The 54659-nt window shown below is 69.5% G+C and carries 60 protein-coding genes and 4 pseudogenes (1 of these 64 only partly in view); 36 read left to right on the top strand and 28 right to left on the bottom strand.

Annotated features, from left to right (window positions below; translation table 11 throughout):
• Positions 1 to 221: 221 nt before the first annotated feature.
• From PV343_RS11765 to PV343_RS11755, 3 genes are all read left to right on the top strand, one after another.
• A complete protein-coding gene (locus PV343_RS11765; protein WP_319146800.1) occupies positions 222 to 1592 on the top strand; it encodes a S28 family serine protease in 1371 nt (456 codons plus the stop codon).
• Between the two features lie 124 nt (positions 1593 to 1716).
• Complete coding sequence (locus PV343_RS11760; protein ID WP_011113206.1) at positions 1717 to 1887, top strand: DUF5670 family protein; 171 nt, start codon at positions 1717 to 1719, stop codon at positions 1885 to 1887.
• A 354-nt stretch (positions 1888 to 2241) separates the two neighbouring features.
• Positions 2242 to 2664, top strand: coding sequence for an ATP-binding protein (locus PV343_RS11755; protein ID WP_319146799.1), 423 nt, complete (start codon positions 2242 to 2244; stop codon positions 2662 to 2664).
• 101 nt (positions 2665 to 2765) lie between these two features.
• Here the strand turns inward: PV343_RS11755 and PV343_RS11750 are convergent, their stop codons facing one another.
• The 3 genes from PV343_RS11750 to PV343_RS11740 form a co-directional block, all read right to left on the bottom strand.
• Positions 2766 to 3272 (bottom strand): trypco2 family protein, encoded by a 507-nt coding sequence (locus PV343_RS11750; RefSeq protein WP_319146798.1) that lies wholly within the window; start codon positions 3270 to 3272, stop codon positions 2766 to 2768.
• A 2-nt stretch (positions 3273 to 3274) separates the two neighbouring features.
• Positions 3275 to 6019 (bottom strand): CHAT domain-containing protein, encoded by a 2745-nt coding sequence (locus tag PV343_RS11745; protein WP_319146797.1) that lies wholly within the window; start codon positions 6017 to 6019, stop codon positions 3275 to 3277.
• A 154-nt stretch (positions 6020 to 6173) separates the two neighbouring features.
• Complete coding sequence (locus PV343_RS11740; RefSeq protein ID WP_319146796.1) at positions 6174 to 6653, bottom strand: hypothetical protein; 480 nt, start codon at positions 6651 to 6653, stop codon at positions 6174 to 6176.
• A 283-nt stretch (positions 6654 to 6936) separates the two neighbouring features.
• Here PV343_RS11740 and PV343_RS11735 point away from each other — a divergent pair, with 283 nt between their 5' ends.
• Complete coding sequence (locus PV343_RS11735) at positions 6937 to 7419, top strand: DUF5994 family protein (RefSeq protein WP_319146795.1); 483 nt, start codon at positions 6937 to 6939, stop codon at positions 7417 to 7419.
• Between the two features lie 540 nt (positions 7420 to 7959).
• Positions 7960 to 8304 carry a MerR family transcriptional regulator gene (locus tag PV343_RS11730; protein ID WP_319146794.1) on the top strand — a complete coding sequence of 115 codons (345 nt, stop codon included), beginning with the start codon at positions 7960 to 7962 and terminating at the stop codon, positions 8302 to 8304.
• Between the two features lie 204 nt (positions 8305 to 8508).
• On the opposite strand, the gene PV343_RS11725 is transcribed toward PV343_RS11730, so the two are convergent.
• Complete coding sequence (locus PV343_RS11725) at positions 8509 to 9768, bottom strand: PP2C family protein-serine/threonine phosphatase (protein WP_319146793.1); 1260 nt, start codon at positions 9766 to 9768, stop codon at positions 8509 to 8511.
• Positions 9769 to 10128: 360 nt separating this feature from the next.
• Between PV343_RS11725 and PV343_RS11720 the strand changes: the two genes are divergently transcribed.
• The 3 genes from PV343_RS11720 (at position 10129) to PV343_RS11710 (ending at position 11489) form a co-directional block, all read left to right on the top strand.
• Positions 10129 to 10692 carry a hypothetical protein gene (locus PV343_RS11720; protein WP_319146897.1) on the top strand — a complete coding sequence of 188 codons (564 nt, stop codon included), beginning with the start codon at positions 10129 to 10131 and terminating at the stop codon, positions 10690 to 10692.
• A gap of 70 nt (positions 10693 to 10762) precedes the next feature.
• The gene (locus tag PV343_RS11715) at positions 10763 to 11302 is read left to right on the top strand and encodes a hypothetical protein (RefSeq protein ID WP_319146791.1); all 540 of its coding nucleotides are present in this window, start codon (positions 10763 to 10765) and stop codon (positions 11300 to 11302) included.
• A gap of 31 nt (positions 11303 to 11333) precedes the next feature.
• Positions 11334 to 11489, top strand: coding sequence for a DUF6131 family protein (locus PV343_RS11710; protein WP_319146790.1), 156 nt, complete (start codon positions 11334 to 11336; stop codon positions 11487 to 11489).
• 316 nt (positions 11490 to 11805) lie between these two features.
• On the opposite strand, the gene PV343_RS11705 is transcribed toward PV343_RS11710, so the two are convergent.
• The 5 genes from PV343_RS11705 to PV343_RS11685 all read right to left on the bottom strand — a co-directional run bounded on the left by PV343_RS11705 (position 11806) and on the right by PV343_RS11685 (position 14254).
• Entirely contained in the window at positions 11806 to 12423 is a 618-nt protein-coding gene (locus tag PV343_RS11705) for an alkaline shock response membrane anchor protein AmaP (protein ID WP_319146789.1), read from the bottom strand.
• Positions 12424 to 12448: 25 nt separating this feature from the next.
• Positions 12449 to 13063 carry a DUF6286 domain-containing protein gene (locus PV343_RS11700; protein ID WP_319146788.1) on the bottom strand — a complete coding sequence of 205 codons (615 nt, stop codon included), beginning with the start codon at positions 13061 to 13063 and terminating at the stop codon, positions 12449 to 12451.
• 43 nt (positions 13064 to 13106) lie between these two features.
• Entirely contained in the window at positions 13107 to 13289 is a 183-nt protein-coding gene (locus PV343_RS11695; RefSeq protein ID WP_319146787.1) for a hypothetical protein, read from the bottom strand.
• Positions 13290 to 13516: 227 nt separating this feature from the next.
• Positions 13517 to 13684, bottom strand: coding sequence for a hypothetical protein (locus PV343_RS11690; protein WP_319146786.1), 168 nt, complete (start codon positions 13682 to 13684; stop codon positions 13517 to 13519).
• A gap of 84 nt (positions 13685 to 13768) precedes the next feature.
• The gene (locus PV343_RS11685) at positions 13769 to 14254 is read right to left on the bottom strand and encodes an Asp23/Gls24 family envelope stress response protein (protein ID WP_319146896.1); all 486 of its coding nucleotides are present in this window, start codon (positions 14252 to 14254) and stop codon (positions 13769 to 13771) included.
• Positions 14255 to 14412: 158 nt separating this feature from the next.
• On the opposite strand from PV343_RS11685, the gene PV343_RS11680 reads away from it, so the two are divergent.
• From PV343_RS11680 to PV343_RS11670, 3 genes are all read left to right on the top strand, one after another.
• The gene (locus PV343_RS11680) at positions 14413 to 14988 is read left to right on the top strand and encodes an RNA polymerase sigma factor (RefSeq protein WP_319146785.1); all 576 of its coding nucleotides are present in this window, start codon (positions 14413 to 14415) and stop codon (positions 14986 to 14988) included.
• Positions 14979 to 15608, top strand: coding sequence for a hypothetical protein (locus tag PV343_RS11675; protein WP_319146784.1), 630 nt, complete (start codon positions 14979 to 14981; stop codon positions 15606 to 15608). The genes PV343_RS11680 and PV343_RS11675 overlap by 10 nt, the downstream gene beginning before the upstream one ends.
• Positions 15609 to 16227: 619 nt before the next feature.
• A complete protein-coding gene (locus PV343_RS11670) occupies positions 16228 to 16398 on the top strand; it encodes a DUF5670 family protein (RefSeq protein ID WP_011113206.1) in 171 nt (56 codons plus the stop codon).
• 245 nt (positions 16399 to 16643) lie between these two features.
• On the opposite strand, the gene PV343_RS11665 is transcribed toward PV343_RS11670, so the two are convergent.
• Positions 16644 to 17030 (bottom strand): SRPBCC family protein, encoded by a 387-nt coding sequence (locus tag PV343_RS11665; protein ID WP_319146783.1) that lies wholly within the window; start codon positions 17028 to 17030, stop codon positions 16644 to 16646.
• A gap of 206 nt (positions 17031 to 17236) precedes the next feature.
• Positions 17237 to 17614 (bottom strand): STAS domain-containing protein, encoded by a 378-nt coding sequence (locus PV343_RS11660; RefSeq protein WP_319146782.1) that lies wholly within the window; start codon positions 17612 to 17614, stop codon positions 17237 to 17239.
• Positions 17615 to 17836: 222 nt separating this feature from the next.
• Here PV343_RS11660 and PV343_RS11655 point away from each other — a divergent pair, with 222 nt between their 5' ends.
• Positions 17837 to 18265: an ATP-binding protein gene (locus PV343_RS11655; RefSeq protein WP_319146895.1), complete on the top strand. Its 429-nt coding sequence runs from the start codon at positions 17837 to 17839 to the stop codon at positions 18263 to 18265.
• A gap of 174 nt (positions 18266 to 18439) precedes the next feature.
• Here PV343_RS11655 and PV343_RS11650 read toward each other — a convergent pair.
• The 3 genes and pseudogenes from PV343_RS11650 to PV343_RS11640 form a co-directional block, all read right to left on the bottom strand.
• A pseudogene (locus PV343_RS11650) lies at positions 18440 to 18630 on the bottom strand (hypothetical protein).
• A gap of 309 nt (positions 18631 to 18939) precedes the next feature.
• Entirely contained in the window at positions 18940 to 19860 is a 921-nt protein-coding gene (locus PV343_RS11645; protein ID WP_319146781.1) for an NADP-dependent oxidoreductase, read from the bottom strand.
• 134 nt (positions 19861 to 19994) lie between these two features.
• On the bottom strand, positions 19995 to 20633 hold the full coding sequence (locus PV343_RS11640) for an HD domain-containing protein (RefSeq protein ID WP_319146779.1): 639 nt from the start codon (positions 20631 to 20633) through the stop codon (positions 19995 to 19997).
• Between the two features lie 135 nt (positions 20634 to 20768).
• Here PV343_RS11640 and PV343_RS11635 point away from each other — a divergent pair, with 135 nt between their 5' ends.
• Positions 20769 to 21743: a GlxA family transcriptional regulator gene (locus PV343_RS11635; RefSeq protein ID WP_319146777.1), complete on the top strand. Its 975-nt coding sequence runs from the start codon at positions 20769 to 20771 to the stop codon at positions 21741 to 21743.
• A 187-nt stretch (positions 21744 to 21930) separates the two neighbouring features.
• Here the strand turns inward: PV343_RS11635 and PV343_RS11630 are convergent, their stop codons facing one another.
• Complete coding sequence (locus PV343_RS11630; protein WP_415923486.1) at positions 21931 to 23664, bottom strand: SpoIIE family protein phosphatase; 1734 nt, start codon at positions 23662 to 23664, stop codon at positions 21931 to 21933.
• A 281-nt stretch (positions 23665 to 23945) separates the two neighbouring features.
• Between PV343_RS11630 and PV343_RS11625 the strand changes: the two genes are divergently transcribed.
• Positions 23946 to 24410 carry an ATP-binding protein gene (locus tag PV343_RS11625; RefSeq protein ID WP_319146776.1) on the top strand — a complete coding sequence of 155 codons (465 nt, stop codon included), beginning with the start codon at positions 23946 to 23948 and terminating at the stop codon, positions 24408 to 24410.
• 31 nt (positions 24411 to 24441) lie between these two features.
• Here PV343_RS11625 and PV343_RS11620 read toward each other — a convergent pair whose 3' ends face one another.
• Positions 24442 to 25425, bottom strand: a complete 984-nt coding sequence (locus tag PV343_RS11620; RefSeq protein ID WP_319146775.1) for an aldo/keto reductase — start codon at positions 25423 to 25425, stop codon at positions 24442 to 24444.
• A gap of 113 nt (positions 25426 to 25538) precedes the next feature.
• On the opposite strand from PV343_RS11620, the gene PV343_RS11615 reads away from it, so the two are divergent.
• Positions 25539 to 26117: a TetR/AcrR family transcriptional regulator gene (locus PV343_RS11615; protein ID WP_319146774.1), complete on the top strand. Its 579-nt coding sequence runs from the start codon at positions 25539 to 25541 to the stop codon at positions 26115 to 26117.
• Between the two features lie 568 nt (positions 26118 to 26685).
• Here PV343_RS11615 and PV343_RS11610 read toward each other — a convergent pair.
• Positions 26686 to 26928, bottom strand: a pseudogene (locus PV343_RS11610) (zinc-binding dehydrogenase); the annotation flags it as partial.
• A 467-nt stretch (positions 26929 to 27395) separates the two neighbouring features.
• Here PV343_RS11610 and PV343_RS11605 point away from each other — a divergent pair.
• Positions 27396 to 27590, top strand: a complete 195-nt coding sequence (locus tag PV343_RS11605) for a hypothetical protein (RefSeq protein WP_319146773.1) — start codon at positions 27396 to 27398, stop codon at positions 27588 to 27590.
• A gap of 331 nt (positions 27591 to 27921) precedes the next feature.
• Here the strand turns inward: PV343_RS11605 and PV343_RS11600 are convergent, their stop codons facing one another.
• Complete coding sequence (locus tag PV343_RS11600) at positions 27922 to 28992, bottom strand: zinc-dependent alcohol dehydrogenase family protein (RefSeq protein WP_319146772.1); 1071 nt, start codon at positions 28990 to 28992, stop codon at positions 27922 to 27924.
• Positions 28993 to 29022: 30 nt separating this feature from the next.
• Here PV343_RS11600 and PV343_RS40390 point away from each other — a divergent pair, with 30 nt between their 5' ends.
• From PV343_RS40390 to PV343_RS11580, 4 genes are all read left to right on the top strand, one after another.
• Positions 29023 to 29391, top strand: coding sequence for a DUF4328 domain-containing protein (locus tag PV343_RS40390; protein ID WP_415923490.1), 369 nt, complete (start codon positions 29023 to 29025; stop codon positions 29389 to 29391).
• A gap of 245 nt (positions 29392 to 29636) precedes the next feature.
• Entirely contained in the window at positions 29637 to 30251 is a 615-nt protein-coding gene (locus PV343_RS11590; RefSeq protein WP_319146771.1) for a DUF1326 domain-containing protein, read from the top strand.
• Positions 30248 to 31006 carry a DUF2182 domain-containing protein gene (locus PV343_RS11585; protein ID WP_319146770.1) on the top strand — a complete coding sequence of 253 codons (759 nt, stop codon included), beginning with the start codon at positions 30248 to 30250 and terminating at the stop codon, positions 31004 to 31006. The genes PV343_RS11590 and PV343_RS11585 overlap by 4 nt, the downstream gene beginning before the upstream one ends.
• Before the next feature lie 970 nt (positions 31007 to 31976).
• On the top strand, positions 31977 to 32615 hold the full coding sequence (locus PV343_RS11580; protein WP_319146769.1) for a DUF998 domain-containing protein: 639 nt from the start codon (positions 31977 to 31979) through the stop codon (positions 32613 to 32615).
• Between the two features lie 268 nt (positions 32616 to 32883).
• On the opposite strand, the gene PV343_RS11575 is transcribed toward PV343_RS11580, so the two are convergent.
• Positions 32884 to 33207 (bottom strand): helix-turn-helix transcriptional regulator, encoded by a 324-nt coding sequence (locus tag PV343_RS11575; RefSeq protein WP_319146768.1) that lies wholly within the window; start codon positions 33205 to 33207, stop codon positions 32884 to 32886.
• A gap of 716 nt (positions 33208 to 33923) precedes the next feature.
• Here PV343_RS11575 and PV343_RS11570 point away from each other — a divergent pair.
• Together PV343_RS11570 and PV343_RS11565 are read left to right on the top strand one after the other, a co-directional pair.
• Positions 33924 to 34334, top strand: a pseudogene (locus tag PV343_RS11570) (RNA-guided endonuclease TnpB family protein); the annotation flags it as partial.
• Positions 34335 to 34545: 211 nt separating this feature from the next.
• A complete protein-coding gene (locus PV343_RS11565) occupies positions 34546 to 35400 on the top strand; it encodes a hypothetical protein (protein ID WP_319146767.1) in 855 nt (284 codons plus the stop codon).
• A 568-nt stretch (positions 35401 to 35968) separates the two neighbouring features.
• Here PV343_RS11565 and PV343_RS11560 read toward each other — a convergent pair.
• Positions 35969 to 36442 (bottom strand): ATP-binding protein, encoded by a 474-nt coding sequence (locus PV343_RS11560; RefSeq protein WP_319146766.1) that lies wholly within the window; start codon positions 36440 to 36442, stop codon positions 35969 to 35971.
• Positions 36443 to 36602: 160 nt separating this feature from the next.
• A complete protein-coding gene (locus PV343_RS11555; RefSeq protein WP_319146765.1) occupies positions 36603 to 36908 on the bottom strand; it encodes a hypothetical protein in 306 nt (101 codons plus the stop codon).
• A 787-nt stretch (positions 36909 to 37695) separates the two neighbouring features.
• On the opposite strand from PV343_RS11555, the gene PV343_RS11550 reads away from it, so the two are divergent.
• Positions 37696 to 38046 carry a hypothetical protein gene (locus tag PV343_RS11550; RefSeq protein WP_319146764.1) on the top strand — a complete coding sequence of 117 codons (351 nt, stop codon included), beginning with the start codon at positions 37696 to 37698 and terminating at the stop codon, positions 38044 to 38046.
• A 95-nt stretch (positions 38047 to 38141) separates the two neighbouring features.
• Here PV343_RS11550 and PV343_RS11545 read toward each other — a convergent pair whose 3' ends face one another.
• Positions 38142 to 38519, bottom strand: coding sequence for a hypothetical protein (locus PV343_RS11545; RefSeq protein ID WP_319146763.1), 378 nt, complete (start codon positions 38517 to 38519; stop codon positions 38142 to 38144).
• Positions 38520 to 39402: 883 nt separating this feature from the next.
• On the opposite strand from PV343_RS11545, the gene PV343_RS11540 reads away from it, so the two are divergent.
• Entirely contained in the window at positions 39403 to 39717 is a 315-nt protein-coding gene (locus PV343_RS11540; RefSeq protein ID WP_319146762.1) for a MerR family transcriptional regulator, read from the top strand.
• Between the two features lie 267 nt (positions 39718 to 39984).
• A complete protein-coding gene (locus PV343_RS11535; protein ID WP_161200952.1) occupies positions 39985 to 40188 on the top strand; it encodes a cold-shock protein in 204 nt (67 codons plus the stop codon).
• Positions 40189 to 40347: 159 nt separating this feature from the next.
• Here PV343_RS11535 and PV343_RS11530 read toward each other — a convergent pair whose 3' ends face one another.
• Entirely contained in the window at positions 40348 to 41277 is a 930-nt protein-coding gene (locus PV343_RS11530) for a YafY family protein (RefSeq protein ID WP_319146761.1), read from the bottom strand.
• A gap of 106 nt (positions 41278 to 41383) precedes the next feature.
• Here PV343_RS11530 and PV343_RS11525 point away from each other — a divergent pair, with 106 nt between their 5' ends.
• Positions 41384 to 41992 carry an NIPSNAP family protein gene (locus tag PV343_RS11525; protein WP_319146760.1) on the top strand — a complete coding sequence of 203 codons (609 nt, stop codon included), beginning with the start codon at positions 41384 to 41386 and terminating at the stop codon, positions 41990 to 41992.
• Positions 41993 to 42033: 41 nt separating this feature from the next.
• Positions 42034 to 42210 (top strand): annotated as a pseudogene (locus PV343_RS40385) (IS1380 family transposase); the annotation flags it as partial.
• 319 nt (positions 42211 to 42529) lie between these two features.
• Here PV343_RS40385 and PV343_RS11520 read toward each other — a convergent pair.
• A complete protein-coding gene (locus tag PV343_RS11520; RefSeq protein WP_319146759.1) occupies positions 42530 to 43036 on the bottom strand; it encodes a hypothetical protein in 507 nt (168 codons plus the stop codon).
• 343 nt (positions 43037 to 43379) lie between these two features.
• Between PV343_RS11520 and PV343_RS11515 the strand changes: the two genes are divergently transcribed.
• The 6 genes from PV343_RS11515 (at position 43380) to PV343_RS11490 (ending at position 47532) form a co-directional block, all read left to right on the top strand.
• Positions 43380 to 43994 carry a DUF2975 domain-containing protein gene (locus PV343_RS11515; protein WP_319146758.1) on the top strand — a complete coding sequence of 205 codons (615 nt, stop codon included), beginning with the start codon at positions 43380 to 43382 and terminating at the stop codon, positions 43992 to 43994.
• Entirely contained in the window at positions 43994 to 44254 is a 261-nt protein-coding gene (locus tag PV343_RS11510) for a helix-turn-helix domain-containing protein (protein ID WP_319146757.1), read from the top strand. The genes PV343_RS11515 and PV343_RS11510 overlap by 1 nt, the downstream gene beginning before the upstream one ends.
• A 355-nt stretch (positions 44255 to 44609) precedes the next feature.
• On the top strand, positions 44610 to 44813 hold the full coding sequence (locus PV343_RS11505) for a cold-shock protein (RefSeq protein ID WP_093471257.1): 204 nt from the start codon (positions 44610 to 44612) through the stop codon (positions 44811 to 44813).
• 330 nt (positions 44814 to 45143) lie between these two features.
• A complete protein-coding gene (locus PV343_RS11500; protein ID WP_319146756.1) occupies positions 45144 to 45608 on the top strand; it encodes a hypothetical protein in 465 nt (154 codons plus the stop codon).
• Between the two features lie 100 nt (positions 45609 to 45708).
• Complete coding sequence (locus tag PV343_RS11495) at positions 45709 to 46191, top strand: hypothetical protein (RefSeq protein WP_319146754.1); 483 nt, start codon at positions 45709 to 45711, stop codon at positions 46189 to 46191.
• 798 nt (positions 46192 to 46989) lie between these two features.
• Positions 46990 to 47532, top strand: a complete 543-nt coding sequence (locus PV343_RS11490) for an RICIN domain-containing protein (RefSeq protein WP_319146753.1) — start codon at positions 46990 to 46992, stop codon at positions 47530 to 47532.
• A 41-nt stretch (positions 47533 to 47573) separates the two neighbouring features.
• Here PV343_RS11490 and PV343_RS11485 read toward each other — a convergent pair whose 3' ends face one another.
• Both PV343_RS11485 and PV343_RS11480 read right to left on the bottom strand, forming a co-directional pair.
• Positions 47574 to 49154 (bottom strand): SpoIIE family protein phosphatase, encoded by a 1581-nt coding sequence (locus tag PV343_RS11485; RefSeq protein ID WP_319146752.1) that lies wholly within the window; start codon positions 49152 to 49154, stop codon positions 47574 to 47576.
• Positions 49151 to 49681, bottom strand: a complete 531-nt coding sequence (locus PV343_RS11480) for a methanogen output domain 1-containing protein (protein ID WP_319146751.1) — start codon at positions 49679 to 49681, stop codon at positions 49151 to 49153. The genes PV343_RS11485 and PV343_RS11480 overlap by 4 nt, the downstream gene beginning before the upstream one ends.
• Positions 49682 to 49948: 267 nt before the next feature.
• Here PV343_RS11480 and PV343_RS11475 point away from each other — a divergent pair, with 267 nt between their 5' ends.
• The 3 genes from PV343_RS11475 (at position 49949) to PV343_RS11465 (ending at position 51889) form a co-directional block, all read left to right on the top strand.
• Complete coding sequence (locus tag PV343_RS11475) at positions 49949 to 50353, top strand: ATP-binding protein (RefSeq protein WP_319146750.1); 405 nt, start codon at positions 49949 to 49951, stop codon at positions 50351 to 50353.
• 301 nt (positions 50354 to 50654) lie between these two features.
• Positions 50655 to 50957 carry an STAS domain-containing protein gene (locus PV343_RS11470; protein WP_319146749.1) on the top strand — a complete coding sequence of 101 codons (303 nt, stop codon included), beginning with the start codon at positions 50655 to 50657 and terminating at the stop codon, positions 50955 to 50957.
• Positions 50957 to 51889 (top strand): anti-sigma factor RsbA family regulatory protein, encoded by a 933-nt coding sequence (locus tag PV343_RS11465; protein ID WP_319146748.1) that lies wholly within the window; start codon positions 50957 to 50959, stop codon positions 51887 to 51889. The genes PV343_RS11470 and PV343_RS11465 overlap by 1 nt, the downstream gene beginning before the upstream one ends.
• Positions 51890 to 52752: 863 nt before the next feature.
• Here the strand turns inward: PV343_RS11465 and PV343_RS11460 are convergent.
• Together PV343_RS11460 and PV343_RS11455 are read right to left on the bottom strand one after the other, a co-directional pair.
• Positions 52753 to 54369 (bottom strand): MFS transporter, encoded by a 1617-nt coding sequence (locus PV343_RS11460; protein WP_319146747.1) that lies wholly within the window; start codon positions 54367 to 54369, stop codon positions 52753 to 52755.
• Between the two features lie 149 nt (positions 54370 to 54518).
• Positions 54519 to 54659, bottom strand: partial view of a cation transporter gene (locus PV343_RS11455; protein ID WP_319146746.1) — the final stretch only. It continues 459 nt past the right edge of the window; 141 of the gene's 600 nt are visible here — the last part of the coding sequence; its start codon lies beyond the right edge, outside the window — the gene reads right to left on this strand; its stop codon occupies positions 54519 to 54521.

The raw sequence follows: 54659 nt of genomic DNA, 5'->3' as shown, positions 1-54659 counted from the left end.
ACGCGATACCGGTCACGAGGCGGTCGGCGAGCTCCGGCCGGGGCTTTCGGGGCCCCGGGCCGGGCGACAACGACGGCATCTCCCCCAGTAGGGGGAGGCACTCCCCTCGCGCGCGGGATCTCTCCATGGCGTGCGGCGGCTGTACTGAAGTGGCTGGAACGCCACGGCCACGGCGAGGGCACATGACGCCCCGCCCGCAGCCATGAAGAGGGGAATTCACCATGGGTAGTTGGACGCGACGGCGTCTGCTGCTGTCGGGCGCGGCCTCGGCGGCGTCCGCGGCCGGCCTCGCCACCACAGCGACCGCACCAGCCACGGCGGCCGGCCCGGCCAGGACGTCCAAAGTCACCGGATCGGGACGCGACGACGTCGTGGAAGGGCTGCGTACCCTGCCCGGGCTGAGGATCATCGAGGAGCGGCAGGGCGCCGAAGAGGGCTACCGCTACTTCGTCCTCTCCCTTCGTCAGCCGGTCGACCACCGAAACCGGGCCGCCGGCACCTTCGAGCAGCGCCTGATCCTCCTGCACACCTCCGCCGACCGTCCGACCGTGCTGTTCACGACCGGGTACGAGGCCTCGCTCACGCCGCGCCGGGCAGAACCCACCGTGCTGCTGGGCGCCAACCAGATCCAGGTCGAGCACCGGTATTTCGGCACCTCCCTGCCGCCGACGCCCACACCCGACTACTCCTTCCTGACCATCCGCCAGGCGGCCGACGACCACCACCGCATCGTCCGACTCCTGCGCACCCTGTACACCGGCGCCTGGATCTCCACCGGTGGCAGCAAGGGCGGCATGGCCAGCGTCTACCACCGCCGGTTCCACCCCCACGACGTCGACGGCACCGTGGCCTACTCCGCCGTGAACAACGTCGACGACCGCGACGACTCCGCCTACCTGCGCTTCCTGGACACCGTGGGCAACGCCGCGACCCGCGACGCCCTCAAAGCCGCGCAGCGCCGGCTCCTGCTCAACCGCGCGGACCTGGTCGCCCGCTACCAGGCCTGGGCGGCCGCCGCGGGCACCGGCTTCGACATCGTCGGCAGCGCCGACAAGGCGTTCGAGATCGCCGTACTGCGCGCACCGTTCATGTTCTGGCAGAACGGCGAGAGCGCGGACACCTCAGCCGTCCCCGGCCCGGACGCCAGCACCGACACGCTGTACGCGTGGCTCGAGGACACCGCCGCCCTGCCCGTCTACGCCGACGCAACCGCCCGCCACTACATCCCCTACTTCTACCAACTCGGCACCCAACTCGGTTACTTCGACGTCCCCACCGCCCACCTCGCCGATCTGCTGCGCCACCCGGACGCGATGCAGCCGCGCACCTTCGTCCCGCGCGACATCCCGATGCGCTTCGACCCCGCCGCGATGCCGGACATCGACCACTGGGTCAGCCGCAATGGCCACCGGCTGCTGTTCGTCAACGGCACCCAAGATCCCGCCGTCGCCGAGTCCTTCCACCCCCGCTCCCGCGACTCCCGCGTCCTGTGGGCCCCCGGCAGCAACCACCACGCCACCCTCTCCGGCCTCAGCCCCGACGACCGCGCCGAGGCCCTCACCCTCCTCACCCGCTGGACCGGCACCCGCTGAAACGGCACACCCTGACCCAGGCCCGCGGCGCGCGCATATGCCCCGAACCACGCGGAAGTAACTCCCGCTCTCAGGGCTTGTCGGTGCGAGGTAAGGGCACCTGCTGGCCAGGAGGTTGATAACGATGGTTCCCCTGCTTCTGGTTCTTCTGCTGGCTCTGATCCTCTTCGGTGCGGGTTTCGCGCTGAAGGCGTTGTGGTGGATCGCGGTGATCGTGCTCGTCGTGTGGCTGCTGGGCTTCGTCGTCCGTACGGCGGACAGCGGCGGCCGCAAGGGCCGCTGGTACCGCTGGTAGCCGACAGACGCCCGGCGCGAAGAGCGCGCGAGGCGAGTGGGGCCCGGCCGTATCCGGCCGGGCCCCACTCGCGCAAGACGGCCGCCTGTGTGAGCGGCTGGGAGGGATCGGGCGTATCGGGCGCGCCGCAGGGTACGTGAGTGATGCACCGGCCCCGCGGGCCCAGCAGTGGAACCCTGCTCCTCCTGTCTGCGGGGCCGCTGCCGACTCGCTCGCGACGCACTGGCCGACCAGGTCAGCCAGTGCTCCGCCACGCCCATCACCGCGGCCCCTCGCTCGCTGGGGAGGGGCTAGGGACTTCGCGTCGGCTATCAGGGGCAGACGGGAAGAGTACGGCGGTTGGAGGAGGAGACAGTGACGGAAGAGTCGTCGTTGAGGGCTGTGGGATGGGCGCGCTCGCTCCCGGTGAGCAGTGGGGCGAAGGGAGCCAGGGACTGGACACGCGCGCACCTGACGACGCTCGGCTGGGCAGCTACAGCCCCTGACCTGGTGGACTCGGTGGTTCTGGCTGTTTCCGAGTTGGTCACCAACGCTCACATGCACGCCCGCAGCACGGCACAGCTGATCCTCACGTGGGACGAGGAGTGCCTGCATGTGACGGTGCACGATGCCTCGCCGCGGCTGCCCGAACCGCGACACCCCGATGCCGGTGCCACCGGGGGCCGCGGTCTGCAGCTGGTCGACGCTCTCGCCGATGCCTGGCAGGCCCACCGGTGTCCTCGTGGCAAAGACGTGATCGCCTGCTTCCAGCCGTTCACGCGTCCCACTGACACATAGCGTGCTGCCTAGCGGCGCTCGATACCCCTGGCTCGGCGCGACGCCCCACACAGTGCCGCCACAGGTCTCGCAGCGCGCCGGCCGCCGAGGGCAGCCGGGGTTCAGTCCACCGGGGGAGCGACCATGACGAGCAGGGTGTGTGTCACCTCCTCGTGCAGGGCGCCGTCCAGGCCGAGGGACACGGACCCGTCCGCCGTGATCGCGAACTCCAGCCGCACCGAGCCTTCCAGGAGGTGGAAGGGATCGTCCCCGGTCCGCGCCGACGCCGTCACGCGGCGGATCATCGTGATCGCGTCGACCAGGACGGCGTCCACCGTGCCGTACCGCAGCTCGTGCTGTTGCGCCAGGTCAGGAGGTACGAGGGTCATCTCGATGACATGGGTGTCCCGGCGGGACACCGTGCGCCCGATCCTGAGTTTCATGCCGATGAACGGGAGCCGGAAGTTCAGGGAACCGCCGGCCGTCGCAGTGGCGAGGGCGTGCAGGGTGAGCCGCACCGAGGTGACACGCAGATCCCGCCCGGCCGCGGTGGCCGACATGTTCGACTCCATGACCGCCCGCTTGACGGCGGCCACCAGGTCCTCGACGGGCACGCCGTCGTCGGTCACGTTCACGTTTCCTCGCATCGGACGGGGGTGGGGACGACTCGGGCGGGACTGAGAACGGCAGGGGCAGGGGCAGCGGCGGGGGAGGGCGTGGAGACGATCGCGGCGGGATCGCCGTAGACCGTGTACGCCAGCCAGGTGGGGTCGGTCTCGTCGTCCCCGGCGTGGGAGCGGGCCCGGTGCACCGCCGTGCCCAGCGGCTCCCCCGCCGAGAGGGAGGCGTAGAAGATTTCCGCGAACCGCCGGGCGCTGTCGCTGCGCACCGCCCACAGCGTGCCCACGAAGGCGCCGGCGCCCGCGCCCATGAACTGCTGCGCCCAGCCGAGCATCCGGGTGTACTGCGGGACGGCTCCGGCCGCCCGGCAGGCGTTGATGAAGATGAGCGGGCGGCCCTCCTGCAGGGCGCGGCGGGCGACGGCGCTGTTGAGGAGAGCGGGGACGAAGGGGCCGTCCGCGAGGAGGATCGACGAACCGCCGCCGGGGTCGAATGAGTTGTGGCAGGTGAAGTGGAGCGGTCCCGTCGTGCCCGCGTCGATGACGGTGAGCACGCCGTCCAGCGTGTCGACGACGGTTCCGGTACCGAGGATCCGGCGGATGGACTCGATCTCGCTGTCGCCGTTGACCGGGGCCCGCGCGGAGACGACGTAGTGCGGTTCACCGATCGGCAGCGCGGACGAACGGGGCCGGCCCAGGCTGTTGCGCAGGACCGGGAACTGCTGGACCAGGAACCCCTCGTCACGGCCCGGCGCGATGGGGTAGAGGAGTTCCCACGGGAGGACGTCGTGCTCGGACGCGACGCTGAACGCCGTGATGTGGTCGCGCAGTTGCCAGAACTGTTCCTTGATCGGGTCCGGCACCATCTCCGTCCACAGACCCACCCCCGTCTCCTTCATCCAGCGTCGGGCGTGGGCGCCGGAGTACTCCCCGCGGCCCGCCGCCAGTCTCTGCAGCATGGCGTACGCGCGCTCCGCGGCCGCTTCCGGGGCGGCGGTGAGAGCCTGCGCCAGGACGGCGCCGTAGATGCACCGGTCGGAGATGAGACGGAACGTGTACTGGTCGCCGACCCGGTCCACGAGCAGCGTGACCTCGCCGGGGTGGGCGCGCATTCCGCCCATGTCGGCGGCGCTGGGCGGCCCCACCGCGTAGGGGCCGTCGCGCTCCACCGACACCTCCAGGCCGATCTCGGTGAGGAACGTCCCCCCGGCCCAGGCGCTGACCCGGACGCGGTGCAGGCCCGGTTCCCGGGTCAGGAACGCGAACCGCACCGGCGCGGGGGCACCGAAGGGCGGCACCAGCAGGGTGTGCTCCAGCGGGCCCTGGGGGTCCAGTCCGGCGGGCGCCCGCACGATGAGGGTCAACGGTGAACCGTCGCGCGCCGGCCGGAACCCGTCCAGCGGGGCCGACACCCCGCCGTCGTCGTCATCCGCCCCGAACGGCACCCGCACGACCAGGCTGACCGGTTCGGACAGCCCGGCGTGGGAGGGCATCTGGGCCGACAGGTGGTGCGTGGCCGTCGCGGGAGTGATGTCGGGCTCCCGTGCGGTCCCGGCCGGGGTCTTCTCGGACGCGGCGTCCGCGGGCGAGGCGTCGGCCACCCGGCGGGCCGCCATGTCGTCCCCCGAGGTGCCGGCCGGACCGCCGTGAGCCGTCACCGTGTCGGAGGTGTCGCCAAGGGCGTGCTCCGCGAGTGCACCGCCCCAGAGGTGCCGGACGTCCGCGGCGTCAGCGCGCGTCCACAGTCGCACGGCCTCGGCCGTCCTGCCGGTCCGCGCGAGACGACCGGCCAGCACCCGCGTCGCCGTCACGTCGTCGGTGGCGGCCATCTCCCGTAACTGCCACTCCACACCGGCGTCCGGGGCCCCGGACGCCGGAGCCGGCCGGGCGGCCAGGCGCGCGGCGGGGGAGGAGAGGACACGGTCGTCGAGCGCGTCCGCCGCCGCCCACCAGCGGGCGGCCTCCTCCTGCACACCGAGACGGGCGAGCGCGGCCGCGACCCGGCGGATGTGGTCCACGGCACGCGCCCGAGCCGGCCCGTCCAACTCCCCTCGGGACACCTGCGCACGCATGTTCTCGGGGGCGCGCCGCACCAGCGTCGCCACCGCCTTGACGTCATGGCGGTCGGCCAGCCGCCGCAGCCGCGCCTCCGCCTCGTCCGCGCGCCCGGCGCGGTCCAGGACGGCGACGAGGTCCCACTCCCACGGCTCACCGGCTGCGACGCCCCGGGTCAGCCAGACGACCGCTTCGTCGAGCCGCTCGACGTCGTCGCCCTCGCGCAGCCGCCCGACGAGGTCCTGCAGGGCATGGAGATCGCCGGCGGCGGCCATGTGCCGCAGCCGGTCCTCCGCCTCGGCCGACCGTCCGGCGCTGTCGAGGGCCGCGACGAGTTCCCGCTCCAGGGTGGCGCCCGCGTGCACGGCGAGCGTCAGCCAGTGGACGGCTTCGGCGAGCCGTTGGCCGCCGCTGTCGCGCACGAGGCGTTTCGCCAGGTTGCCCATGGCGCTCACGTCACCGGTCTCGGCCCGCCGGCGCAGCTGTCGTTCCAGTCTTTTGGCGCCCACGTGGTCCGCGAGTTGGTGCAGCGCGGACTCGTCTCCGGCCGCGATCGCCTTCTCCCACCAGGCCACGGCCTCGTCGTGACGCCCGTCCTCGGCCAGCGCGGTCGCCAGCACCCGCATGGCGAAGGCGTCCCCCGCCGCGGCCAGCCGCCAGCGCCAGTCCTGTCCCTCTTGACCGGCCTTGCCGCCCGACACCCACCCTCACCCCGCGCCGCATCGTCCCAACGGTTGACGGGACATCACAGTAGGGCGAGCCGGGGCGAAGCACCGCCGATTCCCGGCCGGGGCACACCTGTCTTCCCGTCCTCTGGGCAGCCCGATACGGCCTGGAGCTCTGGCTGGTGACACATCACTCGATACCGAGGGGGCCGATGCCCAGGTCCTCACGCATGAGGTGACGCATCTGCGCCATAGCCTTGCGTCGCCGCTCTATCAGGGGCGCGTCGTCGGCGGAGCCGACGGCCACTCCCCGGGCATAGGCGTCGCGGATCGCACGCAGGCGATGGAACGCCTCGTTCCCCGCCTCCACGACCTGTGGGGGGCCTACGAGCCAGAGGCGTTCGCTCGCCGTGTAGATGCCGGTGCCGCGCACGGCTTCCCGCACCGCCGCGTCGCGTGCCGACTCGGACATGTGGTCGCCCAGGGCGACGGCCCGTATCTCCTCACCCGCGGCTTTGAGTGCGGAGACATACTCCGTGTAGATCTCACGCCGTACTTCCAGAGCGTGCCGGGCTTCCTCCCGCCGCCACCGGTTGCGGTCGGCGATCAGAGTGGCTGCGATGCCGATGACGGCACCGGTCAGCGTGGAGAGCAGGGGCGTCCAGTCCATGTGTGGAAGCTTGTCGAGGCCGGTGCGCTGGCGCCAGTGGCTTTCAGCGCTCGCTCTGGTGCCGAGCCAGGGATCGCCAGTTGCACGCGGTTGGTACGCACGATGTTCGGTTGAGGCTCGAGCCTGCGAGTCGATGAGGACGACGCCGGACGGCACCGGCGGCCGCTGCCCCGACGTACCCTGACTGCACCGAGAGCATCTCGCGCAGCGCGACCACGGCGGTGCCGTTCCCGGCGAACGACGGAAGCGGACGGCCAGGAGCCGACCAGGACGGGACCGCCCGATGGACGTCACCGGAACGCCGGCCGAGGGTGTCTCCTCGGACGGAACACATACCTACCGGATGCCGGCCGCCAGGGTGGCACTTGCTCCAGGCGGGGGCCACGGACCGCTCCACGGAGCCTGGTGGCCGCGCTGCGACATGCTGGAACTGGAGCTGCCGGCGCTCCTCGGCTCGCTGGACCCCGGCCTCGGCATCGTCGCCCGCGTCACCGTGGACACCGTCGCCTGGCCCGGCGTCCCGCAGAAGGTCACACTGCCCGGCCGCGTGATCGAAGTCGTCCTGTCCGCCGTGGATGCCGAAGTCCATGCCATCGCCCTGGACTGGGACACCGCGGGACATCGAGAACTGCTGGTCATCCCGCCTGGTGAGTCGAGGGCGGCAGCAACCTGGTTGCTGGCCACAGCGGCCGATCCAGCGAACACCCTGACGGCCGCGCACATGCTGGCACTCGCCGAGGCCGGTTTCGAGGGTGACTGCAGGTAACCCCGCTTGGTTGGGCCGTCCGGCCTAGTCAGCGTGCGCCTGCCGAGCCGGAACGTAACCTCGGGCATCACTCTTCCGTGTGCATTTAAGGTCGAACTCCACCCATGACCCACGGAGAAAACCTGTCATGGCGACAGTAGACATTGGCGCATCGCGGAGTTACTGTCTTGTCGTACCCAGGAAGTCGAAGTGGGCACGGCAGACACGAACTGCCGTGCAAGCAGGCGAGAAGGACACGGTCCACAGGGACCGTGAGCAGCACCCGCGGTACCCAAGCAGTACAACCGAGTAGCCGAAGGTGAGGAGCAGAACGCCATCAGGATCGCCCGGGCAAGAGGAGTCCGCCCGGGTATCGCAGGCCCCGGATTGGAAGGTGGTCCCCGGTCACGCATTCGCGATCCCCGCAGCCTCGCCCTCCCAGGCCGATCCTGCGGACACAGAAGGCCGGCGTAGTCGCCGGTAGATGGTGTTGAAAGCTCGGGGCCCGGGTGCCAGTACTGGCACCCGGGCCCCCCGTCGCGTTCCCGAAAGAAGAGGTCTATGCCCCCTGCCGGTCATCGTCCCGTCGACAACCTTGACGACGACGACTATCCCGCCTACACCATGGGCCGGGCCGCCGAGATGCTCTCGGCCACCCCCGCCTTCCTCCGCGCCCTCGGCGAACATCGCCTGATCACCCCCTTGCGCTCCGAAGGCGGCCACCGCCGCTACTCCCGCTACCAGCTGCGCATCGCCGCCCGCGCCCGCGAGCTCGTCGATCAGGGCACCCCCATCGAGGCCGCCTGCCGCATCGTCATCCTCGAAGACCAACTCGAAGAAGCCCAGCGCATCAACGAGCAACTGCGCGCCCAAGACGACGAGCCGCAGCCCAAGACCTCGGCCTGATCAGGACGCCGGCGCGACATCGGCGCCTTGACTCAGCGCGACACCGGGGACCCCGGCGCTCAACGACTGGCCCGCAGTCCTGCGAGATCGGCTGTCGGGTGGGTCAGTCCGCCGGGGCCGCCAGGCCGCTTCGGCTGCCTGGGCGGTGTCGTGAACCGGGAAGACCGCGTCCAGACCGACGATGCCCAAGGTCTTGCTTCCCGCTCACTGCTGCTCTTCTCGGCCGGCGAGGGGCACGTGGACGGCCAGGGCTGCGGTGTCGTCGTCCACCCGGATGCCGAATGTGTCGAGGAGGCCGCGGACGGCTGTCATGACGCCCTGGGCGGTGGTGGGGACCAGGGTCCGGACGAAGTCGAGGAGGGCTTCGTCGCCGTAGCGTTCGCCGCGGGTGGCGGTGTGGGCCTCGGTGAGGCCGTCGGTGTACAGGAAGAGGGTGTCGCCGGGGCTGAGGGGAAAGGTGATGGTGGCGATGTGGGCGTCGGGCAGGACGCCGATGAGCTGGCCGCCGGGGGTGGGCAGGTAGTCGGCGGTGCCGTCCGCGCGCAGGAGCAGGGCCGGGGGATGGCCACCGCTGGCGAGGGTGATACGGAAGCCGCCCTGGTCGCCGTCGGGGGTGAGCAGGCCGAAGATGACGGTGCAGAACCGGGGGTCGGTGCCGTTGTACTCGTGGTTGAGGACGGTGTTGAGGTTGCTGAGAACCGCGGTCGGGTCGGGGTTGTAGACGGCGGCGGCGCGCAGGGTGTAGCGGGCCAGGGAGGTGACGGCCGCCGCTTCGGCGCCCTTGCCGCACACGTCTCCGAGGAAGAGTCCCCAGGTCCCGGCTGCGAGGGGGAAGAGGTCGTAGAAGTCGCCGCCGACCTCGTCGATCGAGGCGAGGTGGTAGTACGCGGCCACGTCCAGGCCGGGCACGTTCTCCAGTGCCGGGGGCAGCAGAGTCTTCTGCAGGGTGGTGGCCAGCTGCTGGAGGCGTTCGCGTTCGCGCTCGGCCTCCTGGCGTGTGCGCAGCAGCTCCTGCTCGTAGGCGCGGCGGTCGCGGGCATCGAAGAGGGTGGTGCGGATCAGCAGCGGCTGCCCGTCGCTGCCGGTCTTGACGGCGGAGGTCACCAGGACCGGCAGTCGGCTGCCGTCGGCCGCTCTCAGCTCCAGCGCGATGCCGCTGATCTCGCCCTGCATGCGCAGGAGCGGCGCGAAGTGCGTCTCGTGATAAAGCCGCCCACCGACGGTGAGGAGGTCGGAGAACTTTCTTCGGCCTACCAAGTCCGTGCGCTTGTAGCCCAGCCAGTTCAACAGGGTGGTGTTGACCTTGGCGATCTGCCCGTCCAGCAGGGTGGAGAGATAGCCGCACGGGGCGTTCTCGTACAGGTCCTCGATGCTGTCTTCCAGCAGAGCGGAGAAAGCCTGATCGTCGTCCGAGGGCTCTTCGGGGTCCGGGTCGGAGTCCTGGTCGCCATCGGTCCGGCACATCATCGCAGTGTCCCTGCGAACGCGGCGATCGCCTGGGCTGTCTCCTCGGGGGCGCTGAGCTGGGGGCAGTGCCCGGTGGCGCCAGGCCCGCCCGGCCGCCCGGACACCCGCGCCTGATTCCCGCTGCGCACATCCATACGACTCATCCTCGCAGACCCCGGATGCCGGAAACCGAGCCAGGATCGCGCCGGTGTGACGGAGGGAAGCACCGGCCGGGCGTCCCGGTACGCGCGCGGGTCCGCCGGCTGCAGTGGCGAATGCGGTAAAGGGTATGAATCGTGCTCTAAGGGGCATTCGGGAAAGAGGACATCACTACGTTCCGAGGAGCGTGTGCCCATGAACGCGGGAACGCTTCTGGCCATGTCCACGAGCGGGCTGCTGGCCATCATCATCCCGATTGTGGTGGTGCTCGTGCTCATCGGCCTGATCGCCCTGGCGGTCTCGCGGATGCGACGCCGTCACCTCCGCGAGCGCTTCGGTCCGGAGTACGAGCGTACGGTCGAGGGATCCGGTAACCGGCGCTCCGCCGAACGCGAGCTCAGGGACCGCGAACGGCGCCACGACGCGCTGGAGATTATGCCGCTGCCCCCGGCCTCCCGCGACCGCTACTCCCGGGAATGGGACGAAGTTCAGGGGGAGTTCGTCGACCGGCCGCAGGAGGCCGTGCACGACGCGGACCGTCTGGTCACCTCACTGATGCGTGAACGGGGCTATCCGACCGAGGACTTCGAGCAGCAGGCCCGGGACCTCTCGGTGGAGCACGGCCGCACCCTGGAGCACTACCGCGCCGCTCACGAGGTGGAGGCCCTCAGCATGCGGAGTCAGGCGACCACCGAGCAACTGCGGGGCGCCATGGTGCACTACCGCGCCCTGTTCGACGAGCTGCTCTCCGACGGCGGCGGCCGGGCCCACGCCCGGACCTGACGCCCTGCCCCACTTGCATGGAGGAACCACCGTGCACAGCAACGATGAAACGCGCAGCACGACAAGCGGCTTGTCCACCGGTGACCTCGCCCGCCCCACCGACCCCGGTACAGGCTCCAGAGACGAGGCGGGGATGGCGGCTCCCTCGTCAGCGCCGATCTACCCCGGCGAGAGCACCGGGCAGCCGGACGCCCGGCCTCCCGGCGACGAGCCCGGCGGGGCCGCTGCGGACCGCTCCGCGGCCACCGGCTCCACCGGGAGCCCGGCAGGCTCCGACGCCACCGAGCCCGTCTCCGGGACCTCCTCGCAGCCGCACGGCTCGGGCGCGTCCGCCGACGAGATGCCGCAGCTGTTGACGGACGGTGACGAGCAAGGCTTCCGCGACCGCTGGCAAAGGATCCAAAGCAGATTCGTCGACGACCCCCAAGAGGCCGTACACGACGCCGACGCCCTGGTCGCGGACGTTATGCAGACCCTGGCCACCACCTTCGACCAGCACAAGAAGGATCTGGAAGGCCAGTGGGACCAGGGCGCACGAGTAGACACCGAGGAACTCCGCGGAGCGCTACGCCACTACCGCTCCTTCTTCAACCGCCTGCTCAGCACGTGACCTACGGCAGCCAGAAAAGACTGGAGACACCATGATTGCCCTCGGAGTCATCCTGCTCGTCGTCGGGTTCCTCCTGCACATCAGCATCCTCTGGACGATCGGGATCATCCTGCTCGTCATCGGGCTCATTTTGTTCCTCCTCGGCTCCGTCGGTCACGCCGTCGGCGGCCGACGCCACTACTGGTAGACCGCGCGAGCGAGCCCAGGACCGGCGTGGTGGCAGGAGCACCAGGTCGTCGCCTACGGGGTTGGCGCGCCTGAACACGGAACTGAAAGCCGCCCAGCCCACCCGCCGGTGCGCCTGAACACCGGAGCCTGCGAGGTGGCCGCCAACCCCTGACCGCTGCCCGGTGGCCCTTGGCACGAGCTCGGCATTTCGCAGATGCGCTTGTCTCCCGGCTCATCAGCCGCATCTGCGCCCGTATCCCGACGACCCAACCGCGCGGTGACATCCGGGGGGTCGGGCCGCCGATCCGCGCGGTGACACGGGGGCATGCACAGGCCTAGGCCACGCGGTGGGGGTGGTGGTGAGTGACGCGCAGGCGGGTCTCGGCGAAGAGGTCGTCGTGGCCGGTGCTCCGGCGGGCGTTGCGGAGAGGGCCCTCGTCCAGGGCGTGGAGGGTGGCGTCGGGTGCTGTCGCCGGGTGGAGGGTGAGGGTGAGGGCGGCGCGCGGGCGGGCCGGGCGGCCGGTCAGGCGGACCTTCGCCTGGTCGACGCCCGGCAGGGAGCCGGCTTCCTCCGCGATCGCGTCGCTGAGAGCGCCGTGGCTGAGCTCGACGCCTTGAAGGGTGCGGTCTGTACCGAGGGGCACTGATGAGGGACGGTGCCGTCGCAGCTGGGCGAGCAGCCACCACAGCGCGAGCAGGACGACGAGGGTCAAAGCGGCGATGACTGCGGGCCACCACCACCAGCCCTGGCTGCTCCACCGGGCTCGGTCGGCAGAACCGAGAAGGACGTCGCGGGGGCCCGTCAGGGGCCAGCCGGCGGGCGGTGTCAGCTCCAGCCGCCGGTACAGGTCGCACCCGGCGGCGATGATCAGCAGCCCGCCGCCGAGCAGGACCAGACCGGTGACGGCCAGCAGGACGCGGTTGACGCGGTTGAGGACGGGATGCTGCGTCATGGCACGCTCCGGTGCTCAGTGCTCATCAATGGGTCCGCTCTCGTACGCGGACGGCGATCCGCGGGGGACGGGAGAGGGCGAGCCGGTCACGTTCCTCGCCGAGTGCGGCGGTGAGGTCGGTCTTCACCTGCTGCGGGTCGCGGAAGTGGACATCGGCGCGTGCCAGGATGCGGCGGCGGCCCATGCGGATGCGCGCGGTGCGGATGCCGGGCACCCGCAGGGCTGCGTCGCGCAGAAGAACGGCGGCGCTGGCACGGTCCAGTTGCGCCCGCACCTTCGCCGGGGACCGCATCGGCATCAGGCGCCGCAGACCCGGGGTGAGCGCCAGAACGACGAGCCACCCGCCGACGACGACCGCGAGGGCCGCTCCGGTCAGCATCCACACATCATCCACGGGTCGGCTGGCCAGGGCGTCGGCCACCTCCTGCCGCCAGGCCGCTGCCCGGCGTCCCGCCCGCACGGCGACGACATCGATCAGTGCCGCACCTGCCAGCACCCCGATCACACACGCGGCCACCGCGGCCGGGACCCGGCGCGCGGACCACAGGCGGTGGGTGGTGCGCCAGTTGTCCGAACCGGCTGGTTCCTTGTCCGGTGACGGCGCGTGGCCGTCAGCTCGCAGAGGGCCTGGGTCGTGCATATGCCGCTCCTTCGGCCGACGCCGTGCGACGAGCCGGTCGTCTCTACCGGACCCGTGTCCGGTGCGGGCCGGCGGCGGTCACCAGCCGCCGGACGGTGAGGGCGACCTCGTCCACGCGCATCCCGGTCAGCTGGGCCACTCGGTCGGCGACGTCGTGCTGGATCTGTTCGCAGACGGGAGCGAGGTCGCTGGGATAGGGCAGGTCCACAGCCAGGTGGAGGCGCACGGATCCGGCGTGTCCCACAGCGGAGGCGCTCGGCGCCGCCGCCCCTGCGTCACGGTCAGGCGGTATGGCCGCACGGTGCCGCTGCGCCACGCGGCCGGCCTCAGCGGCGATCCGCGCCACGACCTTGTCCGGGATGACGGTGGCACCCCGTTCGGCCGGCGGCGGGAGAGCGACGGGAGGCGGGGGGCCGGCTCGAACTCCTGGAACGGCGGATTCGCGCGGGGCCTTCACCGCGGCCTCCGCGTGCGCAGGTCCAGGTCGCCCTGCAGGACCAGGCCGGCGATCAGACCGGCTGCGCCCAGGACCAGAACCAGCAGGAAGGCCCAGAAACCGCCGAAGTATCCGGCGAAGCCCAGCGCCATGCCGGCGGCGAGGCCCGTGGTGGCTGTGTTCATGACTCACTCATCCATCTCTGGCGCGCGGTTCCCTTGAGATGACCATCGAGCGCCATGGGGCGGCAGACGATCACCCGGATCGGGTCACCTCACGCGCCCCTCCTGGCCGTCGTCGGAGTCCTCTTCCTCCGCGGGCAGGTGGACATCGTCGACGGTGATGTTCACCTCGACGACCTCCAGCCCTGTCATCCGCTCCACCGCGGTGATCACGTTGGTGCGTACGTCGCCGGCGATGTCGACGATCGAGACGCCGTACTCGACGACGACGTCGAGGTCCACGGCGGCCTGCCTCTCACCGACCTCGACCTTCACGCCTTGGGTGACCCCGCCGCCCGTGCCGGGGACCCGCTCGCGCATCGCGCCGAGCGCCCGGGCCATCCCGCCCCCGAGCTTGTGAATGCCCAGGACTTCGCGTGCGGCCATGCCGGCGATTTTGGCCACCACGCCGTCCGCGACGGTGGTCTTGCCCCGCGTCTCCGCCGGAGCACCCGCTCCGGTCCTGCCCTGCAACACGCTTTCGTTTCCACCTGCCCGGGCGCCTTGGCCGGTGGTGATGCTGTTGTCCGTCATGGCGCATCGCCTCGATCGGTCGTCGTGCCTCACGCGAGGCCCGTCAGAGACGTTGGACGTCCCGGCCCGGGCATCCCTCACACCCGGCTGATGTGATGTGCGTCACATTCCATGGGGTGGGTAGGTGACAGTTCTCCCCAGCCGTGAACCGAGGCGGCATGAACGAACGAACCGGTGTTGCACCGCTGGAAAGCGACTTGCCGGACTGGGTGCTGGCCGTACGGGCCGCCGAAGGTGACGAGGACTCTTTCGCCGTCCTCGTGCGCCGGCACAGCCGCCCCCTGCTCACTCTGGCGTATTACACGCTCGGCAACGCCCAGGACGCCGAGGAAGCCGTCCAGGACGCCTTCGTCAGCGCCTGGCGGCGCCTGCCCGACTACCAGCACCGGGCGCAGTTCCCCACCTGGATGTACCGGATCACCGTCAACCGCTGCCTGACCATGCGCCGCAGCCGACGCCCGACCGTCCCGCTGGACGCCACCACCGAGTCGGCGATGGACTGCGCATGGAACTCGCCCGCCCGGGCCGCCGAACAGGATGCCGCTGCGACCGCTCTGACCCGTGCACTGGACGGACTCGATGCCGACCAGCGCGTGTGCTGGATCCTTCGAGAACTGCAAGGCCTCTCCTACGAAGAGATCGCCCAGGTGACCCATACCAGCGAGCCCACCGTGCGCGGCAGACTGTTCAGGGCGCGCCGGTTGCTGAAGGAGGCGATGGCCCCATGGCGGTAGACAACCCCCTCGCGCAGGACGAGGAACTGACCTGCGGCCGGCTGCTCAGCCGGGTATGGGACCAGGCGCTCGAACCGGCACCGGCCGAGGATCCGCACACCATGACGTGCCCCTTCTGCCGCGAGGCCATCGCCTCACTGGCCACGCTCAAGGCGGCGACACGAGCCCTGAGAGGCCGAGCACCCGCTCAGCTGCAGGCACTCACCGGCCGCATCATGAGCGTCATCGGCGCCGAGGTCCGACTCGGACGGATGCTCCCCCTGTCCGACCCGGTCGCGGATCTGCGCATAGCCGAGAGCGCCGCGGCGAAAGTGCTGCGCCAGGCCGCAGACGACGTCCCCGGCGTGCAGGCCGCGACCTGCCGGCTGGCGCCCGCAGGTGACGAAGGCGACGGCGAGGACGACGATCACGGGGCCAGGCGGGTCGCGGTGACGCTGACCTTGGCGGCCGGCCTCGACCGCCCGCTGCCGGACCGCGTTGAGGAGGTCCGCCGATCGGTCATGCGCGCCGCCGAGCACACCATCGGTCTGGAGGTGACGACCGTCGACATCACCGTGATCGACCTTCTGGAGCCCTCCGGCCCCACGGAGCCGGGACGGCACATGCCGGGCGGCACGTGATGGCTGACCCCCGTACCTCTGCTCTCATCACGGCCGTGGCAAGGGCGGCGCTCGCGGTCCCCGGCGTGTCCGGCCTGCAGCCCCGTCTCGCCCACCGCCTCACCCAGGCCGTCCGGCCCGTTCTTCCACAGACGCTCACCGCGCCCACACCCTCGGAGGCAGGCGTTCGTGCCGAGCGTGCTCCGGACGGCTCGGGATGGCACATCGAGGTGCGCTGCCTGGTGGCCCGAGGCAACCGTGTGGTGGATGTCGCCCGCCAGGTCCACGAGCGGGTCCGAACTGCTGCCGTGGCCCACCTCGCCCGACACGGAGCCCTGGAAGCGGTAACCGTCACCGTCACCGTGACCCGTATTGCGGCCCGCCCCCATGAGCGAACGCCCCACAGGCCAGGCCTTCCGTGCCCGCACGAATCCGAGCATGACGAGTGATCAGGAGGTTGGCCATAGCGCGGAACGCGCGCGGAGTCACGCAGGCGGTCTCGCCCAGGCCTTTCACGAGTGGAAACGATGCATGGCGCGCGGCGCTCGCGCCTATGCCCTGTACTCCACCGAAGTAACTCCCACTTTAGGCGCTTGCCGGTCTGAGGTAAGGGCACCTGCTGGCCAGGAGGTTGATAACGATGGTTCCCCTGCTTCTGGTTCTTCTGCTGGCTCTGATCCTCTTCGGTGCGGGTTTCGCGCTGAAGGCGTTGTGGTGGATCGCGGTGATCGTGCTCGTCGTGTGGCTGCTGGGCTTCGTCGTCCGTACGGCGGACAGCGGCGGCCGCAAGGGCCGCTGGTACCGCTGGTAGACGAGGGACGTCGGCGCGAGGAGCGCGTCACGCACGAGACATGAGTGGGGCCCGGCCGGATTCGGTCGGGCCCCACTCATGTAAGAGGGCTCAGTGCTGGGGTAGTTGGGAGGGATCGGGCGTATCGGGCGCACCGCAGGGTACGTGAATGATGCACCGGCCCCGCAGGCCCAGCAGTGGAACCCTGCTCCTCCTGTCTGCGGGGCCGCTGCGCGCCGGACCGCCCCGAGTGGCCGAGGGCGTGGTCAGGGCTGTACCAGGCGGTGCAGAGCGAGTCGGGCGAGGGGTGCGTAGGCGAGCAGTGCGAGCCGCGGGCCGTCCATGGTGAGGCTCGTGGTGCTGCCGCGGCCCTGTGGCCTGACCTCGTGGTGCAGTCTGATCTGGATGCGTCCGAGGCGTACCCGCCACGTCCAGGTGCGGTGGTCGTGGTCGACGGCGTCCACGACGAAGGCGGCACGGATGCCGGCGACTGCTTCGACCGTGCCGCTCATCCCGGGACTCAGGCGGCGGCTCACCGAGTGGACGGCCTTGATCTGTGGGGACCAGGACGCCCACTGGTCGACACTGGCGTAGCGCTGCCAGACCGTCTCGGGGGAGGCGGCGCCGTGGGCGCTCAGGGTCACGCGTGCCATGGCAGACAGCCTTCCGACGGACGCGGCGGCTGTCACGCAGGTTGTGGCAACGGGAGCACAGCCGTCCCATCCAGTCATGCAGGTTCCCGGACCTCCAGGGCTTCATGCCGGGGCCGGCCACCCACGCCCTGCCCTGAAGGGCATGGCACCAGGAGGTCTTTCGCCCAGGAGTCAGCCGCAGCAGGTCGGCCTCGGTCAGGGGGTGGTCAGTTGCCGAGGGCCTGGCGGAGGGTTTCGCGGCAGTCGATGAAGGAGTCGATGCCGACGAGGGTGATGGTGCGCATCACGGGTTCGCTGGTGGCGGCCAGGCGGAGCCAGCCGCCGGCCTCGCTGAGGGTGTTGTGGGCGTTGATGAGGATGTTGATGCCGCTGGAGTCCATGAAGGTGACCTGGCGCATGTCGGCCACGATGCGGGGGCGGGGAGTGCCGGAGACCTGAAGGGCCTGGCGGAGGATGTCGCCGGTGTGGTAATCGATCTCCCCGGACAGGACCAGGACGCGGATGCCGTCGGTGGTGGTGGTCACGACCGTCAGCTGGCCGGCCTGCGCAGCAGATTCGGCCCCTGTCATTTCTCCCTCAGACATGCCGGTGATCCTGGCACACTCGAACCCTCGTGCGTAGTGCCGCCCGGCAGTTACGAGGAAGCGCTGTGGTGTGGCTGATTCAACAGAAGCCCGTGGTGTGATCGACGGCTGTGCGGGTACGTGCGGTTCAATTATGAACAAGGTATGAAGTGGCGGCGTGAAGGCGGCGTGGTGGACACAGATTCGGCGCCGGAAGAGGGCGCGGCGCCGGACCAGCCGGTCATGCAGACCAGCGCCACCCTGGTCGGAGATGGTGCCGACATCGGCAAGGCCCGTCACCTGGCGGCAGCCTTCCTTGCCCGGATCCAGGCCGAGCACGGTCTGCCTGTCTCCCAGCGCGCCATGGACCTGACCCAGCTGGTGGTCAGCGAACTGGTCACCAACGCCCGCAAGTACGCTCCCGGACCGGTCCTGCTGGACCTGAAAATCACCGATGGCACGGTCGAGATCATTGTACGGGATTCCGACCCGGTGTTGCCGATCGCCCGGGCCGCGGACGCCGGCCGGGTCGGCCAGCACGGCCTGGAGATCGTCATGGCCGTCGCCCAGGGCTTCGAAGCGCGACGCGAGCCGGTCGGCAAACGCATCACCGCCCGCCTTGCCCTGGCCGATGACCCCGGCGGCGCCAATGCCGGACGCCGGCCTCTGTGAAGGGAAGCTCGCTTCCCGGTCAGCGGGCGGCTGCCCATCCGATGGACGCCGCTACCAGTCCCGCCACCGGCCGTGCCACCGACACCGTCGGCAGTTGGCCGCCCATCCTCATCTCGTACGGGGCTGGCAACCCTTCTGCGTGCGCACCACCTCGATGGCCCCCTGACCATGACCCTATTCGTAGGTGGACAGGGCCAGGCCGAGGCCGAAGAAGGTGGGGGCCCATTCCCCGACGAAGATGCCCCACCGGTCGGCGCGCTCCTCGCCTTTCTTCTCCACCTGACGGACAGGCCGATGGAGACGAAGGCGGCGGCGTAGGCGTGCTCGGCTCGGATGCCGGACTCGTGCAGCTTCTTGACGATCATCGCAGGTTCGCTCCCAGGCTCAGCTGAAGTGACAGTTCAGCCTCACCGCACCCGGCCGGAACCGGCGAGTGCTGGGGACCGATTGGCCCACTCAGCGCACTCCCGACCGGACATCAATGTAGGGGAGTGGATCCGACCTGCCGGGGCCCACCCCGGCTGCGGGTCGCCAGCGCCGCTGCCAAGGCCTCCCCGGCATGCACAGCAGGTCCGGGCCGGCGGACATTCTCCGGCGCCCCCGGCCGGGCCGTCGTAGCGGCTGTGGCCGCTACCGGCTTGCACGCGCGTCTAGCCACCGGCGGCAACGCACGCTCAGTCCTCGGCGACACGGATGATCGTGCGGCCGGGGACGCGCTCCGTGGAGGTGAGGGCGTCGGGCGCCTCGGCGAGGGTCCGGACCGCTCCGACCCGGACTCTCAACCGGTCGTCCCGCAGACGTGTGGCCAGGTCGGCGAGGCGGTCGCGGTCCGGTTCCACGACGAAGAAGAGAGCCCGCCCGTCGTCCGGGCGCACCGAGGGCGGGTGGGCGATGGTGACGAGCGTGCCGCCGGCGCGTACGAGGGCGGCCGAGCGGTCGAGGATATCGCCGCCGATCACGTCGAACACGACGTCTACGGGGCCGGCCTCCTCCCAACGGTCGGCCTTCAGGTCGAGGAACGCGTGCGCGCCCAGGTCGAGCACGGTGTCCCGGTCGGTGGAGCGACCCGTGCCGATCACGCGGGCTCCCGCTTCTCGGGCGAGCTGGACGGCGATCGAGCCGACGGCGCCTGCGGCGCCGTGGATGAGGACGGTCTGACCGGCGGTGAGGCGGCCATGGTCGAACAGGGCCTGCCAGGCGGTCAGGCCGGAGACCGGCACCGCTGCCGCCACCGCGTGGTCGATGTCGGCGGGCAGCGGTGCGAGGTTCCGGGCTTCCACGGCGACGTACTCGGCGAGCGCGCCGTCGCGGGTCCAGTCGGTGAGTCCGAAGACCCGCTGACCGACGGTGAGGCCGGTCGTTCCGTAGCCGAGTTCCGTCACTACCCCCGAGACCTCGTGACCCGGCACGCTCGGCGTGCGATCACGACCGGAACGATCCGTCCAGGTCGCGGGCCAGTCGAGCTCCCCGCGAGTGAAACCGGCGGCGTGCACCCGCAGGACGACGTCGTTCTCGGCGGCGTGGGGAGGCGCGAGGTCCTCGAGGGTGAGCCCCGCCAATCCCGCCTCGCGGTCTCGGACAGTGATAGCTCGCACGAGCGGTCCCTTCCTGCTCGGGGATTGTTTCTAAGGGCGGAATACATGCGGTCATGTGGGGGGCGAATATCTGGTGCGAGCACCCGAAAGAACGGGATCCGTTCGCAACAGCGTGATCGCGGGCCGCCAGACCGTCATCGCGGCCACGGAGAGTCCATGATCCGCTGCACCATGGACGCACGGCGGAAACCAGGAACGAAGTGTTCGAGGACGTCCGCGTTGACCGTTCCGTAGGTCGTGTCGGGCCGGTCCCTGAGGCCGTCGACGAACATCTGCAGGAATTCCTTCTTGAAATCGCCGCGCGGATGAGCGGCGACGATCTCGTCCAGCCGGTCGCTCTCCAACTTCTCCAGCCCCCAACCGACCGCGTCGGTCAGCACACCGTAGTTCGTGGCCGCGACCTCCGGTTCCATGCGGCCAGGGATCCCGGGCGTGGTGTGAAGAGCGATGGCCCGCCACACCACGTCGGCGGCCTTCTCGGAGAACCCCCGGTCGAGCAGGAATTGCCGAGCGTGGTCGGCGCCGTCCAGTTCGAAGCGCTGCTGCGTTCCGGAGTACGGGAGCACAAGACCCGCGTCATGAAACATCGCCGATACGTAGAGCAGTTCGGGATCGGGTCGCAGACCGAATGCGGGCGCATGGAGCGCAGCGAAGAGGAATACCCGACGGGAATGGTGGAAGATCAACGGGCTGGTCCGGTCCCGAATGAATTCCGTGGCCTCCGCGACAGCCGACGTCTCGGGTATTTCCACGCCTGCGATGATGTCCGTCATGGTCTCTGTGCGCTCCGATGCGATCTGTCACGAGAGGACTGTGCGTCCGTCCTCCACGGTGCCGACCACACGGTCCCCGGCGCCGCCTCGGTCCGGCCATGAACCACTCGAATCCAGTCATCCCAGGATGGGCCAGTGAACTCCCGCGTGCATCGGGTGGCGATCCTCGTCTACGACGGCGTGAAGCTACTGGACGTCGCCGGCCCCGCCGAGGTCTTCGGGGAGGCGAATCTGCTCGGCACCGACTACCGGCTCTCCCTGGTGTCGACGACGGGCGCCGAGGTCACCTCCTCGATCGGACTGCGGATCGCCGTGGACGGCAGTGCCGCCGCACAGCCGGACCCCGACACGTTCCTGATGCCAGGTGGTGACGTCCACCCCAGGACCCCCGTCCCGCGTGACCTGGCCGAAGCGGCGAAGAACCTCGCGACCCGGGCCGACCGGATCGCCTCCGTGTGCTCCGGCGCCTTCGTCCTCGGCGCCTCAGGTCTCCTGGACGGCAAACGGGCGACCACCCACTGGAAGATCACGGGCGAGCTCGCCGCCCGGCACCCTAAGACTCACGTCGAGCCCGACGCCATCTACGTACGCGACGGCACGACCTACACATCAGCGGGTGTCACAGCGGGCATCGACCTCGCGCTCGCCCTCCTCGAAGAGGACCATGGCCCCGACATGAGCCGACAGGTGGCCCGTTCCCTGGTGGTCTACCTGCAACGCGCGGGCGGACAGTCGCAGTTCTCCGCGCCACTGCAGGGCCCACCACCCCGCACTCCCGCTCTGCGTCGGGTCGTCGACCTCATCACGGCGGATCCCGTCGGTGACTACTCCCTGGCCGAACTCGCCCGGCGGCTCAACGTCAGCACACGACACCTGACCAGGCTGTTCCGGGAAGAACTGGGCACCACGCCGGCCCGGTACGTCGAGTCGATCCGCTTCGGCGTCGCGAAATCGCTGCTCGACCAGGGGTACTCCGCGACGCAGACAGCGGCCATGTCCGGGTTTCCCAGTTATGAGAGCCTGCGCCGCGTCTTCGCCCGGGAGTTGTCCCTCAGCCCAGCGGCCTATCAGCGTCGGTTCGCAACCGCCCGGCGCGAGTCGTCCCAGTGATCTCGCAGACCACCCCACGGCACGCGAGCATCAGGGCGGCCGTCGAACGACCACTCTACGTTCCCGAACTCCTCCGATGTCCTGTATCTGATCCAGTGCCCGACGAAGTCCCGCGCAGGCAGCCGGGCACGGCGTAGGGCTTTCGGTTGGCCGCTGGGAACCGCGTCCGGCGCTGATGGTTCGCCGCTCAGCGGGCCGGCCGGGTGCGGTGGCTCGAGGGGGTGCGCAGGGCGAGGAGGGCGACGTCGTCGAGGCCGGGTGGCTGGACGCGGTGCAGGAGTTGGTCGGTGAAGGAGGTCAGGGGGCGGTGGGCGAGGGCGGCGGCGTGCTGGCGTAGCCGGGTAAGGCCGTCGTCGAGGGTGTGGCCGGGCTTTTCGATCAGGCCGTCGGTGTACAGCAGGAGGGTGCAGCCCGGTGGCAGCATGACGGTGGCGTCGGCGCGGGGGATGCGGGCGCCGGTGCCGAGCAGGAGGCCGTGGCCGTCGGTGAGGTAGTGGGCCAGTCCGTCCCGTGTGATGAGCAGGGGTGGAGGGTGGCCGGCGTTGGTCCAGGACAGCTGCCAGTGACCGTCACCGTGCTGGGTTACCCGGGCGAGGACGAGGGTGGCCATGGTCACGTCGGTGATCGGCATGATCGCCTCGTCCAGGCGTGCGACGACCCGGCTGGGGGACTGCAGCTGGGACCAGGCGTAGGCGCGGAGCATGTTGCGCAGCTGGGCCATGCCGGCGGCGGCCTCGAGGTCGTGTCCGGCCACGTCCCCGACGGCGAGCGCGGTGGCGCCGTCGGGCAGGGTGAAGGCGTCGTACCAGTCGCCGCCGACCTGTGAGGCGTCGGGGGCGGGCAGGTAGCGGACGGTCATCTGCAGGCCGGGCACGTGCGGCATCTGGGGCAGCAGGTGGTTCTGCATGGTCTCGGCGACCTTGCGCTGGCGCTGGTAGAGGTGGGCGTTGTCCAGGGCCACGGCCGCTCGGCGGGCGATGTCTTCCACCAGCGGCAGGTCGTCGACGGTGAAGGCGCCGGGATGGCTGGCGCGGCCGAGGGTGAGAGCTCCCAGGACGTCGCGAGGGCTGCGGATGGGGACGATGGCCGCGGAGCGGATGCCGGTGGTCTCGAACAGACGGTGCTGCTCGGCCGTGATGCCGGAGTCCGGGGCGCCCTGGTAGGTCTCCGGGCCGGCCAGAGCGGAGGCGACACCGCGCAGCGCCCTGGCCAGGGGCATGGGTGACTCCTCCGGGATCGGCGGCATCGGCCCTTCGAGCTTCTCGTGAGGGACCAGGGCGTCACCGTCGGCCTGGACCACGGCCGCGCGCCGCACCTCATCGCGCTCGGTGATCAGGTCGATCACGGCCCAGTCCGCCAGGCGTGGCAGGACCAGGCCCACCAGCCGCCGCAGCACCTCCTCGGCGTCGAGCGTGGATGTCAGCTGCGTCGTGGTCTCGGCCAGCAGAGCAAGACGCTCGAAGTCGGTCAGTGTCCCGGCGGCCCGATGCGGCCGGGGTCCGAGGGCAGGGGCGTGCCCGCGGAGGTGGAAGACGACGAGCGTGCCTGAGCGTGTCCCGCCGATGCGGTAGGGCGTGACCGTCCAGGAGATGGGGAGCAGCGAGCCGTCGGCGCGTTCGAAATACTCGTCGCCCCCCTGGGCCGGTTTCCCGGCGCGGAAGGCCTGCCGCATGCTGCACTGCGTCGGGGGCGGCTGCTGCCCCTTGCATCCGCGGTGCAGCAGGTCGTGAGCGTCCTGCCCCACGAGTTCGTCGGCGGGGCGGTCCAGCAAGTCTTCGACGCTGCTGTTGGCGGCGATGATACGGCCCTGCTCGTCCACGACGTAGGCGCACGTCCCGATGGCCTCCAGCGCCGGTATGAGGTGAGCACAGGGCACTGCTGCAGACTGCTCCTGCCCGGTCTGCGTGCTCTGTCGTCCCACCTTGCCTCGCCTCCTCCAGATGCATGCTGTAACTCCGTCCCCAGCCCCCGAGGTGGGAGGGGCCGCCGCCCGTCCGCAGCACTCTCACCGATTATTCCCGCATCTGCTGAGCGGGCGGGGCAGACAGACAGTGACCGGTACGACTGCCCCTCAGGGGGGCGGCGGAGCTTCGAGCAGTGCCTCCCGTAGGGCCGGCTCGGGCTCGGGCTGGTGTTTGCAACCGGATGGCCCTGTCACTCGTGTATGCACGGCTGGAGTGGTACCCGCCGAGGAGACGGCGCATGGAGGGACGAGCCGAGGTGGCACAGCGGATCGACAGGCCGGAGGGCGATTGTCGCGGCGAGCCGGACCCCGAGGCGTCGTTTGCCTTGTCCGGTGAAGGGTCGTGCATCGCCGAAGCACGCCATCGGGCCACTGCCTTCCTCACCCAGCACGAGTGTGGGCACCGGTGGAGGATGCCGGATCGTGTCGTGGGCCTGACGGAGCTGGTGGTCAGTGAGCTGGTGACGAACGCCTGCAAGTACGCCCCCGGCCCCATCCTGCTGCGCCTGCGTCTGGCCGGGGAAGCGCTGGAGGTGGAGGTGTGGGACAGCGGCCCGTTCCTGCCGGCGGCGAGCGATGCAGACCCTGAGCGAGTAGGCCGTCACGGCCTGGAGGTCGTCAAAGCCGTAGCGGCCGATCTCGTCGTCCTGCGCGAGAAGGTCGGCAAGCGCATCACCGCACGCATCCTCCTCACCCCCGCCTGAGATCAGACGTTCATCGGTGTGTCGGGGGGCCTCAGCCCTTGAGGGTCTGCATCAGCTCGGGGGCGTACCGGTCACCGGAGACGATTCCGTGGGGAGCGGCTGCGTCTAGGGCGGCCAGGTCCCGTTCGGTCATCGTGACGGTGGCGGCGGCGATGTTCTCTTCCAGGTAGCGGCGGCGCTTGGTTCCGGGGATGGCGACCGCGCCCTGGTGCAGGACCCAGGCGAGGGCCAGCTGGGAGGGTGTGACGTCTCGGTCGGCGGCGATGCGGCGGACCTCGTCGACCACGGCCAGGTTGCGTCCGAAGTTCTCGCCCTGGAAACGCGGATCGGTGCGGCGGTAGTCGTCGGCGGCGAAGTCCTCCGGGCTGGTGATCGCACCGGACAGAAAGCCGCGTCCGAGCGGCGCGTAGGCGACCAGGCCGATCCCGAGTTCGTTCAGGGTGGCCAAGACTCCGTCGATTTCGATGCCGCGCTCGAAGAGCGAGTACTCGGTCTGGACCGCGGTCAGCGGGTGGACGGAGTGGGCGCGGCGGATGGTCTGCGGAGCGGCCTCGGACAGGCCGATATGGCGGACCTTGCCGGCTTCCACCAGCTCACCCATGGCGCCGATGGTCTCCTCGATCGGAACCTGCGGGTCGACTCGGTGCAGATAGTAGAGGTCGACACGGTCGGTGTTCAGGTGACGCAGGGAGCGGTCCAGGGAGCGGCGGATGTAGTCGGGGCGCCCGTTGTGGCCGACCAGAGTGCCGTCGTCGGTGAACTCGATGCCCGTCTTGGTGGCGACGACGGCCTGTTCCCGTCGTCCGACGAGGGCTTTGGCGAGGAGTTGCTCGTTGATGAACGGACCGTAGCTCTCGGCGGTGTCGAGCAGGGTCACACCGAGATCCAGGGCGCGGTCAATGGTGGCGAGGGACTCGGCCGTGTCGGTGCTGCCGTAGAAGGCGCTCATGCCCATGCAGCCGAGCCCCTGAGCGGAGACGGTCAGGCCCTGGCTGCCGAGAGTACGGAGTTCCATTCGATCTTCCTTTGGTCGTGCCCATCGGCACATGTAACTAACCGGATAGATAGATAGTGCGCCAGACCTCCAGGGAAGTCAATAACTGGATAGTTACTTGCTAGGGTGGTCACATGCCACGAGACTCCGGCGCGACCAAGGCCCGCTTGCTCGACGCGGCCTTCTCCGAGTTCGCCGCGTACGGCATCGCCGGCGCACGGGTGGACCGCATCGCCGAGGCGGCCAGCGCGAACAAGCGACTGATCTACGTCTACTTCGGGAACAAGGAGCAGCTGTTCGACACGGTGCTCGAACGGGCATTCACCCTGGGCGCGGAGGCAGTGCCCTTCGACGCCGCGAACCTCCCCGAGTACGCGGGAAAGGTCTTCGACCACCTCATCGCCCGCCCCGATCTGGTGCGCCTCCTCACCTGGAAGCAACTGGAGCGCCCCGGCGCCACCGAGCTCGAGACCTCCGCCTACCGCGTGAAGACCGCAGCCGTTGCCAATGCCCAGAACCAGGCGCTGATCGACGACAACCTCGACCCCACCGACCTTCTGGCACTCGTCCTCGCGCTCGCCCAAGCCTGGTTCACTGTGGCAGGCGGCATGGGTCCGAGCGGCCAGAACGATCCCTGGTCGACGCAGCAACTGGCCCAGCACCGCGCCGCCGTCGTCCACGCAGTGCGGCGGATCACCACACCAGGCGGATAGCCCCCTGCGAACTGCGCTAAAGGCCGCTCGCTCCACGGTGTGATGTCCAGGCGCTTAAACAGGACGGCACCGCAGCCACGGACCTGGGCTCGGGGCTGCGGGTCTTGTGGCTCTGCCCGCAACTGAAAGCCGCCCAGTCCACACCGCGGCTCTTCTGAACACCGTGGCGTCGTACGAGGGGCATGCAGCCGGCTCCCTGCCACCGCAAGGAAGAGGCGGGAACCGCGTTGCTGCAAAGCCAGCAGCAGCGAGTCACGGCAGCCAATAGAGGACGTACAGGTGAACGTCTCGCCAGGTCACCGCACACCGCTACGCGGTCTTCCGAACCGGAGCTGGCCATCCACACGCCCACTACCAGGGATAGCCTTTCCCTCCATTCGAAGGTCCCCGGAGGCTCCTCATGCACACCACCGTCTTCCTGCTGCGGAGCGCCCTGGGCCTTGGCGGCGGTCTGGTAGCGGTCTGGGAGCTCACCCGCCAGGCTTCGGGACCCGGCTGGAGGAAGCCGCGGGTCTTCTCTGCGGTGGCGGCTCTGGTGCTCGCTGGGCTTCTCGCCCTCTGAGCGGTCGACGTCGAACACGACGTCTACGGGGCCGGCCTCCTCCCAACGGTCGGCCTTCAGGTCGAGGAACGCGTGCGCGCCCAGGTCGAGCACGGTGTCCCGGTCGGTGGAGCGACCCGTGCCGATCACGCGGGCTCCCGCTTCTCGGGCGAGCTGGACGGCGATCGAGCCGACGGCGCCTGCGGCGCCGTGGATGAGGACGGTCTGACCGGCGGTGAGGCGGCCATGGTCGAACAGGGCCTGCCAGGCGCGTCTTTCGGGGTGATTTTCTGAATACTGTGGCCGAATCTTCATACTCAAATAGATCACAACATATGGGTAAGCTTTGAAACCATTATTCGCGTCGATGTCGGCATCAGCCCTGCCCCTGGAAAAGGAACAGCACTGTGCCATGCCGGCACACTCCGAGTTCAACGTCCCCGCTGCCAGCTCACAGGCCTCCTCGGCTATGCCGACATGCCAGTTCTAGGGCGGTTTGATTGCCGTGCCGGGGCTGTGTCCACCACCGCTTAGACCGCAACGCCGCGATAGATGATATTGGGAATCATTTCCATCATGCGTGGAAAGTGGAGGTCGACACGCAGGCGCATATGTCTTAGGCAAATGCCCTGCCCTATCTAATCTGTGGTGAGTCAAGGCGCGGTCTCGCATGGACTTGACTGAGTCAGTCGGTCAGGCGATGCCTCGCGTCACGCTGCACTGGAAAAGAGATCACTATGGGTGTACCGATCGACGACAACGTGAAGGCTTTCCAGGACAACTGGAGGTTCTGTAATCACTGCTGCTCCCTTTGGTGGAACGGCCGGGCGGACAACGGTGCCTGCCCGTCCTCCAATTCGCCGGACGGCCAGCATCACGGTCAGGGCAGCTGGAACTTCTACCTGCCCGCGAATCCGGATCAGCACATCTGATCTACGGAACGCTCCCCGCGCGCTCGTCATGCCGGTCCAACATTCACGCTGCGCACGCACACACACCTCATGCCCAGCAGTGACAGTCGTTTCCGGTCCGCCGTAGATGCTCTCTTCACTGAGGCCTCCCACTCTGACGGCCCGAGCTGCGGTTCCGTCATCGGTCGGCATTCTGGCCGGTGGCGGGGCCGTCGTTCATGTTCGCCGTGTTCGCCGTGCCCGATGCTGAGACAGTCCGGCTGGGCGGTATGTCCCGTCTGCAGACGGTTCACGGCAGCTCGCAGAGGGGTCGTAGGGCGGCAGCGGGAAGACGGTTGGTCGAGCCGCTTCCTCACCTGTGATGTTCGTCGTGGCTGTCGTCGAGGACGAGGAGTGGCTTGGTGCCGTGGGCGGGTGCTTCGGCGAGCGTGACGGCTTCGGTGAAGTGTTGGAGCGGGAACGGCCGGCCTTGCGGGATGGTCAGCACCTCGTCGGTGACGAGATCGCGCACCTGGGACAGCGCGTGCAGCGCGACATCGGGTGAGGCGGTGCCGAACCAGCGGTTCAGCCAGAAGCCCCGGACCGTCTTGGTCTCGTAGATGACCGAGCGCGCCTGGAGCGGGATCGTCAGTGCGGCCGGGTCGGTCTGCCGATGGGTGGAGAGCGCGCCGTAGACCACGACCTCTCCTCCCGGTGCCAGTGCCTGGGACACCTGGGCACCCACGGGGCCCGCGACACAGTCGAGGGCCTTGCGCACGCCGGCCGGTCCTGTTGTCTCGGCCACCCGCTGCAGCAGGTCCTCGTCCTCGGTGCAGATGACCTCGTCACCGCCGAGCGCCTTGATCTCTTCGACTGCGGTGCGTCGCCGCACGACATTGAGGGTGCGGATGCCGAGATGCCCGCACAGCTGGATGACCAGGCGGCCGACGGTGGAGCCCGCGGCCGTCTGCAGCAGCCATTCGCCGGGCTCACAGTCGAGTTCGCGCGTCACGAGAAGCAGTGCGGTCAGCGGGTTGACGGCGAGCTGGCAGGCGCTGGAGTCGCTCAGAGGGGCGGGGACCGGCAGGAGTCTGTGCGTGTCGGTCACGAGGTACTCCTGCCAGGTGCCGACCGGAGGGGGCCCAGGCACCGCCGGGATCGCGGCGACCACCACCCGCTCGCCGACCTGTGGTCCCTCGGTGTCCGGGCCCAGCGCCTTGACACGGCCCACGCATTCCATGTGACCGCCGACAGCGGGGAAGCCGAGGGAGAAACCGTAGCGGCCACGCAGCACGTGCAGATCACTGGCGTGGATCGGGGTCGCCGTCACACGGACCAGCGCCTGACCGGCTGCCGGTGTGGGAACGGGCCGGGATTCCAGCCGCAGGACATCGGCGGGCTCACCGGCTTTCACGGCCACGAGCGCGCGCATGGATCGAGACATGAGTGACCTCTCGTCTCGCGGCGCCCGGAGATCGGGAGAATCGGCGGGCGCTCCGGACTGAATCGGCCCCGGCGCCGACATCACCGCCGCCCTGCACCCAGGCTGTCCTCGGCGTCGGGTGTCATTTCACGCTACGCCCGGTCCCGGAGAGATTCCCGCGGAGGTCGAGCGCAAGGTGCAGGAGGTCCTCGCGGACAACCGCGCCCGGATGCTCGACTCTGGCCCAGGCACACAAACTCACGTGGCTGGGCCATCTGCGGCTGGTTCTGTCCGGTCGTGAACCTGTGGTTCCCCCGTCGCGTCGCCCTCGACACCTGGGATGCCGGCGCCGCTTGGGCCGACCGGCCCGGTCCCGTCTTCGGCCAGGCTCTTGGCTGTGGTCGGCCGGGGTGCAGCTGATGGGGCGACAAATGCGGTGTCCGCGCGGGAGTCGCGGCGTGCACCGTGCGTGCACCGGGGGATGGCCCAGCCCACCGCCCGGCGGGGTTCGCAGGGTCGGATGCGCAGGGCCCGGATCTGCGCGACGGGGGTGGGCGGGAATAGCCTGGAGAAAGAGGCGGCACCGGGACGGAACCGGCCTCCCGATGCACTCCCTTCACCGACGGGACGTAGGAGGGGGACGCACAAGAGGGAGGCGAAGAGCCGTGCCCTGGAACCTGAACGGCACGTACCTGGAAAGCTGCAACTGTGACACGGTGTGCCCCTGCACCACCTCTGGCCTCACCGCCCCGGCCGACCATGAGCGCTGCCAGGTGACTTTCGCGTTCCACGTGGACAGCGGGAACGTGGACGGCGTGGACGTCTCCGGCCGCAGCGTCGCCGTTTTCATCGACGCGCCCCAGGTGATGGCCGACGGCGGCTGGAAGGTGGCGCTGTACCTCGACGCCGAGGCCGACCCGGGCCAGGCGGAGGCGCTGGGCAAGGTCTTCTCCGGCCAGGCAGGCGGCCCGATGGCGGCGCTCACTCCGCTCATCGGCGAGGTCCTCGGAGTGGAGAGCGTCCCCATCGACTACCGCGACGAAGGCCGCCGCCACGCCGCGCGGGTGGGCGACGCCATCGACATCCAGATCGAGGACCAGGTCGCCCCGCAGTACGGCGAGGACGGTCCGGTCATGGGGCTGACCGGCATGTTCCACCCGGCGAACAGCACGCTGACCATCGCCCGCTCCACCCGGGCGACGGGCGACGGCGTGTACGGCCGGTCCTGGGACTTCTCCGGCGGCAACGGACACTCGGCGCCCTTCACGTGGGCCGCGTGACCGGTCGGCCGCTCACCGTCGGCCGCACGGCGGGCCCCGCCGCACTGCTGCTCGTCGCGGCCGCCGCAGCCTGGGTCTGGATGGCGGCACGCTGGGGCGGCATGCAGGCGATGCCGGGCACCATGGGCCTGGGCCTGCCCGCCTTCCTGGCCGTGTGGACGTTGATGATGGCCGCCATGATGCTGCCCGCGACGGCGCCCGTCGCCGCGCTGTACGCACGCACGATCACGGTGCACCGGGCACCGCGCATGATCGTCTTCACGGTCGGCTACCTGCTTGTCTGGGCCGCGGCCGGACTGCCCGCGTACGCGCTGGCCGCCGCCCTGGGCCGGGCAGCGAGCCTTCCCGCCATGACGGGGGCAGGAGTGGCCGCGGCCCTGTTCGCGGTCAACGGCGTCTACCAGCTCACGCCCCTCAAGGACCGCTGCCTGGCGAGGTGCCGTTCGCCGATCGGGCTGATGCTGCGGTATGCCTCGTATCCGGGGCCCTCGCGCGATCTGCGTTCCGGAGCCCACCATGGGGCCTTCTGCTTGGGCTGCTGCTGGTCGCTGATGGTTCTGCTGGCGGCGTTCGGTGTGATGAACCTGTGGGCCATGGTGGCCGTGGCCGCCGTGATCACCACCGAGAAGCTGGCTCCGGCCGGCCGCCTGGTGGCCCATGCCGTGGGGATCGCCTCACTCGCCCTGGCCGTCGCCGTCTTCTGGGTCCCAGCACTGGCTCCGGGCCTCACAGGCAGCGGTATGACTCGAATGTAACGACAGCAGCCGTGCTCGCCGGGAAATCGACCGTCACCCCGCGTCCTCGGACGGCCCGCTCAGCCCGCGTCCTCGCCTCCGGGCCCAGCACGGGTACCTGCGCCTGGAACGGGCAGCCCCGAGTCACCGGCGGCTTGCCGCTCACCGGAGCCCGTGGGTCCTGCCCACGAGCCAAGTGCCGAGCGCCGCCAGGAGGGCCGCTGCCGACGCGTACGCGGGCAGCCAGAGCGTCGTCGTGGATGCCAGGCAGTCGTTGACGGCATGCTGGCTCTGGTCGCTCTGGGCGTACGCCAGCGTGGTGCTGTCATGGCTGGCCCAGGTCGCCCCAGGGTGGCCTGCGCCTGGAGCGCCGCGTAGCTGCCCAGGCGGGCGCACTTGGTGCGGGTGCCGGGCATCGGGAAGAACCAGGCCCAGCGCTGCAGATCTTCCTGCTTCTCGTCGGCCACGTCCGCAACCTCGCCCAGCAACGGCGCGACCACGACGAGGAGCACGACCGTGAAGGGGACCGGCTCACCGGCGAACTGCTCGCCCGGCACGCCCACGGCTTCCCCGCCCTCGTCAGGGCCGTCGCCGACGGAGCCTTCGACGCGCCCGGCATCGACCCGCTCGACTTCGGCCTCGACCGGATCCTCGACGGAGTCGCAGCGCTCACGACGGCGCGAGAGTGACCCGGTCGGCCGAAGTCCGAGCCTGCTGCCTCACCTGCCGAACCGTACGACAGCCTGGTCCCGACAGAGAATATCGCCCAGAGAATCGGCCTGGTCTGACCACCAGCGCCTCCGTCCGCGGGCGCGGCGCTTGTTCCGCGAACTCCTGCGCCCGGCCGCAGTAGGGGCAGCCCCACCCGGTTCCAGGGGGCTTGTCGGAGTGCCCGAGTCCCGCGCCGCATGATCGGCTGTCCGCAGGTATTCGCGATGCGGAAGGTGGACAGGTGAGAGTCCGGATCGGGTACTCGGCATGGATCGTGGGCGTGGCACAGTTCTTCGTCATCCACTGGATTGCCGAGTCGGCTTGGGTCAGACCGTACAGCTGGGCGGGGAACAACATCAGCGACTTGGGTAACGCTCACTGCGCCCTGCAGCCAGATCCTGAACCGCGGTACATCTGCTCTCCCGAGCACGGGCTGATGAATGGTTCGTTCGCCGCCCTGGGGGTGCTCTTCGTCGTCGGTGCTGCCCTGACCGGTGGTGCCCTTTGGAGGAGGGGACGGGCCCCTGCCGTGGCCCGTCTGCTGCTCGCCGGTGCCGGCGTGGGATTCGGGTTGGCCGGGCTGGCACCGGCGGACGTCCACGAGAACCAGCATGTCCTGGGCGCCCTCTTCATCATGGCAGCGGGCAACATCGGTCTCATCGTGGCGGGGTTCGGTCTGGCAGAACACGTGCCGCCCCCCGTGCGGTGGGGCACCAGCCTGTTGGGAGTCACAGCGATCACGGCCTTCGGCCTGTTCCTCTCCCACCACTACCTCGGCCTCGGCATGGGAGGTATGGAACGGGTCGCCGTACTTCCTCTCCTGTTCTGGGCGCTGGTCGTCGGCGTTTGCGGCCTCATCCGGCCGCCAGGTCGTATCGAAGCGGCGATGCCGGCAGAACGTCTCAGCCGCGCTGGTTGAGAGCTCTGGTCGGATCCTGGTTGGCTGCTCGGGTCGCTTCGAGATCAGCCCGGACCCGTCCGATCACCGAGTCGCCGGCGCGCCGCCTGCGATGCTCCGCCACCTCCACGGCGCCGTAACGCCGTGGAGAGCCCTCGCGCTCCTGGGATGCGGACACCTCGTAGTCACCGGCAGCCTGCGTTTGGCAGCCGCCCTCCTCGGTCGAGGCGATTCCGCCGGCTTCGGCAGGTCGGCGCGTCCCCGCGCCGCCAGACGTTACACAGTGGGTTCACGTGGCTCGTGTCGCACGGGAATCTCCGCCGGCCGCCGTGGGCGGAGGGACGACGTCTCGGTCGGTGCCCGCCGTACGAGGGACGGTGTTGTCCAGCATCCTGCGGGTGAGCGCGGCTCGGTTCGAGACGCCGAGCTTGCGGTAGACCTGTCTCAGGTGGGTCTCCACGGTCCGCACGCTGAGGAAGAGTGTGGTGGCGATCCCGGCGTTGGTCATGCCGGTGCTGGCGAGCTCGGCGATCTCACGTTCGCGGGCGGTCAACGAGGGCAGAGCGTCGGTCGTAGCGCTGAGATCGGCCAGCCGGGACCGTCGACGGCTCACGTCACCGAGCAGGCGCGCGGAGCGACACTGGTCGGCGAGGACCGCGGCACCGTCCAACCAGTCGGCCACACCGGGTGTGCGTCCCGCGTTCAGGGACAGCGAGCAGGGTCGCGCAGGCCTCGATGCGCTCACCGCTCAGTGAGGAGTCGGAGAACGCTTCCACCGCCTTCTGCAGAGCGGCTTCGATCTCCCCGTGTGTGGCGTGGGCTCGCATACGGGCGCGTAGAGAGAAGCCCTTCCGGCCGGGCGAGGGGAGCTGTTCGACGGATCGCTCGGCGAGCTCCGCCCAGCGTGTGACCGCCGCGCGGTCGCCCGAGGCGAGTGACGCCTGAGCCAAGGTGTCACACCAGCGGGGCTTGCGCCATGCGGTGAGATGAGGCAACTCGGCGCCACCGGCCGCCTCCAGCAGAAGCCACCGGGATCGCCGGTGCGCAGGACGAGCTCGGCGTGGAAGCAGCGAACGGTGACCGCCCAGGCGGTCGGCGTGTCGCCGCAGACGGCCAGGGCGCGGGTGGCCGATGCCTGCGCCTCCTCCAGGTCGCCCGGCCCGTCCCGCCAGAAGAGGATCTCGGCCCGCACCATGGCGCCGACGGCCTCCTCCGACGGACTGACGACTCCCTCGCGCCGGAGGATGATCCTTTCGAGAGTGGCCAGCGCGCCATCCAGATTTCCCGAGCGCAGCCGGGCGTTGGCGAGCACCGTGAGGATCTGCGGCTCGAACGGTCGTGAACGAGGACCTCACCATCCGCAACCTGCTGAAGAACCACTCGCTCGCGCGAGCCATCTCCGACGCGTCGTGGACGGAACTTCGCTCCATGCTGGAGTACAAGTGCGCCTGGTACGGGCGCGAACTCGTCGTGATCGACCGCTTCTTCCCCAGCTCGAAGCTGTGCGGGAACTGCGGCACGGTCCGCGAGAAGCTGCCGCTGAACGTCCGCGAGTGGACGTGCGACTGCGGCGCCGTACATGACCGCGACGTGAACGCGGCACGCAACACCCTGGCCGCCGGGCTGGCGGCGTCTGCCTGTGGAGACGGTGTAAGACCTCAACGGGAGTCCTCCCGGACGGGGCGGTCGTCGGTGAAGCAGGAACCCCAGCGGGCAACCGCTGGAATCCCCCGCCTTTAGGCGGGAGAGGAAGTCAAGAAACGGCAGATTAGTGGCCCCCTCCGACAGGCCGTGAAACGAAGAAGAGTGGATCTACGTACTGAACTGCGTGATTTCGCCGATGTGGGGCCTGCCCCCGTGCCACGTACGGTGCACCGGTCGAGACCAAGAGATCACCGCACGACTCTCGGCCAGTACGTCGGCGAGCCAACTTCGATGACAGAGGATTCATATGCGTATACGTGTCACGGCCACCGTCGCCTCCGGGGCCATCGTGGTGTCCGCCCTCGCTCTCCCGGCAGCCGCCCAGGCAGCGGAGCGTCCGGGTGCGCGCGCGAGCCTCGGCGCCTTCGCCGCCTCGACCGTTCACCCGGACTCCAGGCTGGGCAGCATGACCTTCTCCAAAGCCGTCATCAACGGCGGCAAGGACATCGACCTGGGGGTGACCACCAAGAAGACCGTCACCGTCACGTACACCGCCACCAGTTCAAGCGGTGTCGCGCTCACAGAAGCGTTCCTCTGGCAAGGCACCGACAGCTCCAGCACCGACACGATCACCGGTTCCCTGGGCACCGACGACGACCCTGCCTGCACCGAGTCGACGACCCGGACCGGCGTCTACAGCTGCAAGGCCGTCTTCCACCTCGACGCGGCTTCCGATCTGAAGAACAACGGCAGCGCCGGGACATGGAAGCTGTTCCTCGGCGGCTACGACCTCTACGCGAACGCCAGCTACGACGACGATGTGGCCACCACGAAAATCAAGAAGGCGTCCCAACTCACCCTCGACGCCACCCCGGAGCCGGTGAAGAAGGGCAAGACCATCACGGTCGACGGCAAGCTGAGGCGTGCCGACTGGAACCACGGCACGTACACCGGCTACACGGGGCAGAAGGTGCTGCTGCAGTACCGCAAGAAGAGCAGCAGCACCTACACCACCCTGAAGACGGTGACCAGCGGTACCGGCGGCACGCTCAAGACCACAACCAAGGCCACGGCCGACGGCTACTACCGCTTCTCCTTCGCGACCAGCACCACCACTGCCGCCTCCACGTCGGCCGGCGACTACGTCGATGTGCTCCCCTAAGAGTCCGCTCCTCTCGGGCGGCAGCGGGGGCTTGTCCAGCCAGCAGCCGATGGTGACGGTGGCGGCGAGGGCGAAGGCGGTTCAGGAAGCCGAACACGCCCCGGAAGCCGACATTCATGGCGAGGGCGGCGAGCTGCTGCGCGCGGACGATTCCCGGGGTGCCGTAGCACCAGGACGGCGCTGCGCCGCGGGTGGACGCCCTGGCGGCGAGTTTGTGGTGCGCGGCTGGGAAGGGCGCTTCTAGCTCAAGCGCGTCCCGGAGCGCGCCGTCGGTGCAGTGGTCGTGCCGCTGCACCGACGCCCCACATGCTCAGCTGACGTCCCGCTCCGTCTCCTGCAGCATCTGCGCGAGGGACTTCGGAGGGTGTACTGCGGTCAGGGCTGTTCCACTGGCTGCGCCAGCCCCCAGGCCACCCGCCGCGCACTGATCCTGCGGCAAGGGCGCAGGAGGCGGCACGCGGCTCTGTGTCGCCCGGAGCTCCATCCGCCCGGCCGGAGCTTCGGGCGCCTTGCAGAGCCCCATTTTGCGAGGTAGGCGGGGCGGAGCGCGGCACCGGTCGCCGCCTGATCAGCAGACCGCGTCGCTGCCTTCGTCCCCGGCCACATCGTCGGTCAGCAACACGGTGGCCGTGATTCGTTTGCCCACCGGTTCGCGGTGCATCTCGATGCTGCGGCTGACCGCTACGACGATCTCCAGCCCATGCTGGCCGACCCGGCCGGGTTCGGAGGTGTGAGCGACAGGCAGACACGGCTCGTTGTCCCACACCGTCACTTCCACCGCGCCTTCCGTGACTTCCATGGTCAGCAGACACGGGCCCGTCGCATACTTGCCGGCGTTGGTCACCAGCTCGCTCACCACCAGTTGCACCATGCCCTCTGCCCGGGCGGACACCGCTGTCCCATGCACCATCCGCACATCCGCAAGAAACGACCGGGCCAGGTCGCGGGCTGCTGCGATGTCCTTGCTGCCCTGGAACGTGGCGGAAACCGCTATCGAACGGTCCGCTAACGGCTGGGACTCATTCTGCCCAGGCGTGTCCATAGAGTTCGCCTCACTTCCGAAGCGCTGTCCTTGCCCGGCTCGCCTACCCCCAACCGTCCCTTCAGTACCGGCTGAGGTGAAATCTGTTGCCTGTCCGTCCGGGACCTGCTGGAACACTTCACCCATCACTGAGACCGCTGCCTCAGATCGCGTTTGAGATCTACGTGGACGTCAGCCATGCGGTGTACCAGTCGCGGAAGTCTGGTCCTGGGGTCAGTCCACCCCAGGAGCGGTCGTCGAGCCACACTTGTCCGACATGGCTCCCCGTGATGACCAGGCGGGAGAAGGTACCGCAGCCGGTCTCGCCGAGGACCAGCGTCCCCGCGACCGAGTAGTCGGCGTCGCCTCCCCTGCCCGGCCCCGGCCAGGCGGAGGTGTGCGGGAACGGGGTGGCCAGGAAGCCCACGTGCAAACACTCTGCCCGAAGGTCGTGCAGGGCCTCTTCGTCGTCTACTTCCTCTGCCACGCGAAGGAGTCCGTAGTCCGGTCCCGCTCCGCCGTCGGCGACCGCGCTCAGGAAGCCTCGGTAGGAGGCGGGAAGGGTGACGCCATGCATCTGCTCGAAGGAGCGGATTGCCTCCTCCGCCAGGGGCGGGTGAAGCCGATACCGGTGCTGAGAGGCGCCGAAGCGGCGCTGCCCAGGATCTTCCCGGGCCATCGTGGCAACACGTGAGCGTACCGAGGCGCCGTTCCAAGTTCCGCTCGGGGCGGCAGCGTCACTGATCACGCCCGAACCGTACTCTCGTCCGGCCGCACCCGGACCAAGGGCTTCGGGCCCGGCCGTGTGACAGGACGGCCGCGGGTGAGTCGACGGACCATGAGGCCGATCTCAACGAGAGCCGGACGGCTCGCCGCTGCTGGTGGCAGGCCCGGACCTGGTGGCGTCGCCACCGCGCGGCGCAGACCACTTGAGCCGGTGTACGGCTTCGAACGTGAGGCCGCGGGCGGTGGCTTATGGAAGCTAGGCCGCGTCACGGCGTTCGGGTTAGCCTGCCGCCGGTCACGGGGAAGGGCGCTGACCGCAGCCGCGATCCGCTCCGCCTCCAGCCTGTGCAGCGACTTCGAGCTGTGGACCAACGGCGCTGCTGACATGGGCCGGCTCGGCCGGTGACGGTCGGCCGAGCCGAAGCACCAGGTACTGCGCCTCATACCAGGCGCGGCTGAGCCGACTGCACCATCGAGCGCACCACGGACGACTGACCTGGTGCCCGGGGTGCACCGCCCTGTCAGCGGCCGCTGCGACTGTGGGGAACATGACGCCCGCCGTGGAGGCTGCACCCGAGACACTGGTCGTGGCGCTGCGCATGCCCGTGTGGAACATCCTCACCCGGCGGGCCGACGGTATCCGTCGCGACCTGCCCCCGCGCCCCGAGACCACGGCGGAACGCCTCGCGTGGCTGCGCTCGCTGAACCCCGAGCAGGCTCGCCGCGCTGCTCTCCTCGATCACCTGGACGCCTTGCGCGGGCACGTCATCGGATGCCCCGCCCTCGGCTATGCCGTCGACGACCCGATGCCCGATCCGGCCCTGCAGGAGGCAGAGGGGTTCAACCCGCGCCTCACCGCCCTCATTGCCGTCTACCGGGCCGCGTGTTCGGGTGGGTGAGCCGCTCAGGTGGGCTGGCCCTTGGCAGGGCGGGTGACTTCCGGGGCGGCTGGTGGGGCCGCTTGGGGACGACTTGGCTGGCTCACGGTGGTGGGTTACAGGCTGTCGGCCCATGAGGGGACGGGGTAGGTGTAGACGTCACCGAGTGCGAGGCGGAGGGGGCCGAGGAGGCGGTGGGCGAGGCCGGGGGAGGGGTCCTCGATGGCGAGGGCCGCGGCGGCGAAGCACACGGTCTTCTGTTCGTCTGAGAAGTCCCGTACGCGTTTGCCGTGGACGCGGGCTGCCCGGGCCAGGGCTGCTTCGGCGTGCTCGATCAGTGCGTTCCTCAGCTGTGCCCGGTCTGTCGCCGTGGCGAGATCCTGTGCCTCGTACCAGGCGGGGTCTTCGCGATCGGCCGGCTCATGCCTGGTCGTAGGAGCGGCGCAGGGCGAGGACTTCGTCCCGGCGGTCGCGCCAAGAGGCGGCGTAGTCAACCGGGTCGTCGTCGAAGCCGCGGCCTGCGTCGGCTGGGGCGCTTCCCCAGAGCCCCTGTCGGGGGCGGCTGGGACGGGGACGGGGTCTACCGGGGTAGGAAGCGCCTGTCGCTGTTCGAGGTCGATTACCTCATCGTCGAATGCTCGGAAATCTGCATTGGCTGGAGTAGACATTGGGCTGTGGTGTGGTTATGGTTTCTCTCGTAGCCCGAAGAGATCGAACGGCCCGGCAGAGACGAACTGCCGGGCAGCAGGACCCGCAGTACCCGCAGTTGCAGTACGCAGGACGGTGCGGTGACGGAGTTTCGAAGCCAGGTTGGTTGCAGGACGGCGACGGGACTGGTGACCGGACCGGGTGGCCCGCGGTGATCAGGGGCCGCCGTGAGCAGTACCCCGTAGTAAGTGCAGTTGGCAGTACCCAGCAGCGAAGTCAGTGAGCAGTACCTCGGTGAAGGCGTCGGCTGCGGGCGCACGCACCGGGAGGTTCGGCAGTGGGGTTCTAAGCCAGAGCAGATGCAGGATGGGCGACGGGGCTGGCTGCCGAAGTGGCGCTGTGAGAGGCCACCAGCAGTACGCAACACCAGCAGTACGCAGTTCCCGTTTGGTAAGTGATTGATCCAGAGGAAAGAACGGAGGAGCCAAGCGCCATCAGGATCGCCCGGGCGAGCAGAGCAGTACGGAGCCCGGGTACCGCAGGACATCGATAGTGAGGTGGTCTCCGGTCACGCATCCGCGATCCCCCCGCCCCCGACAGCAGCCAGGTCGGGTCTGCGGAAACAGAAGGCCGGCGCAGCATCAGAGTCGGCAGATGGTGTAGAAGTTCCTTCAGGGCCCGGGAGCCACATGCTCCCGGGCCCCTCCACGCGTTCCACAGAGAGGTGCAATGACCGCAGACGACTCGTTCGGCCGTCTCGATGACGACGACTACCCCGCCTACACCATGGGCCGGGCCGCCGAAATGCTCGGTACCACCCAGGGCTTCCTCCGCGCCCTCGGAGAGCACCGCCTCATCACCCCGCTGCGCTCGGCCGGCGGACACCGCCGCTACTCCCGCTACCAGCTGCGCATCGCCGCCCGCGCCCGGGAAATCGTCGACCAGGGCACGCCCATCGAGGCGGCCTGCCGGATCGTCATCCTCGAGGACCAGCTCGAAGAGGCCCAGCGAATCAACGCGGAGTACCGCCGCGCCGCCGAATAAGCGAATCCAACGGCCGCGGCTTGACCTGGGCGCGCCTGCCGCCCCGAACGGCGGGCCTGCCCGCACACGGTCCACAATGTGTCCTTGTTTCCTGTGGTGACAGCGTGTGCGGGCGTGTACCGTCTGTGTCAGCTGTCGTGGTTCGGAAGTTCCCTTTGCCCACGCCGTAGGCGTGGGCGTTTTGCTGTGCTGTGCCGCAGGAACCAGGGCGATCACCTCCGCCTTCCGCACGTTGTGGGAGGCGTACTCGACTGGAAGGCATGAGACATGGCTACGGGAACTGTGAAGTGGTTCAACGCGGAGAAGGGCTTCGGCTTCATCGCTCAGGACGGCGGCGGCCCGGACGTCTTCGCGCACTACTCGGCGATCAACTCCTCGGGCTTCCGTGAGCTCCAGGAGGGCCAGAGCGTGACGTTCGACGTCACCCAGGGCCAGAAGGGCCCCCAGGCCGAGAACATCAACCCGGCCTGACCTTCCGTACTCCGCCCGCACAACGCAGGGGACCGCGCTCGGCACCGACCGGAACGGCGAATGCCGGTCTTATCCGGTGACGTCGGCGGAATCTGAGGCGCACCAAGTCAGGGCTGCGCAGCTGTTGCTGCGCAGCCCTGGTCTGTGTCGAGAACGGGGTCACGCTTCGTAGCGGGCGGCTAGGGTTCGTGCCGTCTCGGCGATGCGGCTGCGTAGTTCGGCCGGTGCCAGGACCTCGACATCGGCGCCCAGCCGCAGGAAGGCCCGGTGGGCGTGGTCGATCGACTCGATGGGTACGCGGACCTCCGTCCATCCGTCACCCGTGGGTGTCACGCCGAGGCGGCGGGCGCCCTCCGGGGTGAGCCGCACCAAGGCGTCCGCGGTGTGCAGTCGCGCTCGGAAGTCGGCCAGATATACGTTCCAGTACCCGGGCAAGTCGAACCCGTCCGGGATACCGAACTCTTCTGCCAGCGGCCGGATTTCGAGGATCTGGTCGACTCGGTAGGTGCGGATCCCCGTCGGCCCACCGGCGACCAGGTACCAGCGGCCGGCCTTGAGGACGAGCCCGTACGGCTCCACCCGTCGCTCGATCTCCTCCGGCGCCCGCCAGCGCCGGTACCGCAGTACCACCGCCCGCCGCGCCCACACCGCGGCGGCGATCACGGCCAGGTGAGGCACTTGGCCGACGTCGCCGTACCAGCCGGGAGCGTCGAGCAGGAAGCGTTCCTGGATCCGCTCGATGTGCTCGCGCAGCTCCGCCGGAAGGGCGGCCCGCAACTTGAGCCGGGCGGTAGCGAGCGCCTCGCCGAGGCCGAGTTCGGCGGCGGCACCGGGGAGTGCGACGAGGAACGCGGCCCGCGCCTCGTCCACGGTCAGTCCGGTGAGCCGGGTCCGGTAGCCGTCGACCAGCCGGTAGCCGCCGGCGTGGCCGGCCGCGCCATACAGCGGGACACCGGCGGCACCGAGCGCCTCGACGTCCCGGTAGACCGTCCGGACGGAGACCTCCAGTTCGTCGGCTAGCTGCCGGGCCGTCATCCGGCCCCGGTTCTGGAGCAGCAGAAGCAGGGTGACCAGCCGGCTCGCACGCATGCGGCTCAGTATCCACTGACAGTGGATGTCAGCAGACCGGCCCTAACCTGCTGCGCATGGACGACAACTGGACCATGGACCTCACGCGCACCGGTCAGGCCACCGCATGAGCATCGTCGAACTCCGGCAGTACACCCTGCATTCCGGCGCCAGAGAGACGCTGATCGAGCTGTTCGAGCGCGAGTTCGTGACCGGTCAGCAGGCGGTCGGTATCACCATCGGCGGCCGGTTCCGCGATCTGGACGACCCGGACCGCTTCGTCTGGCTGCGCGCGTTCCCCGACATGGCGCACCGCCGGCGCGCGCTGGAGGCGTTCTACACTGGCCCGGTCTGGCGAGAGCACCGCGACACCGCGAACGCCACCATGATCGACAGCGACGACGTCCTGCTGCTGCGCGGCCCGGGCTTCACGCCGGAGCCGGGGACGAGTGAGGTGCTCGCGACCGTCTGCCATCCCACCGACGCGGCCGACTTCGACGCGTACGCCGCCCGGCACCTGGGCCCGGGGCATGCACTGCACCGCACCGAGCACGCCGAGAACGACTTTCCCCGCCTGCCCGTTCGCACCGGGGAGGATGTCCGGATCTGGTTCGGCCCGGCCGAACCGGCACCCTGGCCGACCCAGCGGCTGCGGCTGGAGCCCGTGAAGCCTTGGCCTCGGGCTTCACCTGGAGTCCGTCCAGATCATGGGCGTGAACCCGGAAGTGCCTCCTGAGCTGGGACGATGAACCTTGTCGAGGGATTCTGCCGGTCCAGGTGGAAGGCACTCTCTACGTGCAGGGTGTCGGTTCGCGTCCCCAGCTCCGTGTTACCGCTGACGGTGCGGGGGTGGTCGGTCACGCCGGTGCGCGGCTACTGGCTGATCTGGCTGATGCCACCGGGCTGACCAGCTCGTACTCCAACGTCCATGGGAAAGTCCCCGGCCGGATCGCGTAGCTCTGGGTCGGCGCCGAACGCGAGCAGGATCGCGGTGGTGTGCACGGTGAGCGGCTGGCGGCTTTGCAGGGCGCGTGAGCCCCGAGGAGTATCTGCGCTGTGGGGGCACCCCTACGGGGAGACAGCACCCTCGGTGCCCGCGGCACGCGCCGAACTGCGGCAGCTGACCCAGGCACGGCGAGCCGTCCAGGTCGTCTGCGCGCGCCTCGGGCGACCAGGAGCGTCCCCGTCCCGTTGTGGCCCGTTCCGGATCACCAAAGAGAGCGTGCCGGTGCCCCGCGGATACTGTCTCCGCGGGGCACCGACCTGTCAGTGATCAGCCCTGGGTGCCGCCCTGCGTGTTGCCGGAGCCCCCACCCTGGGTGCCGCCTTGCGTGTTGCCGTTACCCGCCCCCTGCGTGCCGCCCTGCGTGTTGCCGGAGCCACCCCCCTGGGTGCCGCCCTGGGTGTTGCCGTTACCGGCACCCTGCGTGCCGCCCTGCGTGTTCCCGGAGCCGCCACCCTGGGTGCCGCCCTGGGTGTTGCCGTTGCCCGCGCCCTGCGTGCCGCCCTGGGTGTTGCCGTTGCCCGCACCCTGGGTGCCGCCCTGGGTGTTGCCGCCCTTCGGCATGGCAGCAGCGTTCTTCGACGCGCTGTTCTTGCTGTTGCTGTTGTTCTTGCCGTGGTGCTGCTGGTGCTGCTGGTGGTGGCTGCTGGCGTGCGAGGCGCTGTGGTGCATGGGCGCGGCCTCCGCGCTGGCGACACCGAGGGTTCCGGCGGCGACAGCGGCGATGCAGGAGATGCCGGCGATACGGGCGGCGAGGTGACGTCGGGCGTTCAGCATGAGATTCCTTCGGAAGCTGTTCGGAGGACTGGGGCCGGTCGGCCTTTCGTGTATTCAGTTCAGCCCGCCCGGCCGTCCCCGTACGTCCCCCGACCGGCCCACCCACCGGCTGACCCGCCCCTCCACCGGCTGGGCGCCGACGGTGACCTCGTCGGCGTGGCCGCGCGGTACAGGTCGGTCGGCGCCCTCCCGTTCCACCCACCAGGTTCGGACTACTGGTACGGGGTGCCGCTGGCTTCAGTCCTCGGTGAGCGCCAGGGGCAGTGCCGGGGTTGCTTCGCACATCCACGGGCCTTATCGTTTCTCGATACCATCGAAAATCGATATGCGAGGCGGGGACTCCATGACCGAAGACCGGAAGATGCTCGAGCCCATGACCACGGTCGTGTCCGTGCTCCTGCGCATTCTGTTGGCCCTTGCGATAACAGGACTCGTCGTCTCGGTCGTACATGGCGGTTGGGGAGGCTTCAGCGTCTGCATCGCCGACGAGTCGAGCAGCAGTTCCGCCACGCCCGGCGGCTTCGCCGCCGAGAGTGGGGCGCAGGTCGACTCGATCCCGCGTTACTGCGCAGAGGCGCCCGACGCACACTTGCGTGTCCTGGACGCGCTCAGCAGCCTGCCGTCGAGCTTGCTCCTGATCAGCGGCCTGTACCTGCTGCACCGGTTCTTGCGAGGAGCGGCGCGGGAGGGTGTTTACACCGCGCGCACGGCGTCTCGGCTTCGCCTGGTCGGCTGGTGGCTGCTTGTCGGCAGCCTGGTCGTCGAGTTCGCCGAGGCGAATGCCAGGGCAGCCCTGCTTGCGGCGCTGGCCAAGGACGTGGACTTCTCGGCCGGGAGCGTGCTGAGCATGTGGAACTTTCCGTACCTGGCTGTTCTGACCGGTCTCGGTGTTCTGACCTTCGCACGGATCACTCGCCAAGGTGTGTCCATGCGTGAAGACCTCGAAGGGCTGGTCTGATGGCTGCCGCGGACGACCACGAAGGTCATGACATCGAAGTGCACCTCGACAGGCTGCTCAGCGAGCGCAGCATGACCCTCACCGAACTCGCCAACCGCGTCGGCGTGACCAACGTCAATCTCTCCGTGCTCAAGAACGGACGCGCCAAGGCGATCCGGTTCAGCACCCTCACCCGGATCTGTGAAGTCCTGCAGTGCCAGCCAGGAGACCTGCTCAGTTATCGCCCGGGATCCTCGGACGGACGCCCGCGCAAGCCTTGACCCGCAGGACCGCACGCTACTGGCGCCGTACGGTGCGCGTACGGGATCTGTCTGCCGACAGGGTCACTTGCGCGCCCGTGCTGTCCCCGCCGGCCTCGGTGACGCCCCCGGCTGCCGCGGTCCGGGGTCTGGATGCGGCACGTCGGGGCAACGCGCCGCGATGACCGGAACTGCGTGGCCGAGCCTCACCATCCGGTGTAGCGTCGTGACCAGCAGTCGTGGTTCCGAAGTCCCGTTCGCCCGTGATCGCATTCGCGGGCGTTTTTGCTGTTCGACGCCTCTCCGGACCAGGGCGATCACCTCCGGGTTCCGCATGGTGCGAGACCCGATACGAGTCCTTTCGAAGGAGACAGGCATGGCCAAGGGCACTGTGAAGTGGTTCAACGCGGAAAAGGGCTTCGGCTTCATCGAGCAGGAGGGTGGCGGCCCCGACGTCTTCGCCCACTACTCGAACATCGCCACCCAGGGCTTCCGTGAGCTTCAGGAGGGCCAGAAGGTCGAGTTCGACGTTACGCAGGGCCAGAAGGGCCCGCAGGCGGAGAACATCCGCCCCCTGTAACGAGGGAACAGGGAAGGGGCCTCAGCCGGAACGCACCACCGGCTGGGGCCTCTTCGCTCTTACCCGCCCCGCCCCGCCGCGGCCAAGGGGACGGTCGACGTGCTGCTGTCAGGGCGTGGGCGCGATGACGAACCCCCGCACGGGCCTTTCCTGCTGCGGATGCCCGGACGCCGGCTGCGCCGAGTACCGGGGATCGATTCGGCCGCGGACGCTGCCAACCGCACCTTGCGTCCATCAGCCGTGCAGTATGCGTACGCCTGGCAGAGCAGGCGACGTCATGCGTCGCCACCGAGTCGGGCGCCGGGACCCGTGCCATTTACAGTGGTCTGCATGGACATGCGGAGGATCGTCGCAGTGCTGGCCGAGGATGCTGAACGGCAGATCCGAGACCGGGTGTGGAAAGTGGCGCCGAGCGACCGCGCACTGGCGCTTGAGGCCGAGGCCGGCCTGCGCGACGTTGTCGGTCCGCCGGACGTCCAGGAGGCCTTGCCGCAGATCAAGCGGCTCGAACACCTGCGGGAAACACTCGCGGTCCTGGCCATCGCCCTCGCGCGCACTCACGGCCGCCTGGCCTGGTTTATCTCCGGTGCTCTGAACGCGCTCGAACCGGTCCTGCGCTGGCGTGCCCTGCCATCTGAGCATGGTGGCACCTTCGGCACTGTCCTCCCGAGCCCTGAGGAATACGCGGAGGCGGAGGACGCCGTCCGCCAACTCCAGGAGGCCCTTGCGCAGATCACCGCCGAATCAGTGGACCCCGGCAGCGTTGACTCAGATCAACAAGCAGATGGGGCCTGAGCGCAGCGAGGGGCGTTTCGCTCACAGCTCCCTGACCAACGTTCGGGTATGACGCTGGCGTTGATAAGCACTACCTGAAGGGATGGGACGAGGTGTGCCTGTGACCCGTGGTCCGCGGGTGCTCTGCCTGCTGCACTGGCACGGTGAGCCCCCCTACGGGCTGACCGCGCTGGGCGTCGCCCCGGACCGGCTGACCGAGGCGGAGGAGAAGGCCGCGGCGGCCCTGGCCGGCCTGGCCCTCCCCGCCTCGTGGGAGGACGCGGACCCGACACTGCGGCGGCACCTCGTCGCCGCGTTGCGGCCGGTTCCGACGGCGGGCCTCTGGCACGTCACGGACGACCGTCCGGCCCTCGACGAGGACCGTGCCCGGCACGACTGCCTGCGCGCCCTGACCGCCGAGTGGCCCGGCAGCGAGCCTGTGCTGACCGAGGAGGCCGACCGGCTGCCTGCGCTGACCGCCTTGGTCCGGTTGACCGCCCTGGTCTGCTGGATGCCGCCGGGGGTGTGGCTGGACGCCGAGGAGGACCTCCTCGACATCTACGACACCTACACGGTCGGCACCCTGCCCGACGCGCCGCCCTGACCCACCTCGCTCGCCGAGCGACCGGCATCACCGACCGCGCCCGGCCCGTACATCGGGCGGGGGCGGGGGCGGTCGGCGTACAGCCACGAGAGGAGCCCACAGGGCTCTGTTGAGGAGCGGATTCGCGGAGTCTGGGCGGCAGGTCAGCGGCGGATGACGGTGTAGCCGGCGTCGTTGACGGCGGCGGGCCGGCACAACCCCGCCCCCGCATCCTGATGATGTCCCTCAGCGCCGGGCGCAGTTGGCCATCAACGCGGACAGCGGGGATGGGCTCAGAGGCCGAAGAGGCGGTGACAAGTGCTGCGCTGGCCCGGTTCGATTACACCGCTGTCCCCGGCAGCACCAACGAGGCCCGCGCTGACGGAGAAGAGACCAGACCCACCACGCGGCCTTCGCTGTCCCCGGGCGAGTGCGCCGAACCGCTCCCGCAGGTCCGGGCGGGCCGCTTCGACGGCTTCGACCACCCTCGTGAGACCCGCCCCGACGGCCAGGCCTGGCGTCGGAACGAGCATGGGCTCGCGCCGGGTGGAGGAGTCCCCGTCCCCGCGCCACGCTGGGCGGCTCAGGGCGTGTCTCCTTGGTGCTCTGAGGACCGCGCGTTTCGCGCGTTCCGCGAATGATGTGGGTGCGTGGCCGGATCCGATCAGTCCAGTCACTCGCAGGGGTGGCAAGTGCGCTGGGTATCGGCCACACCGGGTGGTCTTCCCTTTCCTCATGCTTTGGACGGGGAAGTCTGAGCGGCACCGTCCAGCGGCGAGTATGCGAGCTGGCGCGCCCCCACGAAGGAGAAGAGGCCACGTGATCGGCACCATGATGAGGTTCCTGCGACGGCCGACAGCAGCCGTGGCCAGCGCGGCGGCAGTCCTTGCCTCCATGATCGGAGTCGCTCGGCCCGCGCAGGCGTCCCCGGCCTACCACCTCGTTCAGATCAAGACGTCCACGGGCAAGTGCCTGACCATCAGGAACCAGAGCACCAGCGACGGCGCTTCGCTTGAACAGAACCGGTGTCAGAATCTTCCCGCCCAGCGCTTCAAGAGCATGAACGATGGCGTCGCGAACCCGACCCACGAGATCAGGACGTTCGCGGACAAGTGCCTGACCATTTATGGCGCGTCCGGGAGTAACGGGATCACCTGGCCGATTATCCAGCAGGAGTGCAGGGAGGGTTCCTTTCATCAGCGCTTCACGTACTTCGCCGAGAACGGTCAGCCGGGCATCGGGTTCAGGTCGTTGTCACTGGGGCTCTGCTGGACCGTGACGGGCGTCAGCGACGGTGCCAGGATCGAGGGCGATGCTTGCGACGGGTCTGACTCTCAGCGCTTCACACTCGTCTACGTGTGAGGCCGCGCCGCTGCTCACCGCTGTGCTGGGTGGAGAGCCGGTCAGGCAGGTAGGGGAAAACGGACTGCGAGCAGGGCCCGGTCGTCAGGGAATGCGGCCTCGGGCTGGTGGTGCAGAAACCGGTCGCACAGCTCGGCGATGTCCAGGCCACTGGTGGTGCGGGCGAACTCGGTCAGCCGTTCCATTCCTATGGCGAGGTCCTCGCGACGGCGCTCGATCAGCCCGTCGGTGTACAGCAGCAGGGTGTCGTTCTCGCTCACAGTGGTGTCGGCCTGTCGGTAGCAAATGTTGCGAATGGGTCCGAGAGGCGGTGAGGTGGCGTGGTTGAGATAGGCGCTGGTGCCGTCGGCGTGGATGAGCAGCGGCGGCGGATGGCCGGCGCCGGCGTAGGTCAAAGTGCGCGTCCGGCGGTTGAAGACCAGGTAGCAGGCGGTGGCCATGCGGTTCGGATGGTAGCGCCCCAAGAAGGTGTTGAGTTCGTCCAGGACAGCGCTGGGGTCGGTGCCGCAGCGCGGCACGATGTTGCGCAGGGCGGCGGTGATCTGTGCCATGACGGTTGCTTCGTGCAGTCCGTGGCCGGCGACGTCGCCGATGCTCAGGCCGATGTGATCGGCGTCCACGTCGTAGACGTCGTACCAGTCGCCGCCGACCGAGAGCAGGTCACTTCCCGGGGCGTAGCAGGTGGCCGCCTCCAGTCCGGGCAGGTGGGGCAACTGGGGCAGCAGACTGAGCTGTAGACGTTCGGCGACCCGGTGCTCGTGCTCGTGCAGCCCCGCTCGACGCAGCGCCTGAGCGATCTGCTGGGCCACGGCCGTCACGTGCGCGGGAGCGGTAGAGCTGTGTGAACCGTAGACGATCAGCATGCCCAGCTGGACACCGTCCGCCTCCAGCGCCAGCGCCAGCGGAACCGCATCCGCGACCCCACAGGGGGGCGAGGCGTCCGAGGAAGAAGGCCGGTCCAGGTCGGTCCAGCCTCCCGCGTCAGCCGGAAGACCGTTGTCACCTGGCTGCAGGGGCGGCACCAGCCGCGCCGAGTGCAGATAGAGCTCCGCCGCGGTGGCCCCCAGGGCCGCCGGCGCCACCTCACTGACGACGCGGGACACCTGGGCCAGTGTGATCGCACCGGCAAGGGCGGCGGTCAGGTCGTACAGGTGCTGCAACTGGGCACGGGCGGCCTGTTCAGCGGCCAGCAACCGCGCTCGGTCCACTTCGGTGGCCCGGCGGAAGGCGACCTCCCGGTTCAGCCTCTCCACCTGCTGGCTGAGCACCACGAACTGGTCGGACGCCCCGGCCTCGACGAGATGCAGCTGCAGGGCCGGCTGCGGCCCGTCCCACCACGTGGCCCGCGCCCCGTGACAGCGAAATCGCCGCATGCGGCCGTCAGCGTCCTTGATGACCAGCGCGCCCGGTACAGGGCTGCCGCTGCGCAGCCATACAGCCAGCTGCTGACGTAGCCACGGTGTGTCGTCGGGCCGCAGATCGAACACGCTGGCGCCCGGGCGCAGCCGGTCGTCACAGCGGCAGGCCGCCGGGTTGGCGGCCAGCACGCGGCCGTCGGCCCCGCAGAGAAGCACCGGATGGGGCAGCGGTTTGGTGATGGCCCGGAAGAGGCCAAGGGTCATGGAGCCACAGCCCGGTCACCGAAGTACTCACGGCCACTCACCGTCTCGATGTCCACGTCGGGGACCAGGTGCACCACCACGCGGCAGCCCGCGTCGCCGCGCGCGATGGTCTGCTCCAGCTCCACCCGCGCGTAGCCCAGGTTGCGGGCGGCGATGGTGCCGAAGACGTTGGACGTCATCATGCACATCGACTCCCGGCCCACCACCTTCTCGGCGAACGGGCACACCCGGTTGCCCAGCACGATCTTCTTCTCGTCGTGCTCGATGACGTAGAAGTCACCGTTGATGCGGCGCTTGAGATCCACGAGTGCCTCGGCGACCTGCTCACCTGTGAGCCGGTCGGCTCCCAGCGCCTTGAGGTACATCTCGTCGATCTGCGTGCCGACGGCCTGCCCCACCAGGCTGACGTAGCCGGACGCCTCCTCCAGACCGATCACCGACTCCAGCGACGTCGCCAGCTCACGCACCAAAGTCCGCAGGAACACATCACGGTCGAGTGGAATCTCCACATCCGAAACCTGTTCCATGCTGGCTCCCTCGCCCTCGGGCCGCGGCGGCCGCGGGACCGGCGTGACCTCTCCTCCTGTGACGGGACCTGATTCTGCCAGCTCCCTCCAACCCGCCACCACCAGCACGTCGATCTCCCGGCGGAGGGCCTTCACAGGATCTGCCGGTCACCTGGCAGACACAGATGGTTCACCAGAGGGGCAGGGGTAACCCGGCCAGTGGCTGCCACCGGCTGCGCGCAACGCCGGTCACCGGCGGCCTAGGGCCACCCGCGCTGGAGGAACCTCGTGAACGGCGAATCGACCATCCCATCCTGTGAGTCGCGCTTCCCCGCAGTCACGGCGAGCATTACGGCTGCCCGGCACTGGGTCCGCGACTGCGTGGAAGGTTTCGGCGGCCCGCTGCGCGAGCACCGGATGATCCAGACCGCCGAGCTGCTCGTCTCGGAACTGATCACCAACGCCATCCGCCACGGCTCCGGCCCGCCTTTGATCCGGCTCACCTGGAACGGACGGTGGCTGCGCATAGCCGTGAGCGATTCCAGCGACCGCTGGCCCCGTGAACGGGCCACTTCGAACACCGAGCCCGGCGGCTTTGGTATGCAGCTCCTCGAACGACTCGCCCGATGCTGGGGCGTCACCCCGTGTCATCCCGGCAAAACGGTCTGGGCCGAACTTGGCCTCGACTCCTGAGCTCGCCCTGCCTTCCAGCGTGGGTAGCGTCGCCATGACGAGCCGACTTCGGCGGAGTAGGCCGCCTAACCCGCCCCCAGCTTGCCTCAACAGGAGACCATGCCGGCCGTGCCCAGCCCTGCGGTCTGACGGTGCGCCAGATGCGAGAGGACCGCACCCTGCATCTCTTCGCTTGGCCTTACCGGTATCGTGCGAGGTGATCGATGGGCCGCCGTGTGGCCAAGCCCGAGGAACTGGGGGGAAGGTCGTGGATGTCCCACATGTTGTGGGCGGGCCCCCCGCCCCGCCGCCACGTGGCGCGGTGCTGCAGATCATTCCGTTGCCTGACAGTTCCGGGCTGGGGGCGATCGGGGAGATCAGCATGAACACACGGACCGTTTGGCAGCAGGCGCTGAAGGAACTGGCCGAGCGTCACACGGATGTGCTGCATGTGGATCTGTCCCGCGTGCAATTCGTGGATGTGGCTGGTGTGACGGACCTGGCGGTAACCGCCCACCGTCTGTCCGAGGGACGGCGGATCGTGATTCACCGCCCTCCGGCGCAGTTGCCGCGCATCCTTGAGCTTTTCTGGCCGGGGATCGCCGCGATCGAGGTGGCGGCGTGATGAGCACAGCCACCTCGCACGAGCCGTTCGTTCACCCGGCGCTCTTCTACCGAGACCGGGACCAGTACATCGCGGGGACGGTTCCCTTCCTGAGGGAAGGGCTGGACGCCGGTGAGCCCGCGGCCGTCGCCGCTCCGCCCGATCGCCTGGAGCTGATCCGCGAGGGGCTGGGTGAGCGAGCGGCGGAGGTGCGCTTCATCGACATGACCCAGGCCGGCCGCAACCCCGGCCGCATCATCCCCGGCGTGCTGCGCAAGTTCGCGGACGCCCAGTCGAGCGCCCGCCGGGTCCGCATCATCGGCGAGCCGATATGGCAGGGTCGTTCCGCCGTCGAGTACCCGGCGTGCGTCCAGCACGAAGCCCTGATCAACGCTGCTTTCACCGGGCGCGCGGTAACCATCCTGTGCCCCTACGATGCCGGGCAACTGGAGAAGCAGGCGCTCAGCGACGCCCTGGCGACCCATCCGCTCATCCTCGACGCTGATGGAGAGACGGCCTCCGCCGCCTACAGCCCCGAGCAGATCATCGCCCGCTACAACGAGCCCTTGCTCGCCCCACTCGGCGCCGCGGCCCGTCCTTTCGCCGCCCAAACACTGCCCGACGCCCGGGACTTCGCCGTGTCCCATGCGCGGTCCCTGGGCGTGTCCGGTATGAGCCTGGGGGACCTTGAACTCGCGGTGGCGGAGCTGACCACCAACAGCGTCGTCCACGGCGCCGGCTCGGGCACACTGCGCATCTGGGCCGAGAGCAACCGGATTGTCTGCGAGGTCCACGACGGCGGACAACTCAATGATCCCCTGGCCGGCCGCCGCCCGCCCAATCCCACGCAGCCCGGCGGCCGTGGCCTCCTTCTAGTCCACCAACTCGCCGACCTCGTCCGCGTCCACACCGGCCCCGACGGCACCACCATTCGCTGCTATCTCCCCGGCTGACCAGGACAATGTGGCGGACTCCGCTCACTTTGCAGCGCGATCGACGGCAGCGTCATACAGTTTCTGTGGGCAGGTAGATCAACAGGGCGACGGCGGCTGGGGTGCGGCGGTTGTTCCAGTGGTCGGAACAGCAGGTTGAACAGGGGTGCGCCGACGGCCGGCCCTGGCCAGGACACAGACGTCAGGGCGGCGGCCAGGGAACTTGCGGCGCCGCGGGCCCCCATCACGCGCGGGCCCCACAGCACGCCCATGGCGAGCATGGAGCCGAACACGCCCGCTGCCCGCCACCGATCCTGCTGCCCGGTGCCTCCCGTGCCAGGCGCCGCAATCGGCTGCTCGTGAACGCCCTCGACAGCACCGGCTGACCCTCCTGGCAAAAGGCCGCCTTCCCGCCTCGGTGAGGGGCCGGCGGTCCAGAAAGCGCTGAAAGATCACTGGGCCGGCCGGCAGGGTGAACTCGTCCGGGCCGATCTGACGGCCGGAGGGGTCAGGAGCTGGTTCAGTGCCCGGCGGCGGTTTTCGGTGATCCGGGCGAGGGCGTGGGCGGAGTTTTCGTCCCGGTCGGCCTGGGCGGCGAGCGCCATCGGGGCGCTGCCGGCTGCCGGATCGGCGATTCCCACGCGCAGGCTGGTAAGGAAGGCGGTTATCACGGCGCGTGGATCGGCGCTGGGCTCGGGGCAGGCGGGTGGCCTTGCCCTCGAGGATCAGGTCGACCAGGAGCGCTCCGCGGTTGGGCCAGTGCCGGTAGAGGGTCTGCCGGGTCGAGGCCCGGCTGCGCCTGGAAACGCACTCGCCCGGCAGTGAAGGAACCCGAGCGGGCCCCTGGGCGGCAGGATCCGCGCTGACCATGCCGCCACTCGCCCTTACCCCTTGGTCCCGCCGGGTTGGGTGCTCGGGATCCGGTGGGTGAAGCACAACGAGACGAGGGCGCTGAGCGCGAGGATGGCCAGTGCGGCGCGCAGGCCGTCGAGTCTGGCCGCGGCGTTCGCGTCGAGCGCGGCGTCGGTCACGTCCGCACTGGCGCCGGCGTCGGTCAGGGCGGTCTTGAGCTGGGCGTCGGACAGGAAGGACACGCCGCTCTGGAGCTGTGCGTTCGCCTGGCTTTTCACAGTGTCCGGGACCGCCGGATTCTGTTCGATGCTGGTCAGGAACGATGTGGTCAGCGTGGCGATCATGATCGACCCCGCGAGTGCCGTACCGATCGAGGCCCCAAGGTTGGTAACGGAGTTCTGGATGCCGCCGACCTCCGCGCTCTGCTCGTCGGGCACCGCCGATACGGTGACAGAGCCGAGCTGGGAGGCCAGCGCGCCCATGCCCAGCCCGATCAGCAGCAGGGGAATGGTGACGATCTCCGGGCCGGCATGGGCGTCGAGCGCGGCCATCAGGACCACCGCCCCCGCGAACATCGCGACGACGCCGAGCCGTACGACTCGCCGCGGTGAGACGTTCGGGAGGAGGCGCGGGATCAGGACCGCGGCAGCCAGCAGAGTCAGTGAGAGCGGCAGGATACGCGCACCGGTCTGGAGCGCCGACAGGCCGAGCGCGACCGACAGGTAGAGCGGTACGACAAAGAACACACCCATTTGTACGAGGTACTGGAAGAAGAACATGGTCAGGCCGCCCGTCAGCTGCTTGTTCTCCAGCAGCACCGGGTCCACGAGCGGCTCCCCGCCCCGCTTGACCAGCCGGGCCTCCCAGCGCAGGAAGCTCCAGATCAGGAACAGGCCCGCCAGGACGAGCCACACGACCAGCGAGACACCAAGCCACGCCGGGGCGCCGGGCTTCGGCCGGAACCAGCCCCACTCCCCAGAGCGCAGGACACCGAACACGAAGATTCCGAGCCCCAGGGCGGAGAGCACGGCACCGACGAGATCGACGCGCGGCCTCTGGTCGGGCGCCGCGTCGGCGACCCGGCGGGCGAGCACCAGGATGACGAGCACCAGCACCACTTCCCCAGCGAACACCCACCGCCAGGAGAAGTACGTCGTCGCCACGCCTCCGATGAGCGGCCCCAACGCGATCGCCACGGCCCCGGCGGCGGCGACGAGACCGTAGGCGGCGGGCCTCCGCCGCGTGGAGAAATTACCGGCGACAAGCGCCACGATCGCGGGCAGGATCAGCGCGGCGCCGACACCCTCGAGGAGCGACCAACCGACCATGAGAACCGTCAGGTTCGGGGCGAGCGCCGTGGTCAGTGACCCACAGCCGTAGATGGCGCAGCCGATCATGAAGGCCCGCTTGCGGCCGATCAGAGCGCCGACCTTGCCGCCGGGGATCATGAGCATCGCCATCACGAGCGTGTAAGCCGTGATGGCGCCCTGGATCCCGGACACAGTCGTGCCCACGTCGTCGGCCACGCTCGCGATCGACACGTTCATGACGGAACTGTCGAGCGCCATCAAAAACTGACCTGCCGCAAGCGTCAGCAACACGACCCGCATAGTGGCCGAATTCCCGCGCGCGTCCGCTTTGGGGATCATGAAGCGCATTGTCACAACCGTCACGACGAACCGGGGCCGCGACCCACCAAGGGATCCTCCGGTCGACAGCCGACGCCCCTCCGGGCGCAGAAAGGCTAGGCCGAGCGCGTGTTTCACTTGCCGTCAGTTTCCAGGGGGCGATTGCTCCGTCACTCGGGGCGCTGCAGGGTCTCCCTGACCTCGCGCAGCGCGTAATAGACCAGCACGTACCCGGCGGCCGGGTCGGCCCACCAGAGGCCGGCCACAGAATTCAGCAGGAGGCCAAGCAGCACGGCGGCGGCCAGCAAGCC

It is taken from the genome of Streptomyces sp. WI03-4A (genome assembly GCF_033792105.1).
Taxonomy (GTDB): domain Bacteria; phylum Actinomycetota; class Actinomycetes; order Streptomycetales; family Streptomycetaceae; genus Streptomyces; species Streptomyces collinus_A.
This window is presented reverse-complemented; position numbering and strand designations above follow the sequence as displayed.

Bases quoted from the DNA above. Each gene is read 5' to 3' on its own strand.
- PV343_RS11765 (WP_319146800.1), top strand. From the start codon at position 222: ATGGGTAGTTGGACGCGACGGCGTCTGCTGCTGTCGGGCGCGGCCTCG.
- PV343_RS11760 (WP_011113206.1), top strand. From the start codon at position 1,717: ATGGTTCCCCTGCTTCTGGTTCTTCTGCTGGCTCTGATCCTCTTCGGT.
- PV343_RS11740 (WP_319146796.1), bottom strand. From the start codon at position 6,653: ATGGACTGGACGCCCCTGCTCTCCACGCTGACCGGTGCCGTCATCGGC.
- PV343_RS11735 (WP_319146795.1), top strand. From the start codon at position 6,937: ATGGACGTCACCGGAACGCCGGCCGAGGGTGTCTCCTCGGACGGAACA.
- PV343_RS11730 (WP_319146794.1), top strand. From the start codon at position 7,960: ATGCCCCCTGCCGGTCATCGTCCCGTCGACAACCTTGACGACGACGAC.
- PV343_RS11725 (WP_319146793.1), bottom strand. From the start codon at position 9,768: ATGTGCCGGACCGATGGCGACCAGGACTCCGACCCGGACCCCGAAGAG.
- PV343_RS11720 (WP_319146897.1), top strand. From the start codon at position 10,129: ATGTCCACGAGCGGGCTGCTGGCCATCATCATCCCGATTGTGGTGGTG.
- PV343_RS11710 (WP_319146790.1), top strand. From the start codon at position 11,334: ATGATTGCCCTCGGAGTCATCCTGCTCGTCGTCGGGTTCCTCCTGCAC.
- PV343_RS11705 (WP_319146789.1), bottom strand. From the start codon at position 12,423: ATGACGCAGCATCCCGTCCTCAACCGCGTCAACCGCGTCCTGCTGGCC.
- PV343_RS11700 (WP_319146788.1), bottom strand. From the start codon at position 13,063: ATGCACGACCCAGGCCCTCTGCGAGCTGACGGCCACGCGCCGTCACCG.
- PV343_RS11690 (WP_319146786.1), bottom strand. From the start codon at position 13,684: ATGAACACAGCCACCACGGGCCTCGCCGCCGGCATGGCGCTGGGCTTC.
- PV343_RS11685 (WP_319146896.1), bottom strand. From the start codon at position 14,254: ATGACGGACAACAGCATCACCACCGGCCAAGGCGCCCGGGCAGGTGGA.
- PV343_RS11680 (WP_319146785.1), top strand. From the start codon at position 14,413: ATGAACGAACGAACCGGTGTTGCACCGCTGGAAAGCGACTTGCCGGAC.
- PV343_RS11675 (WP_319146784.1), top strand. From the start codon at position 14,979: ATGGCGGTAGACAACCCCCTCGCGCAGGACGAGGAACTGACCTGCGGC.
- PV343_RS11670 (WP_011113206.1), top strand. From the start codon at position 16,228: ATGGTTCCCCTGCTTCTGGTTCTTCTGCTGGCTCTGATCCTCTTCGGT.
- PV343_RS11665 (WP_319146783.1), bottom strand. From the start codon at position 17,030: ATGGCACGCGTGACCCTGAGCGCCCACGGCGCCGCCTCCCCCGAGACG.
- PV343_RS11660 (WP_319146782.1), bottom strand. From the start codon at position 17,614: ATGTCTGAGGGAGAAATGACAGGGGCCGAATCTGCTGCGCAGGCCGGC.
- PV343_RS11655 (WP_319146895.1), top strand. From the start codon at position 17,837: ATGCAGACCAGCGCCACCCTGGTCGGAGATGGTGCCGACATCGGCAAG.
- PV343_RS11640 (WP_319146779.1), bottom strand. From the start codon at position 20,633: ATGACGGACATCATCGCAGGCGTGGAAATACCCGAGACGTCGGCTGTC.
- PV343_RS11625 (WP_319146776.1), top strand. From the start codon at position 23,946: ATGGAGGGACGAGCCGAGGTGGCACAGCGGATCGACAGGCCGGAGGGC.
- PV343_RS11620 (WP_319146775.1), bottom strand. From the start codon at position 25,425: ATGGAACTCCGTACTCTCGGCAGCCAGGGCCTGACCGTCTCCGCTCAG.
- PV343_RS11615 (WP_319146774.1), top strand. From the start codon at position 25,539: ATGCCACGAGACTCCGGCGCGACCAAGGCCCGCTTGCTCGACGCGGCC.
- PV343_RS11605 (WP_319146773.1), top strand. From the start codon at position 27,396: ATGGGTGTACCGATCGACGACAACGTGAAGGCTTTCCAGGACAACTGG.
- PV343_RS11600 (WP_319146772.1), bottom strand. From the start codon at position 28,992: ATGTCTCGATCCATGCGCGCGCTCGTGGCCGTGAAAGCCGGTGAGCCC.
- PV343_RS11565 (WP_319146767.1), top strand. From the start codon at position 34,546: ATGCGTATACGTGTCACGGCCACCGTCGCCTCCGGGGCCATCGTGGTG.
- PV343_RS11560 (WP_319146766.1), bottom strand. From the start codon at position 36,442: ATGGACACGCCTGGGCAGAATGAGTCCCAGCCGTTAGCGGACCGTTCG.
- PV343_RS11550 (WP_319146764.1), top strand. From the start codon at position 37,696: ATGACGCCCGCCGTGGAGGCTGCACCCGAGACACTGGTCGTGGCGCTG.
- PV343_RS11540 (WP_319146762.1), top strand. From the start codon at position 39,403: ATGACCGCAGACGACTCGTTCGGCCGTCTCGATGACGACGACTACCCC.
- PV343_RS11535 (WP_161200952.1), top strand. From the start codon at position 39,985: ATGGCTACGGGAACTGTGAAGTGGTTCAACGCGGAGAAGGGCTTCGGC.
- PV343_RS11530 (WP_319146761.1), bottom strand. From the start codon at position 41,277: ATGCGTGCGAGCCGGCTGGTCACCCTGCTTCTGCTGCTCCAGAACCGG.
- PV343_RS11525 (WP_319146760.1), top strand. From the start codon at position 41,384: ATGAGCATCGTCGAACTCCGGCAGTACACCCTGCATTCCGGCGCCAGA.
- PV343_RS11520 (WP_319146759.1), bottom strand. From the start codon at position 43,036: ATGCTGAACGCCCGACGTCACCTCGCCGCCCGTATCGCCGGCATCTCC.
- PV343_RS11515 (WP_319146758.1), top strand. From the start codon at position 43,380: ATGACCGAAGACCGGAAGATGCTCGAGCCCATGACCACGGTCGTGTCC.
- PV343_RS11510 (WP_319146757.1), top strand. From the start codon at position 43,994: ATGGCTGCCGCGGACGACCACGAAGGTCATGACATCGAAGTGCACCTC.
- PV343_RS11505 (WP_093471257.1), top strand. From the start codon at position 44,610: ATGGCCAAGGGCACTGTGAAGTGGTTCAACGCGGAAAAGGGCTTCGGC.
- PV343_RS11500 (WP_319146756.1), top strand. From the start codon at position 45,144: ATGGACATGCGGAGGATCGTCGCAGTGCTGGCCGAGGATGCTGAACGG.
- PV343_RS11485 (WP_319146752.1), bottom strand. From the start codon at position 49,154: ATGACCCTTGGCCTCTTCCGGGCCATCACCAAACCGCTGCCCCATCCG.
- PV343_RS11480 (WP_319146751.1), bottom strand. From the start codon at position 49,681: ATGGAACAGGTTTCGGATGTGGAGATTCCACTCGACCGTGATGTGTTC.
- PV343_RS11465 (WP_319146748.1), top strand. From the start codon at position 50,957: ATGAGCACAGCCACCTCGCACGAGCCGTTCGTTCACCCGGCGCTCTTC.
- PV343_RS11460 (WP_319146747.1), bottom strand. From the start codon at position 54,369: ATGATCCCCAAAGCGGACGCGCGCGGGAATTCGGCCACTATGCGGGTC.